Here is a 42,079-nt window from a genome sequence, read left to right as displayed (position 1 = left end):
AGGCATGCAGGTACCAGCGTCTCGATATACGCCCAGCGCACGGGAGTATCAGGAGGTGCTACCTGCCATCGAGTACGGTGCTGAGCTTCATGTGCGAAAGGTGCAGGCTAAAGGTGAGATCTACTGGCAGGGTCAGCCCTGGAGGCTCGGCAAAGGCTTTAAAGGCGAGTGCGTAGGTGTACGAGAAGGTGTTGAAGATGGGCAATACGATGTCTTCTGGGGAAGCCATCGTATTGCGCAAATTGACAGAGTGACCGGGGTTGTAATATCAGGGAAAAAGCTTCGTTAACTGTTCGCTATGTCTCCGAACAAAGTGTTCGCGATGTCCCCGGTCCATACAGGGAGAGGGCTAGGGTGAGGGCGACTTCTCGGACATTTCCTGCAACCCGTAGCGGCGTTGACCCGCTTGTGGGGCCGGGTTGGCAGGCCTAGTCTTGGGGCTGTCACTGCAAAATCAGTGACAGGGTGTGGAAGCCCTTATATCGTTAGGCGCACACAGCGCCACCCAGTCAGGCGTTTTTTATTGCCTGTGTTTTATGGTGGCTGTGCGCGGGGCACTCTCGAGTGCGCCGGGTGCCTAACGTCCCGGTCTTCCACACCTGCGTACAGCCGCCACCTATCATGTGGAAGTGATGTTTAGCGGCTCCAACCCATACGTTAGGAAGCAGCCAAATGAAAACCATCACACCCGACCCACCCCGCTCAAACACCGACTACACCCACACCCTGCTCAGCGACCACGCCGCCACCCGGCGTGCCTTGGCGTATTACGAGATTGATCCCGAGCCACTTAACAGCCGAATTTTTGTGCGTCATCGCCTGCAATTGCGAGTGGTGTGGTTGGGGGATCAAATGTGGTGTTGCGCACGCGATCTCGGCCGTTTGATGGGCCGCACGCTAGGGCGTAAAGGGTTGGCCAAGCTGGATGCTGATCAGCATCAGGAACTACCGATCCGTAGCCACGGCGCCGTGCAAGACACCTTGATGCTCAGCGAATCGGGGGCGTATGCGATGTTGCTGTACCACTACCACCCCGAGAACCGCCATTTGCGCCAATGGCTGACCCATGAAGTGGTGCCCGCCATCCGCGGCGGGTGAAACGACACACATCCCCTGTAGGAGCGAGCTTGCCTCGCGATCTTTTGATGTTTAAAAGATCGCGAGACGAGCTCGCTCCTACAGGTTTTTAGCGTTAACCCGCGCGAGCAGTCCGCACGCCTTCGGCCAAGGCCGCGCACAGGCTCAGTACGCCATCGACCGCTTGTTCCGGGGTGGCCGCGTTTTCGATTTTGTCGATCAGGGCCGAGCCCACCACCACGCCATCCGCCAAGCGGGCAATCGCCGCCGCTTGTTCCGGAGTGCGAATCCCGAAACCCACACTGATCGGCAAGTCGGTGTGACGGCGCAGGCGCGCAATCGCTTCGCTCACTTGGTCTGTAGTTGCGGAACCGGCGCCAGTCACGCCTGCCACCGACACGTAGTACACAAAGCCCGAGCTGCCATTGAGCACTTTAGGCAGGCGCGCATCGTCAGTCGTTGGGGTGGTCAGGCGGATGAAGTCCAGGCCCGCCGCTTGCGCAGGGTCGCACAGCTCTGAGTTGTGCTCGGGTGGCATGTCGACCACGATCATGCCGTCAACGCCAGCCGCTTTGGCGTCAGCGATGAATTTAGCCACACCGTAATGGTGGATCGGGTTGAAGTAACCCATCAGTACCAGCGGCGTGTCGCTGTTGCCTTCGCGGAACTCGCGCACCATTTGCAGGGTTTTCGCCAGGTTTTGCTTGGCACCCAGCGCACGGATGTTGGCCAGCTGGATCGCCGGGCCATCGGCCATTGGATCGGTGAAGGGCATGCCCAGCTCGATCACGTCAGCGCCCGCAGCAGGCAGGCCTTTGAGGATGGCCAGCGAGGTGGCGTAATCCGGGTCACCGGCGGTGACAAAGGTCACCAGCGCAGCGCGGTTCTGTTCTTTGAGTTCGGCAAAACGCGTTTGCAGGCGGCTCATCAGTGTTTCTCCTGCTGGGACTGTTCAACGTGGTGCATCACGGTTTGCATGTCTTTGTCGCCTCGGCCAGACAGGTTGACCACCATCAGGTGATCGGCCGGCAAGGTCGGTGCGCGTTTGAAGACTTCGGCCAGCGCGTGGGCGCTTTCAAGAGCCGGGATGATGCCTTCAAGGCGGCAGCATTTATGGAACGCATCCAGCGCTTCGTCGTCGGTGACCGAGGTGTACTGGACGCGGCCGATGTCGTGCAACCATGCGTGTTCCGGGCCGATGCCGGGGTAGTCCAGGCCCGCCGAGATTGAGTGGGCGTCGATGATCTGGCCGTCGTCGTCTTGCAGCAGGAAGGTGCGGTTGCCGTGCAACACGCCCGGCTCGCCGCCGTTGAGGCTGGCCGCGTGTTTGCCGGTTTCAATGCCGTAACCGGCCGCTTCAACACCAATGATTTCAACGCCGGTGTCGTCCAGGAACGGGTGGAACAAGCCCATCGCGTTGGAACCACCGCCGATGCACGCCACCAGGCTGTCCGGCAGGCGGCCTTCCTGGGCCTGCATCTGCTCGCGGGTTTCCTTGCCGATCACGGCCTGGAAGTCGCGCACCATCGCCGGATACGGGTGCGGGCCAGCCACGGTGCCGATCAGGTAGAAGGTGCTGTCGACGTTGGTCACCCAGTCACGCAGCGCTTCGTTCATGGCGTCTTTCAAGGTGCCGGTACCGGCCACGACCGGGATCACTTCGGCGCCCAGCAGTTTCATGCGAAACACGTTGGCCTGCTGGCGTTCGATGTCGGTGGTGCCCATGTAGATCACGCATTGCAGGCCAAAACGTGCGGCCACGGTGGCCGTCGCAACGCCGTGCATGCCTGCGCCGGTTTCAGCGATGATGCGTTTTTTGCCCATGCGCCGCGCCAGCAGAATCTGCCCGATGCAGTTGTTGATCTTGTGCGCGCCGGTGTGGTTCAGCTCTTCGCGCTTGAGGTAGATCTTGGCGCCGCCGCAAAACTCGGTCAGGCGCTCGGCAAAGTACAGCGGGCTTGGACGGCCCACGTAGTCGCGCTGGAAGTAGGCCAGTTCTTTGATGAACTCAGGGTCTTTTTTGGCCAGCTCGTACTCGCGGTCGAGGTCGAGGATCAGCGGCATCAGGGTTTCAGCGACGTAGCGGCCGCCGAATGAGCCGAACAGGCCATTGTCGTCCGGGCCGTTACGCAATGTGGATTGGGTCATGTGACGCTCCAGATAAAGAGGTGCGAAGGTCGATGGGCCTGACTTTACGCGCGACAACGCCAGATGAAAACCGATAAGATCGCCACAACCTGTCAGGAAAACTCACAGATACCATGAGCCGCGACCTCCCGCCCCTTAACGCCCTGCGCGCGTTCGAAGCCACCGCCCGCCTGAACAGCGTCAGCCAGGCGGCCGAGCAGCTTAACGTCACCCACGGTGCCGTTAGTCGGCAAATCAAAGTGCTTGAAGAACACTTGGGGGTCAGCCTGTTTGTGAAGGAAGGCCGCGGCCTGAAGCTCACGGACGCCGGGATCCGCCTGCGCGATGCCAGCAGCGAAGCCTTCGACCGCTTGCGTAATGTATGCACCGAACTCACGCAAAGCCATGTCGACGCGCCGTTTGTGCTGGGCTGTTCGGGCAGTTTGCTGGCGCGCTGGTTTATCCCGCGTCTGGGCCGTTTAAAAGCCGACCTGCCGGATTTGCGCTTGCACCTGTCGGCGGGTGAAGGCGACCTGGACCCGCGCCGCTCCGGGCTGGACGCGTGGCTGGTGTTTGCCGAGCCGCCATGGCCCGCTGACATGCAGGTGTACGAATTGGCCAGTGAGCGCATCGGCCCGGTGCTGAGCCCGCATTACGCGCATTACCCGCAACTGTGTCAGGCACCGGCCAGCGCCCTGCTGGATGAACCGCTGCTGCACACCACGTCGCGACCGCAGGCGTGGCCCAGCTGGGCACAACAACAGGCGATCGATGCGAAGGCGTTAAATTACGGGCAAGGGTTTGAGCACTTGTACTACTTGCTCGAAGCCGCAGTGGCGGGCCTGGGTGTGGCAATTGCCCCTGAGCCGTTAGTGGCTGAGGACGTGCGAGCCGGTCGCCTGACTGCGCCGTGGGGCTTTACTCAAACCCCGGCGCAGCTGGCGTTGTGGGTGCCAAAGCGCGCCGCAGACGGGCGCGCTCGGCAACTGGCGCAATGGCTCAAGGCTGAGCTTGCGCAGGATTAGTTACGCTTGCAGAGCAGAAAAGCCGCCAGCAGGCCCAATGCACCCAGTGCAACGCCGGCGGTCGCATATGGATGCTCTTGTGCGTATTCACGGGTGGCAATGGCGGTTTCGCGGGTTTTGTCTTTCACTTCTTCATACGCGTCGCTGAGCAGGTGACGCGAATGTTTCAGCGCGTTCTCGGCATTGCTTTTGAGGGCGCCAAGGGTCTTTTTGGACTCGTCAGACGCGTCGTGCTTGAAGCTCTCCAGAGACTTGAGCAGGCTCTCGATCTCGGCTTCCATGCTTTGCAATGACGCTTTACGTGAAGTATTGCTAGCCATTAGGGCTCTCCTGCATTTGTGAGTGAGGGTGCGTGTTTAGTCCGACTGCGCCGTTTTCAGAAAGTGCAAAAAACCTGAACTTTTCCTTGCGAACGGCCCACGAAGTATTCAGCAGATTCGCTGCTAGGCTTTGATTGACGACAAAGGAGAACGTTATGTCTGACCATCACACCTACAAGAAAATCGAACTGGTAGGCTCGTCCCCAAGCAGCATAGAAGACGCCATCAGTCATGCACTGGCCGAAGCCAACAAAACCATCAAACACCTGGAATGGTTTGAGGTGCTGGACACGCGCGGGCATATCAAGGACGGCAAGGTGGCGCACTATCAGGTGACGCTGAAGGTCGGTTTCCGGATCGCCAGCAGCTGATCTGCGTCAGACTTTTAGCCAACAAACTGGCCGTTTGCCACAAAGTCCGCTAAACCCTCTGGGTGCGACATGAGCAGTCGTGTCGCACCCATTTTGTTTTGATCTGGGGAACTGACCGATGAAAAAGATTTTAGTGGCTGTAGCTTTACTGAGTCTGGCGGGCACTGCTTTCGCAGCGGGCAAGCCTTGTGAGGAACTGAAAAGCGAAATTGCTGCGAAGATTGATGCTAATGGCGTCCCGCACTATTCGCTGGAAGTGGTCGACAAGGGCACTGCCTCTGACGGAAAAGTCGTGGGCTCGTGTGAAGGCGGCACCAAAGATATCGTTTACAAGCGCGGCTAACACCTTGAAATACACCTGTAGGAGCGAGCTTGCTCGCGATCTTTTGATTGTTTAAAAGCTCGCGAGCAAGCTCGCTCCTACAGGTTTTGCGTGGGTTTAGGCCCCTTTCATGACTTGCGACAGCAGTTCGTAGGAATGAATACGGTCTGCATGCTCGTACAGGTCACAGGTAAAGATCAGTTCATCCGCCTGGGTCTGTTCGACCAGCACTTGCAGTTTGGCGCGGATTTTCTCGGGGCTGCCGACCATCGCCAGGCCCAAAAAGCTCATCACTGCTTCTTTCTCGTGGGGTAGCCACAGCCCGTCCATGGTTTTCACCGGCGCGCGCTGTACCAGGCTCTGCCCACGCATCAAGGCCAAAATGCGTTGCAGCACGGAGGTGGACAGGTATTCAGCCTGTTCATCAGTATCGGCCGCGACCAACGGCACACCCAACATCACATACGGCTTGTCGAGCACCGCCGAAGGCTTGAAGTGGTTGCGGTAGACGCGAATCGCTTCGTGCATCAAACGCGGTGCGAAATGTGAGGCGAAGGCGTAGGGCAAGCCACGCTCACCGGCCAGTTGCGCGCTGAACAAGCTTGACCCCAGCAACCACACGGGCACGTTGGTGCCGGTACCGGGCATGGCGATCACTCGCTGGTCCGGGGTGCGTGGGCCCAGGTAGCGCATCAGCTCGGCGACGTCTTCCGGGAAGTCGTCCGCGCTGCCGGAACGCTCACGGCGCAGGGCGCGGGCAGTCATTTGGTCGGAGCCCGGCGCGCGGCCAAGGCCCAGGTCGATGCGCCCAGGGTAGAGGCTTTCGAGCGTGCCGAACTGCTCGGCAATCACCAGCGGTGCGTGGTTGGGCAGCATCACCCCGCCCGAACCGACGCGAATGGTCGAGGTGCCACCGGCCAGATAACCGATCAGCACCGAGGTCGCCGAGCTGGCGATGCCGTCCATGTTGTGGTGTTCGGCTACCCAAAAACGGTTGTAGCCAAACTTTTCTACGTGTTGGGCCAAATCCAGCGAGTTGTGCAACGACTGGGCGGCGCTACCGTTTTCGCGCACAGGCACCAGGTCGAGGGTCGAGAATTTGACATCAGACAATCGTTTCATCAGCTGGCTACTCCAAGTGAGGGGCAGGTTCAGGCACTCGCATTAACCCGCCAGTGATGACAGCAATATGGGCATATACCCGAGTTTCAATGGCATTCATCATTTGAGCCACGAAAAAATGCGATTTGTCCGACAGGATGAACTTTGTGGAGCCGACACCCCTCACAACCTCAGTCAAGGCGTGAAACCTTCACGCCGTTCTTCAGGAGGCACGTATGAGTATTAAAAAGACTGCATCGGCACACTGGGCAGGCGACCTTAAAACCGGCATCGGCTCCATCTCTACCGAGACGGGCGTGTTGCGCGACGCACCGTATGGCTTCAAGGCCCGCTTTGAAGGTGGCAAGGGCACCAACCCTGAAGAACTGATCGGCGCCGCCCATGCCGGTTGCTTTTCGATGGCCCTGTCGATGATTTTGGGCGATGCCGGGCTTAAGGCCGACAGCATCGACACCAAAGCTGAAGTCACCCTGGATCAAGTCGAGGGCGGGTTTGCGATTACTGCGGTGCACTTGATCCTCAAGGCCAAAATACCGGGCGCGACCCAGCAGCAATTCGATGAGCTGACTAAAAAAGCCAAAGAAGGCTGCCCGGTGTCCAAGGTGCTGAACGCCAAAATCACCCTCGACGCTACGCTGCAGGCCTGATCGATAGACCCGACGTACGCCCCCGCCTGCCTCGCAGTGGGGGCGGCGTTAACCCGGACAGTTCGCAGACATCGCCGAATGTGATCGAATAGCCGCCGATTGCGTCTGACCATTACTGTGCGTTCTGCAAGAAGGGAGTCTCATCATGAAACGTTTTGCTTTAGCGGTAATCAGTTGTGCTTTGGCCACCTCGGTATGGGCAGCGCCCAAACCTTGCGACGAGTTGAAGGCTGAAATCGAAGCCAAGATTCAGGCCAATAACGTGTCGTCTTACACGCTCGAGATCGTGACCAATGACGAAGTACACGATCAGAACATGGTGGTAGGTTCGTGCGAAAACGGCACGAAGAAGATCATCTACCAAAAAAACGACAACTGATTTGATTAAGGCAGGCAGTTAACCAGCCGCTCCTCGGCCAGCACCTTGCCTTCGGCGTTGTACAACCGGGCGTAGGCGTTAAAGCCCAGAGAGCGGGCCTGCAGCCGGTAGCGTTGGCCGGGCTGGAAATCCGCGTAGTTGACGGAGAGGTAACACAGCCGCTCTTGCGGCTCGCTGAACATGCCCATCCCGCCGATAAACACTTCGTAGTCAAAGCGCACCATCAACTCGTGGTTGCCGGGAGTAACCTGAAAATAACGCCCGTCGTTCAGGCGCTGGTTATCCAGACGCTCGGCCATGATCAGCTTGCCGGTTTGGGTTTCCAGGTCGACCCAGGCCATGTTCGGATCGTGTGGCAGCAGAGGCGTGCTGGCACAGGCGCTGAGCAGGCTGGCCGTGAGCAAGAGCAAAAACGTGCGCATGGGAGTGTCCATCAGGATGTGATGCATCAGCATAGCGCCAGACCGCTCTCACAGGGTGCTGTGCTTTTTCACACGCGTCACATAGGGTGTGCTGGATGAGCACTTGTCGCCCACTGGACCGCACCATGCCCCTGACTGTTCGCTGCCTGCTTGCCCTCGCCTTTCTACCTCTTTTATACGGTTGCTCCAGTACGGGTTACTACTCGCAATTGCTCACCGGCCAATGGCACGTGTTGCAAGCCCGCGAGCCGGTGGCCAAGGTAATGGCCGACCCTCAGCGTGACCCTGTGCTGCGCCAGCATCTGGCCCGGTCCCAAGCGGCCCGGACCTTTGCCAGCGAACATTTAAAGCTGCCTGACAACCAGAGTTATCGCCTGTACGCCGATATCCAGCGACCGTACGTGGTGTGGAATGTCTTTGCGACAGCGGAGTTTTCGCTCGACCCGGTCACCTATTGCTTTCCGGTGGCCGGGTGCGTGGCCTACCGGGGTTATTACTCTCAGGGCGCCGCTCGCGGGGATGCCGCGCTCAAGCGCGAGCAAGGCATGGATGTGTGGGTCAGCGGGGTTGAGGCGTACTCGACCCTGGGCTGGTTTGATGACCCGATCCTTAACAGCATGCTGCACTGGGGCGATGAGCGACTGGCCACGCTGATTTTTCACGAGCTGGCGCATCAGCGTTTTTATGTGAAGGACGACACTGAGTTCAACGAGTCATTTGCCAGCTTTGTCGAGCAGGAAGGCACGCGCCAATGGCGCGCCTACCAAGGGCTGCCAGCGGCACACACCAAGGGTTTGCAGCAGCGCGAAGCGTTTATTGCCTTGGTTCTGAGTACGCGCCAGCGCCTGCAGCAGCTGTACAACCAATCGTTGCCAGCGGCTGAGATGCGTCAGCGCAAAGCCGCGGAGTTTGAGCGCATGCGCCGTGAATACCGTGCGCTTCGCGACCAGCAATGGGCGGGCAACAACCGCTACGACGCGTGGGTTAATGCCCCGATGAACAACGCCAAGCTGCTGCCGTTCGGGTTGTATGACCAATGGGTGCCGGCCTTTGCGGCGTTGTTCAAGCAAACCGGCGGTGACTGGGCGGTGTTTTACAAGGAGGTTGAACAATTGGGCAAGCTCCCACCGTTGCAGCGCAAAGCGGCGCTGCGCCAGTGGGCCGGACCTTTACCCAAGGCCAATAACCCTTAAACCTTGGGGCTCAACCAGTTCTTGACCACGCAAGAGGCGAACGGGCTGGTGCTGCACGCGCCGCTGGCCAGGGCTTGGCGCAGTTTCGGGATGTTGGCTTGCATCATGTATTTCTCGCCATCCTTGAAGTGCGAGTTTTCGCCAAAGCCACCTTGAGTCATTTCTTTCAGGGCGTCTTCTTTGCTCCAGTCCTGCACCACCACGCGGTACATCGCTGCCATCAAGCCTGTGCGGTCGACACCATGTTTGCAGTGCATCAATACCGGGCCATGGGCCTGAGCCGTCTGGATGGCGCGCAAGGCGGCCAGTACATCGGCGTCATCGACATGATTGGTGCGGTACGGCAATTGGACTTGTTCAACCCCCGGGGTTTTTAACCAGCTGCTGTCGGCTTCGGGCAAAAAGTTGATCACGGTGCCGATGTGCAGCTTGTCCAGCAGCGGCTGGGCCTGATCATCGGGCAAGGCGCTGCGGTACAGCGTGGGCGACATTTGGTACAGGTTGTATTGCGCATCAACCGGCTGCGCCCACTGGGGCGGGCGCGCCACGGCAAAATCATCGGCCATCGCCTGGGGTAGCGAAAACGCCGCCAATAATGTCAGGCACAGGGCAGGAGCAAACCGGGCTTTGGGCATGTCAGCGCAACCACTTCGACTAAAGGATAAGGAGGTGGCGCTAGAGTGAGTCAGGCCTGATAAAAACTGTGTGAGCCACTTGTCAAAAATTCGTGATTAGCCAGCGCTGTTGCAGCGCTGAGGTGCGGCAAAATTACGCATGAATCGCTTCAGCTGCGGCCCTTACCTGCTAGTATTTGTAACTATTAATTGCTGATACCTATTTTTTAAGCTCATCTGCGACGCTTGTCGCTGCCAAAATGAAAGTTGCCACTGAGCAACTGCTACCCGTGAATGTCTGAAGAGGTGCCCCTCCCATGTCTGAACAAGACAACCCGCGGCGTGAGTTTTTGCGCAAAACCCTAACGCTGATTCCGGTGGTCACTGTGGCAAGCACCGGCCTCGGCGGTTCTGTGCTCATGGCGACACCCGCTGCGGGCGCTACAGCCACACCTGAACCTGTGGGGCGCACGTCTTCCCCTGCCACGCCTTATGAGCCGACGTATTTCACGGCCCAGGAGTGGGCATTTCTGAACGCTGCGGTAGCACGCCTGATCCCCGCCGACGAGCAAGGCCCCGGCGCTCTGGAAGCTGGCGTCCCGGAATACATAGACCGGCAAATGCACACACCGTACGCCAGCGGCGCCCTGTGGTTCATGCAGGGTCCATTCAATACCGATGCGCCGGCCGAGATGGGCTGGCAGAGCAAGCTTGTGCCCAAACAGATCTACCGCTTGGGCATCGCTGCCACGGAGGCACTGTGCAAAACGACCTATAACTCAACATTTGCTGGGCTAGACAGCGCTACCCGAGACGAAGTGCTCAAACAGCTGGAGGCCGGAACGCCCCACTTCGAGAACGTCCCGGCCAAGATGTTTTTCAGTTTCCTGCTGCAAAACACTAAGGAAGGCTTCTTTTGTGACCCCATTCACGGCGGCAACAAGGGCATGGTCGGCTGGACCATGATCGGCTTCCCCGGCGCTCGCGCTGACTTTATGGACTGGGTCGAACGCAACGAGCAGTACCCCTTCCCGGCAGTTTCCATTCGCGGCGAGAGGGCCTGAGCATGTCGACCGTTATGAAAAAAGTAGATGCCGTTATCGTTGGTTTCGGCTGGACCGGCGCGATCATGGCCAAAGAGTTAACCGAAGCCGGTCTAAACGTTGTAGCCCTTGAGCGCGGCCCGATGCAGGACACGTATCCGGACGGTAACTACCCTCAGGTCATCGACGAACTGACGTACAGCGTGCGCAAAAAGCTCTTTCAGGACGTATCGAAAGAAACCGTGACCATTCGCCATAGCGTCAATGACGTGGCCTTGCCGAATCGCCAGTTGGGGGCGTTCTTGCCTGGCAACGGTGTGGGCGGCGCCGGGTTGCACTGGTCGGGGGTACATTTTCGGGTTGACCCGATTGAACTGCGCATGCGCAGCCACTACGAAGAACGCTACGGCAAAAACTTTATCCCCAAGGACATGACCATCCAGGACTTCGGCGTCAGTTATGAAGAACTGGAACCGTTCTTCGATTACGCCGAAAAAGTGTTCGGCACCTCGGGCCAGGCCTGGACCGTGAACGGCCGCATTGTGGGCGAAGGCCGGGGTGGCAACCCGTATGCGGCGGATCGTTCCGACCACTTTCCGCTGGTTTCACAAAAGAATACGGTGTCGGCCCAGCTCTTCCAGAAAGCGGCCACTGAGGTGGGCTACAAGCCGTATAACCTGCCGTCGGCCAATACATCAGGGCCTTATACCAACCCGTATGGCGCACAAATGGGGCCGTGCAACTTCTGCGGTTTCTGCAGTGGTTATGTCTGCTACATGTACTCCAAAGCCTCGCCAAACGTGAACATTTTGCCCGCGCTCAAGCCGCTGCCCAACTTTGAGTTGCGCCCTGACGCCCATGTGATTCGGGTCAACCTGGACAGCACCAAGAACAAAGCCACGGGCGTCACTTACATCGACGCGCTGGGCCGTGAGATCGAACAACCGGCAGACCTGGTCATTCTGGGCGCTTTCCAGTTCCACAACGTGCGCTTGATGCTGCTCTCGGGCATCGGCAAACCGTACGACCCGAAAACCGGCGAAGGGGTGGTCGGTAAAAACTTCGCGTACCAGAACATGGGCACCATCAAGGCCTATTTCGATAAAGAGGTGCACACCAACAACTTTATCGGTGCGGGCGGTAATGGCGTGGCCATTGATGATTTCAACGCCGATAACTTTGACCACGGGCCACATGGCTTTGTGGGTGGCTCGCCGATGTGGGTCAACCAGGCCGGCAGCCGCCCCATTGCCGGCACGTCCAACCCGCCTGGTACACCGGCCTGGGGCAGTGCCTGGAAAAAAGCCACCGCCGATTACTACACCCACCAGGTATCAATGGACGCGCACGGCGCGCATCAATCCTACCGTGGTAACTATCTCGATCTAGACCCGGTTTATCGCGATGCCTACGGTCAGCCTCTTTTGCGGATGACCTTCGACTGGCAAGAAAACGACATCAAAATGAACCGTTTCATGATGGAGAAAATGGGCAAGATCGCCGAGGCGATGAACCCCAAAGCCATCGCCCTGCTCGGTAAAAAAGTGGGTGAGCACTTCAACACCGCGTCCTACCAGACCACTCACCTGAACGGCGGCGCGATCATGGGCACTGACCCGAAGACCAGTGCGCTGAACCGTTACCTGCAATCGTGGGACGTACACAACGTATTTGTACCGGGCGCCTCGGCGTTCCCGCAGGGGCTGGGTTACAACCCGACCGGTCTTGTGGCCGCGCTGACCTACTGGTCGGCCCGGGCGATCCGCGAACAGTACCTGAAAAACCCCGGCCCGCTGGTTCAGGCATAAGGAGCGATGACCATGAAAACAGTTGTTATCGCGACCTTGGCCCTGCTGGGCAGTTTTTCGGCGCTGGCTGCTGAAGTCGGTCAGGCAGCCTTGATCAAACACGGTGAATACCTGGCGCGAGCCGGTGACTGTGTGGCGTGTCATACGGCCAAAGGTGGCAAGCCTTTCGCTGGCGGCCTGCCCATGGAAACCCCGATCGGTACGATTTACTCGACCAACATCACTCCCGACCCGAGCGGCATCGGCGCCTACAGCTTTGACGATTTCGACAACGCTGTGCGCCATGGCATCGCCAAAAACGGCAGCACGTTGTACCCGGCGATGCCTTACCCGTCTTACGCGCGGGTCAACCAGGCCGACATGCAAGCGCTGTATGCCTACTTCATGCAGGGCGTTAAGCCGGTCGATGCCGAGAACCGGGCGGTCGATATTCCCTGGCCGTTAAGCATGCGTTGGCCATTGGCTATGTGGCGCTGGACGTTTGCCCCTGCAGTGGCCGACTTCACCCCTGCCCCTGGGCAAAATCCGGTGGTCAGTCGCGGGGCGTATCTGGTGGAAGGTCTAGGACATTGCGGTGCATGCCATACCCCACGAGCGCTGACCATGCAGGAAAAAGCCTTGAGCGCGACAGAGGGCAGCACGTTTCTGTCGGGCAGTGCGCCGCTGGAAGGCTGGATCGCGAAGAACCTGCGCGGCGACCACAAGGACGGCCTGGGCAGTTGGAGCGAAGAACAACTGGTGCAGTTTCTCAAGACCGGCCGCAGTGATCGCAGCGCGGTGTTCGGCGGTATGAGCGACGTGATCGTACACAGCATGCAGTACATGTCTGATGCCGACCTGACCGCTATCGCTCGCTACTTGAAGACATTGCCTGCGGTCGACTCGGCAGACAGACCCCATAAATATGACCCGACAGTGCCCGATGCCTTATGGAACGGTAATGACAGCAAGCGCGGTGCGGCGGTGTACATCGACAACTGTGCGGCCTGCCATCGCACCGATGGGTATGGCTACACCCGTGTGTTCCCGGCATTGGCGGGTAACCCGGTGTTGCAATCAGATGACCCGACTTCGCTGATTCACATTGTGCTTAAAGGCGGCACCTTGCCGGCCACGCACACCGCGCCCTCAACCTTTACCATGCCGGGTTTCGACTGGAGGCTGTCGGATCAGGAAGTAGCCGATGTGGTCAATTTCATTCGTACCAGTTGGGGCAATAAAGGCGACGAGGTGAAACCGGCACAGGTGAAGGCGTTGCGCGACTAAAGACGCGGACACACACCATGACCCCAGGCACTCATGCGTAGCGCCTGGGGTTATTGATCTGAAGCCTGGGGCTCAGTCGCGTCATTGGCCAGCCACTTCTCTGACAATGCCGCCAGACGGCCATCCGCCTTGATGCGCTGCAAGGCTTTGTCCAGGCTGCCCTGGAACGCCGGGTTGTCTTTCTGAAAAGGGATCGCCAGCTCAGGCGAGGCTAAATAAGGTTCACTGAAATCGAACCGATCCTGAAGTTCAGGAGTCATAGCCATGTGGTTGATGGCCACGTCGTACTTGCCGCTCTCAACACCCGAAAGCAGGTCATCACTGTCTGTGACCAAGAGCGAGGAATTGACCTCCAGCTCCCGGGCCAGCATTTCGCCCAGCTCGACGTCAAAGCCGGTTAAGTGGCCATCCTGCTGGAAGCTGTAAGGGGCCTGATTGCCCTCAAGGGCGATACGCAATTCACCACGATCGTTTACGTCGTCCATCAGTTCTGCGTGAGCAAAAGGACTCGCCAATGGCAATAAAAGCATCAGGCCTGGCAAAAAACGCATGGTCACTCCTTTGAATTTAATGAAAGCGATTCGCAATGAGCGCTCGCTTTGCTTTATGTTGGTCAACTGCGGCGTTGGACAGCGGATCTGCTCAAAGTTGTGCATGCCCGACGATTTTTTCAAAAACCGGAGATACAAATGAAAGCTCTACTGTCTCGTGTTGCGTTGGCTTCTGTGTTGATGGGCGCTTCGGTTCTGGCCCTGGCTGCCACTCCCGCGCCTGAGGGCGCAAAAGTGTCGATTATCTCCCCGGCGGATGGCGCCACTGTAGATAAAACCTTCACCGTAAAGTTCGGCATTGAAGGCATCGACCTCAAACCTGCTGGCGATCCGGCTCCACACTCTGGCCATCACCACTTGCTGGTCGATGTAGACCAGCCGATTGCGCCAGGCCAGGTGATCCCGACTGACGAACACCACCTGCATTTCGGCAAAGCGCAGACTGAAACCCAACTGACCCTGGCCCCAGGCAAACACACCTTGCAACTGGAGCTGGGCGACACTGGCCACCAAGCCTTCGACCCGGTGATCGTGTCGAAGAAAATCACGGTTAATGTGAAGTAAGTACAGCAGTCAAAAAAAAGGGAGACCCGAGGGTCTCCCTTTTTATTGCGCGCGATTTAGAACAGCACGCGGCAACGGATGGTGCCGTTGATGCTTTGCAGCTTCTCTTGCGCCAGGTCCGAGGACTCGGCGTCGACGTCGATCACCACATAACCCACTTTTTCGTTGGTTTGCAGGAACTGGCCGGAGATGTTGATACCGTTTTCGGCGAAGACCTTGTTGATCTCGCTCATCACACCCGGGATGTTCTCGTGGATGTGCAGCAAACGGTGCTTGCCAGGGTGAGCCGGCAGGGCCACTTCCGGGAAGTTGACAGACGATACGGACGTACCGTTGTCGCTGTACTTGACCAGTTTTTCTGCCACTTCCAGACCGATGTTGGCTTGGGCTTCAGCGGTGGAACCGCCGATGTGCGGGGTCAGGATCACGTTGTCCAGGCCACGCAGCGGGCTTTCGAACACGTCGTCGTTGGAACGCGGCTCAACCGGGAACACGTCGATAGCGGCGCCGATCAGGTGCTTGTCCTTGATCGCGTCAGCCAGGGCGTCCAGCTCAACCACGGTGCCACGTGCGGCGTTGATCAGAATGCCGCCCTTTTTGATGGCGCGGATTTCTTTCTCGCCGATCATCCACTGGGTAGCCGGGGTTTCAGGCACGTGCAGGGTCACGATGTCGGACATGCCCAACAGTTCGTGCAGGTTGCCGACCTGAGTGGCGTTGCCCAATGGCAGCTTGGTCACGGTGTCGTAGAAGAACACTTGCATGCCCAGGCCTTCAGCCAGTACCGACAGCTGAGTACCAATCGAACCATAACCGACGATACCGAGCTTTTTGCCACGGATTTCGAAGGAGTTGGCCGCGCTTTTGATCCAGCCACCACGGTGGCAGGAAGCGTTTTTCTCAGGGATGCCGCGCAGCAACAGGATCGCTTCAGCCAGCACCAACTCGGCCACCGAACGGGTGTTGGAGTAAGGGGCGTTGAATACAGCGATACCGCGTTCGCGAGCAGCGTTGAGATCGACTTGGTTGGTGCCGATGCAGAAACAACCAACAGCAACCAGTTTTTTGGCGCAGTCGAACACTTCTTCGGTCAGCTGAGTACGGGAACGGATGCCGATGAAATGGGCATCAGCGATCTTTTCCTTCAGCAGGGCTTCAGGCAAGGAACTGGTGATGTACTCGATACTGGTGTAACCAGCAGACTTCAGTACTTCAACAGCGGATTGGTGGACGCCTTCTAAAAGAAGGAACTTGATCTTGCTCTTATCGAGAGAAGTCTTGCTCATCTGCGTAAACCTGTGTCCCAGAGAAAAAATGGCAGGGAATGGACAGCCTGAGCTGGCCTGGCCGGCGTGAAGACCGGCACCGTGAATCGTCCTACGGCTCGATTCGACGGGGGGGTCGTATGCTAGCATAAGCGCCCCGCTAAACACCCATTCCTGCGACGTGAAGCGTACTCAGGATGACCATGAATTGTTCGAGAGTTCTGTTGATGACCCATCCTGCCGTAATTGAAGAGCTGAAGACCCTGGTAGAGCCTGGCAAGGTTCTCACCGATGCTGATTCCCTTAATGCTTACGGCAAGGACTGGACCAAGCATTTCGCTCCTGCGCCCACCGCAATCGTCTTCCCGAAAACCATCGAACAGGTCCAGGCCATTGTGCGTTGGGCCAACACCCACAAAGTCGCGCTGGTGCCATCGGGCGGGCGCACTGGCTTGTCGGCAGCAGCCGTTGCGGCGAATGGCGAAGTGGTGGTGTCTTTCGATTACATGAACCAGGTGCTCGACCTCAACCTGACCGACCGCACAGCGGTCTGCCAGCCGGGCGTGGTCACTAAGGCCCTGCAAAACCTGGCCGAAGAAAACGGTCTGTACTACCCGGTGGACTTCGCCTCGGCCGGTTCCAGCCAGATTGGCGGCAACATCGGCACCAATGCCGGCGGGATCAAGGTGATTCGCTACGGCATGACCCGCAACTGGGTGGCGGGCATGAAAGTGGTGACCGGCAAGGGCGACGTGCTGGAACTGAACAAAGACCTGATCAAAAACGCCACCGGCTATGACATGCGCCAGCTGTTTATCGGCGCCGAAGGCACGTTGGGCTTTGTGGTCGAAGCCACCATGCGCCTGGACCGGGCACCGAAAAACCTGACCGCCATGGTGCTCGGCACCGCCGACTTCGATGCCATCATGCCGGTGCTGCATGCCTTCCAGAGCAAACTGGATCTGACGGCTTTTGAGTTCTTCTCTGACAAGGCATTGGCCAAAGTCATGGCCCGTGGCGACGTACCTTCGCCGTTTGACACGGACTGCCCGTTCTACGCGCTGCTGGAATTTGAAGCGACCACTGAAGAAGTGGCCAACACCGCCCTGGAAACCTTCGAGCACTGCGTCGAGCAAGGCTGGGTGCTGGACGGCGTGATGAGCCAGAGCGAAACCCAGCTGCACAACCTGTGGAAGCTGCGTGAGTACATCTCCGAGACCATCTCGCACTGGACGCCATACAAAAACGACATCTCGGTCACCGTTTCGAAAGTACCGGCCTTCTTGAAAGAAATTGACGCCATCGTCGGCGAATACTACCCGGACTTCGAGATTGTCTGGTTCGGCCACATTGGCGACGGCAACCTGCACTTGAACATTCTCAAGCCCGAGAACCTGAGCAAGGACGAGTTCTTTGCCAAGTGCGCGACGGTCAACAAATGGGTCTTTGAAACGGTCGAGAAGTACAACGGCTCGATCTCGGCAGAACACGGCGTGGGCATGACCAAACGTGATTACTTGACCTACAGCCGCTCGCCGGTTGAGATCGAGTACATGAAAGCCCTCAAGGCCGTGTTCGACCCGAACGGCATCATGAACCCAGGCAAGATTTTTGCGGTTTAACTAACCCCCAGCGGAGTCGATCCATGAGCTATCAGCACCAATACGTCGACGGTACCCGGATTCACTTTCCTATCGGCAAAGTCGTGTGCATCGGCCGTAACTATGCCGAGCACGCCAAAGAGCTGGATAACCCGATCCCGACTGAGCCGCTCTTGTTTATCAAGCCCGGCAGTTGTGTAGTGCCGACCGAAGGCGGGTTTGCCATCCCGCACGATCGCGGTTCGGTGCATTACGAAGCCGAAATTTCGGTGCTGATCGGCAAGCCGTTGTCCAACAACCCAAGCGCCGAAGAAGTGCTGGACGCGATCTCGGGCTTCGCTCCGGGCCTGGACCTGACCCTGCGCGACAAGCAATCGGAGCTCAAGGCTAAAGGCCTGCCGTGGGAAGTCGCCAAGTCGTTCGACGGCGCCTGCGTGCTCGCACCGTTCGTACCGAGCTGCACGTTCCCGGACGTGACTGACATTGGCATCCGCCTGACCATCAACGGCGAAGTGCGCCAGGACGGCAACAGCGCCCTGATGCTCAACCCGATCGTGCCGATGATTCAGTACATGGCCGGGTGCTTCTCGCTGCAAGCGGGCGACGTGATCTTGACCGGCACCCCGGTGGGTGTTGGCCCGCTGAACGTGGGCGATGAACTGGTGCTGGAATTGCCAGGCGCCAGCCGCTTCGAAAGCATCGTGCGCTGAGACAACACGCAAACCTTGTAGCCGCTGACGAGGCACGAGGCTGCGATGCGGGCCGCAGGACCGCCCTTTGGGGTCGCTTCGCAACCCATCGCAGCCTCGTACCTCGACAGCGGCTACAGTTTTTAAAAGGCGCAATCCCCCGGACGCCAACCGCGCTAAACCGTTATTCTGTTGTGGATTTTTCCTACGCAGAATGTGAATCACCGAATGCCAAACTGGAACCACTACGTACAGCGCGTCCTGGAGTTGATGAAGCGTTACCCAGGGCTGATTGCGCTGTTCGGTTTTTGCTCAGGTGTGGGCAGTTTTATTCTGGTGGACCGCCAGCAAGGCATGGCCCGCTGGATCGCGGTGATCCTGCTGGTGAGCTGGGTCTGGCTGATGCTCGAAAACACCCTGACCCAATGGTTTGCCCGCGTCTTTAAACGCGAAATCCCCCCGCCTTTGCTGCGTTACGCAACGCAGATGATCCATCAGGAAAGCCTGTTTTTTGTCCTGCCGTTCTTTTTCATCACCACCACCTGGAACAGCGGCCAACTGGTGTTTACCGGCCTGCTGGGCGCCGCCGCGCTGGTGACCATCACCGACCCGCTGTATTACAAATGGCTGGCACCACGGCGCTGGCTGTACCTGGGCATGCACACGCTGGCGCTGTTCGCGGCGCTGCTGACTGCGTTGCCGATCATCCTCAATCTGACCACCGCCGAGAGCTACAAACTGGCGCTGGGCGCAGCCGTGCTGCTTTCAATCCCCAGCATGGCGGTCAGCCTGCCCCTTAAAACCTGGCGTGGCTGGCTGGTGTTGCCGCTGATCGTCATCGCGCTGGGCGCGACGGGCTGGCTACTACGCTCGTGGGTGCCGCCCGCAACGCTGTGGATGACCGAAGTCGCGGTCACAACGCAAGTCCAGAGCCGCACGCCCGGCGAGAGTATCGAGCAGATCAGCGTCAGCCAGCTGCGCAGCCAGGGTTTGTATGCCTACACCTCGATCAATGCGCCCCGTGGCCTCAACGAACGGATCTACCACGTGTGGCTGCTCAACGGCCAAGAGGTGGACCGCATCGCCCTGGATATTCACGGCGGACGCAAGGAAGGCTACCGAGCCTGGACCCACAAACTGAACTTCCCGCCCAACCCGGTCGGGCGCTGGCAGGTCAAAGTGTTGACCGAAGACGGGCAAATGCTTGGGGTGCTGCGCTTCAAAGTCACCGACACAGATCAATCCACGCCCACCGATGTACAGGCAAACTGAAACACTTTTACGAGAGTGTGCTATTACATAAGGTCTGCGTTTAAGCGTACTGAGCATGGAGCCTACGACTATTACTGCCATGGCGGGCGATGCCCAACTAGACACGTCAAGTAATCCTGCGCGGCTGATAATCAGTGGCCAATGGACATTGGCCAATTATGCTCGGCTGAAAAAGCTGACTGAACAGCTCGCGGGCACATACGACGCCAGTACTCACATTGACCTCGATGACGTGTCCCGCCTGGATACCGCAGGCGCGTCGTTGCTGGTTGAGTTGCTGGGCGCCGAGCGCGTCAGCCAACTGGCCGACAGCGCCACCAAACTCCCCGAGGCCGACCGCGCCCTGCTGCAAACCGTGTACTCCTCGATGCGCGACTTCTGCGTGCCGGTCAAAGCGGTCGAAATCAATATCGGCCTCTTGCTGCTGAGCCGCATCGGCAGCGCGGTCTACACGCTGTGGCAAGACACCTTGCAGTTGCTGGGGTTTATCGGGGTCATTCTGCAAAGCATTGCCCGCAACCTGTTGCGCCCCAAGCAGTGGCGCGTCACGCCGGTGGTGGCGCAGATCGAACAGATCGGCCTCAACGCCACGCCGATTGTGGCGCTCCTGACCTTTATGGTGGGCGCCGTGGTGGCGTTTTTGGGGGCCACGGTGCTGGCCAATTTTGGCGCCGGAATCTACACCGTCGACCTGGTGGCGTTTTCATTTCTGCGTGAGTTTGGCGTGCTGCTCACCGCCATCCTCCTGGCGGGCCGCACGGCCAGTTCGTTTACCGCGCAAATTGGCTCGATGAAGGCCAACGAAGAGATCGATGCGATCCGCACGCTGGGCCTGGACCCCATGGACCTTTTGGTGGTGCCACGGGTGCTGGCGCTGCTGATCGCCCTGCCGATGCTGACCTTTCTGGCCATGATGGCCGGGATTTTGGGCGGCGCAGTGGTGTGCGTGGTGTCGCTGGGCATCTCGCCGGACATGTTTATTTCGATGCTGCACTCCGACATCGGCGTTAAAAACTTTTTGGTGGGCATGGTCAAGGCGCCGTTCTTTGCGTTTTTGATTGCCGCCGTCGGTTGCCTTGAGGGCTTTAAAGTCAGCGGCAGCGCCGAGTCGGTGGGTGCGCACACCACCTCCAGCGTGGTGCAGTCGATCTTTATCGTGATCCTGCTCGACGCCGTGGCCGCGCTGTTCTTTATGGAGATGGGCTGGTGAGTACGCCAACGAAGACGCCCCGCGAGGCGGTGATCGAAGTGCGCGACCTGTGCAATCGGTTTGGCACCCAAACCGTGCACGAGCACCTCGATCTGGATGTGTACAAAGGCGAGATTCTCGGCGTGGTCGGCGGCTCCGGCACGGGCAAATCGGTGCTGTTGCGCAGCATTGTCGGCCTGCGCCGCCCTACAGAAGGCGAAGTGCGGGTGTTCGGCCAAGACCTGCTCAGCCTGCCCGAAGCCCAGCGCTCGTTGATTGAGCGGCGCTTTGGCGTGCTGTTTCAGCAAGGCGCGCTGTTTTCGTCGCTGACAGTGACCGAAAACATCGCCATGCCCTTGATCGAACACGCCGGGCTGAGCCGCCCCGACGCTGAACACCTGGCGCTGGTCAAGCTGGCGTTGGCCGGGCTGCCGCTGTCGGCGGCCGATAAGTACCCCTCGGCGCTGTCTGGCGGCATGATCAAGCGCGCCGCTCTGGCCCGCGCACTGGCGCTGGACCCGGACATCCTGTTTCTTGACGAACCTACGGCCGGGCTCGACCCGATTGGCGCGGCGGCGTTCGACCAACTGATTCTGACCCTGCGCGATGCGCTGGGTTTGAGTGTGTTTTTGGTCACCCACGACCTCGACACGCTGTACACCATCACGGACCGGGTGGCGGTGTTGTCGCAAAAACGGGTGTTGGTCGCTGCACCAATCGCCGAAGTCGAAAACTTCGACGATCCCTGGATTCATGAGTATTTCCATGGCCCTCGTGGCCGCGCCGCGTATGAAGCGGCAACCCAGCGTAAGGAGCATTGACATGGAAACCCGCGCCCATCATGTATTGATCGGCCTGTTCAGCGTGTTGGTCGTCGCAGGCGCCATGCTGTTTGGCCTGTGGCTGGCGAAGTCGAGCATGGACGATACGTTCACGGACTACGAAGTGGTGTTCAACGAGGCAGTCAGCGGCTTGTCCAAAGGCAGCTCGGTGCAATACAACGGGATCAAGGTCGGGGACGTGATTGAACTGCGTCTGGATGACAAAGACCCGCGTCGCGTACTGGCGCGTATTCGTCTGGCGGCCGGCACGCCGGTTAAAGTCGACACCAAGGCCAAGCTGGCACTGACCGGCGTGACCGGCACCTCGATCATCCAGCTCAGCGGCGGTGACCCAAGCAGCCCGATGCTCAAAGGCAAAGACGGCAAATTGCCGGTGATTGTGGCCTCGCCCTCGCCAATTGCCCGGCTGCTGACCGATGGCAACGACATGCTGGCCAACATCAACATCCTGCTGCACAACGCCAACCGGCTGTTCTCCCATGAGAACGTCGACAGCGTGGCCAAAACCCTATCGAACTTTGAGCAAACCACCAGCGCCATTGCTGACCAGCGCAACGACATCGCGCAGACCCTCAAGCAGCTGTCGCAAGTGGGCAAGCAAGCCTCGGCCACGCTGGAGCAAACCACGGCGCTGATGCGCAACGCCAACGGCTTGCTCAACAGCCAGGGCAAGCAAGTGTTCACCAGTGCCGAGCAGGCCATGCACTCGCTGGAGCAAAGCACGGCGACCATCAACACGCTGATCAACAACAACGAAGCCTCGCTCAACAGCGGGCTGCAAGGGCTTAATCAGTTGGGCCCGGCGGTCAATGAGTTGCGCGAGACGCTGAACACGCTGCGGGGCATTTCGCGGCGTCTGGAAGCCAACCCGAGCGGTTACTTGCTGGGCCGCGAGCAGAACAAGGAATTCACCCCATGATCCGACCTTATCGCCTGGCAGGCTCCCTCTTCCTGGCCGCCAGCCTGAGCCTGCTCAGCGCTTGCTCGATTTTCCCCAAGCCCGAAGTGGTGGACGTGTATCGCCTGCCCGATGCGCAAACGCCGATTGCGGCCAGCCAGGGCGCCCCGGTGAAGTGGTCGCTGCGCCTTGAAAAACCAATGGCCAGCAACACGCTGAACAGCCAGAACATCGCCGTGGTGCCCGAGGGCAACCTGATCAGCAACTACAAGGGCGCACGCTGGAGCGACCCGGCCCCGGCATTGCTGCGCAATCGCCTGCTGGACGCCTTTTTACAAGACGGCCGGGTACCGGCGTTGAGCACCGATGACAGCAACTTACAGTCCGATTACGAATTAGGGGGCGAGTTGTTGGCGTTCCAGACGCACTACAACGGCAAGAGCCCGGAAGTGCTGGTGCAATACAACGCTCGGCTGGTGCGCAGCAGCGACCAGCGCATCATCAGTTCCAAGCGTTTTGAAGCACGCCAACCGCTGAGCAATCCGCTGGTGCCGCAGGTTGTCGCAGGCTTTGGCCAGGCGGCCGATACGCTGATGCCGCAAGTGGTGCAGTGGGCGATCCAGCAAGGGCAAGCACACTCGCAGTCGCAACGGTAACTATCTGTGGGATCGGGCTTGCTCGCGATGGGACAGACTCGGTGTTACAGACACACCGCGTCGCCTATATCGCGAGCAAGCCCTCTCCCACATGAAAGGTTATGCGTTAAGCCTGGCTGAATTTGTTGGCCAGTTCGCGCAGCAGCACTTCGGCTTCCAGCACTTTGTTGACCGCGTCTTCGGCTTTTTCGCGGGTCACGTTCAAGCGCTCGAACAGCGCATCAGGCAGCGGCGCATAGGCCCCGTGACCAACCCCGCGATTGCGCAGCAAACCCAACGCCATGCACACTAGGTTCGGGTATTCGGCATCGGCGTCGATGTAGTCCGGGTCGTGCTGGAAACGCAACGCGGCGGTCAATTCATCCGGCATGCCCCAATGGCGCATCAACCAGGCGCCCATTTGTTCGCGGCTGATGCCCAGCAGGTGCTGCTCGATCACGCTGTGGCTAACGTGCGGGTTGACCTCAAGGTGGCGGCAAATCAGCGAAAAGTGCGGCGGAAACACGTGGGCCAGCAACAAGTAGCCGAAGTTGTGCAGCAGCCCGGCCAGATACGCCAGCCCGGTTTCCGGGCGTTTGTCACGCGGCATGCTGCGGGTCAGGCCTTCAATCACCGCCGCCGTGTAGATCGACTGTTGCCAGTATGGCGTGCAGGACTGCGGGTTGTCCTTGGGCAAGCTCAGGGTTTTACCCAGTGACAGGCTCAAGGCCAGGTTGATCACCAGGTCGACCCCGAGCACGCGCACGATGGCGTCCTCAACCGAGCGGATTTTGCTCGGCGCCGCGTAGTACGACGACGATGCCCAGCTCATGACTTGGGCCGCCAGCGCCGGGTCGGTTTCCACCACGCTGGTGATTTCATCGATGGTGACTTCAGGGTCAACCCGCAGGCGCATGATTTTGCGCACGCTCTCTGCCAGCGGCGGTATTTCAATGGTGGCTTCAAGCCGCTGCTGAATGCGTCGCGCCGTGAAGGCCTTGACTGCCTGGGTGATGGCTTCGCTGTCGTCGTCAGGGCGGTTCAGGTTGAGGATGATCTCGCTCAGAGGCTCACCAAAGCGCCCGGCGTTGGCCACACCCAGCAAGCGCAGGAAGTCTTCGCGGGTGACTTCCAGCAACAGGCCCGGCTCCCCCGAGCTGATCAGCAGCAGCGGCTGTTGCAGCAGTTGCTCTTCGTACAGGCAAGACGAACGGGTAATGGCCGGCAGACCCGGCAGTTGCTTCAGGCCGTGGCGGTCGAGTATCTCGCGCAGCCGGCTTTGGGCAACGGCAGCCATGCGACGCCCGATCAAGTCGGCCAGGCGGTTGAGGTCAAGCAATTGGCTCTGGGCGAACATCACCATCAAGGCGCCAGCGGTGTCATCGAGCAGCACGGCCTGGACCTTGCTGTCCGGGTTGAGCCCCGGGTGGTCGAGGACTTCTCGATAGGCAACCGCCCGCTCAGTGAGCAACTGCTGAATAACCGGTGGCGTGCTCGGAACGGCGAGGGCAATAGCGACTTTACTCATGGTCTGCATCCGATGTGTGCAACTCAAATTTGATAACCCGGTATTGGATCGGCCGCGCCTGTATTTACTGAACGATCTTTTTACACCTGACCGTACTGCTGGCCATGGCGTAACCAGCGATCCAGTAAGGGACTGACGTGACTCGGCCAGCGCTCCAGCAACGCCAGGGCGGCGTCGCGCACGGCGGGTAGCAAATCGGCATCGCGCATCAAGTCGGCCACTTTGAATTGCAGCAGCCCGGTTTGCCGGGTGCCGAGCATTTCGCCGGGGCCGCGCAGTTCAAGGTCTTTTTCAGCGATCACAAAACCATCGTTGGTTTCACGCATGATGCCCAGACGCTGACGTCCGATTTGTGACAGCGGCGGATGGTAGAGCAGCACGCAATGGCTGGCCGCGCTGCCCCGGCCCACGCGCCCGCGCAGCTGGTGCAGTTGCGACAAGCCGAGACGCTCGGGGTTTTCGATGATCATCAGGCTGGCGTTGGGCACGTCCACGCCGACTTCGATCACGGTGGTTGCGACCAGCAATTGCAGCTCGCCGGCTTTGAATTGGGCCATGACCTCGGCTTTTTCAGCGGCCTTCATGCGGCCGTGGATCAGACCGACGCGCAGCTCGCCCAACGCGCTGGACAGGTCTTCGAAAGTGCTTTCGGCTGCCTGGCAGGTCATTTCTTCGGACTCTTCAATCAGGGTGCACACCCAATACGCCTGCCGCCCCTCGGCGCAGGCCGCGCGCACCCGCTCAATCACTTCAACCCGCCGCGTGTCGACCACCAGCACCGTGTTGACCGGAGTCCGGCCGGGCGGCAGTTCGTCGAGGATCGAGGTGTCGAGGTCGGCGTAGGCGCTCATGGCCAGGGTCCGCGGGATCGGGGTGGCGGTCATGATCAACTGGTGCGGGCACATGACTCCGCCCACGCCTTTATTGCGCAAGGCCAGACGTTGCTGCACGCCGAAGCGGTGCTGTTCGTCGATGATTACCAGCGCCAGGTTCTTGAATTGCACCTGGTCCTGGAACAACGCATGGGTGCCGACCACCATGGGGGCGCCATTGGCGATTTGCTCCAGCGATGCTGCCCGCGCCTTGCCCTTGAGCTTGCCGGCCAGCCAGGCGACTTCCAGGCCCAGCGGCTCCAGCCAGCGTTTAAAGCTGATGAAATGCTGCTCGGCGAGGATTTCAGTGGGCGCCATCAAGGCCACCTGATAACCGGCTTCCAGCGCCTGCAGGGCGGCCAGGGCTGCGACCACGGTTTTACCCGCGCCCACATCGCCCTGGATCAGGCGCAGCATGGGCTCGGGCTGGCTGAGGTCGTAGGCGATTTCGTTGCCGACCCGCACTTGCGCGCCCGTGGGCGGGAAGCCCAGGTTGGCGAGGTATTGCTTGGGCAGCTTTTTAGCCTTGGGCAACGCCGGGGCTTGCTGCGAGCGCAGGCTCTCGCGCAGGCGTTGCTGCGAGAGCTGGTGAGTCAGCAGTTCTTCAAACGCCAGGCGGTGCTGAGCCCAGTGATGGCCCAGCGCGAGTTCTTCAACATCGGCATCGGCGGGCGGCTGATGCAAATAGCGAATGGCCTCGTCCAGCGGCGCCAGTTGGTAGTCCTTGGCCAGTTCGGGCGGCAACCAGTCCGGCAGGCTGCGCGGCCCCAGCATGGCCAGGCTTTGCTGGCTGAGCTGGCGCAAGCGCTGCTGGGTCAGGCCTTCGGTGGTCGGGTAGATCGGCGTCAGGGTGGTGTCGACCGGCGGCGGCTCAGCGCCAGTAATGGCGCGGTATTCGGGGTGGTAAATCTCCAGCCCCGACGCGCCGGGCCGCGCCTCGCCATAGCAGCGCACTTCGGTGCCGCGCTTGAGGCTTTCTTTTTGCGCATTGCTGAAATGGTAAAAGCGCAGGCTCAAGCCGCCGGTGCCGTCGTTAATACGTACCAGCAGGCTACGGCGCTTACCCATCACCACGTCGAGACCGATCACCCGGCCTTCGACCACGGCGTCTTGCCCCGGCCGCAGCGCGCCAATCGGCACCACACGGGTGCGGTCCTGATAGCGCAATGGCAGGTGGAAAAGCACGTCCTGAACGGTTTCGAGCCCGACCTTGGCCAATTTCTCGGCCATGGCCTCACCGACGCCCTTGAACACGGTGACCGGCACGTTAGACAACTCAGTCATTTCAGCTTCTTACGTCGCAGCAGGTGGCTTGGCCACGGAACACAGGCGGATCGAGTCCGCGAGGATTTCAATGGCTTTTGGCCGTGGGAAGCTGGCGCGCCAGGCAATCGCCACCGTGCGAAACGGCACCGGCGGGGTCAGCGGGCGCACGGACAAAATGCCGGGGGCGTAATGGTGGCTGTCGACCGCCGACAACGGCAGGATCGAAATCCCCAGGCCCGAGGCCACCATGTGGCGGATGGTTTCCAGCGAGCTGGATTCCACCGTGGTGTGCTTGGCGCCATCAGCGCCTTTGGTCAGCGTCGGGCAGGCCTCAAGCACCTGGTCACGGAAGCAGTGGCCTTCACCCAGCAACAACAAACTCTTGTCGTTGAGCAGGTTGGCGTCGATGGTGTCTTTTTTGCTCCACGGGTGCTCACTCGGCATCAGCACGTAGAACGGCTCGTCGTAGAGCGGCAACGTCAGCACGTCGGCTTCCTGGAACGGCAGCGCGATGATGATCGCGTCCAGCTCGCCATTGCGCAGTTTGTCGCGCAGCACGTGTGTGAAGTTTTCTTCGATGTACAACGGCATTTGCGGGGCGACCCGATGCAGTTGCGGAATAAGGTGTGGGAAAAGGTACGGACCAACGGTGTAAATCGCCCCTACTTTGAGCGGTGCGGTCAGTTGGTTCTTGCCGGCCTGGGCCAGTTCGCGAATCCCCTGGGCTTGTTCAAGCACCTTCTGCGCCTGGGCAACGATGCCTTCACCCACTGGCGTGAGACGCACAGCGCTTTTGCTGCGCTCGAAAATCAGCACACCGAGTTCGTCTTCCAGTTTTTTCACGCCCACTGACAGCGTCGGCTGGCTGACGTGGCAACGCTCGGCGGCATGGCCGAAGTGTTGTTCTTGGGCGAGCGTAACGATGTAGCGCAATTCGGTAAGAGTCATAGCGGGCGTCCCTGTATTGACGAGCCAAGCATAACGGCTGCAATCGATAGACGCACGTTATCACTCATTGCCCAGGGAACCACAGTGACTGCGGCAGGTTTCATCCGCTGCGTTGTAGTCGCTGACGAAGCATGAGGCTGCGATGGGTTGCGAAGCGACCCCGAACGGCGGTCCTGCGGCCCGCATCGCAGCCTTCGTACCTCGTCAACGGCTACAGGGGCGGGGCCAACATGCACAAAGGGCACCCTGAGGTGCCCTTTGTGGTGTTAACGCCGACGTTTATCGATGGAATAAACGAACGGTGCCACGATTTCGATGCTGCCGTTGGTCAGCATTTCTGGCGGCGGCTTGGGCAATGGCTGTGCCCGGCGAATCATTTCCAGGGTGGCCCGGTCCAGATCCGCGTTGCCGGAGCGGCCTACCAACTCGTAGGACAGCACCTTGCCTTCAGCGTCGACCACGAAGCGCAGACGGTTCAGACCTTCCTTGCCCCGCGACTGCGCCGCTGGTGGGTACTTCTTGTACTTGCCCAAGTGGGCCAGCAACGTACCTTCCCAGCTGGCTTTGGCAGCCAGTTGTTGTGGCGACGGGCCAGGAGCCGGTGCAGCAGACTTTTCAGTCGGCGCTTTGGTCGGCGTGGCGTCGCTTGGTTTCTCTTCTGACGGCTTTTCTTTGACCGGATCAGGTTTTTCCACAGGCTTGGGCGGTTGAGGCTTTTGCTTGGGTTTGACCGGCTTCGGAACAGCGATCTTCGGTTTAGGCGCTTCAGCCAGCTTGGGTATCGGCAACTCTTCCACAGGGGCCGGTGGTTGCGGTGGTGTCACCACTTTCGGCGGCGCAGGCGGTGGTGGTGCTGGCATCGGCGCCAGATCAACCATCATGGCTTGCGGTGGAAGCTCGATAGCCCGCGGGTTGGACCATTGCAGGGCAAGAATCACTGCCACTGCATGGACACCCAACACCACGGCCAAGCTGATTGCGTAACGCGTCATCTTTTGGCGCGCTATGGTCATTTCTTGGCTGCCGTCTCTAATCCGACCAGACCTACCTTCAAGTAACCGGCTGCGCGCAGTGCATCCATCACGCTCATCAAGTCACCGTAGTCCACGCCTTTGTCGGCCTGGAAGAAGATCGTCGTGTCTTTGTTGTTGTGAGTCCTGGCATCCAGGGTCGGACCCAACGCCTCAACCGTGACCGGCTCTTCGCCCAGGTACAGGCGCTGGTCAGCCTTGACGCTGAGGAACACCGGTTTCTCTGGCCGCGGCGCCGGTTTGGCGGTCGAAGCGGGCAGGTCAACCTTGATATCCACAGTGGCCAGCGGTGCGGCCACCATGAAGATGATCAGCAGCACCAGCATCACGTCAATAAAGGGGGTGACGTTGATTTCATGGTTCTCGGCGAGATCGTCATCGCCTTCTTTTAAATGCAGGCCCATGGCCGATTACCCCACTTTCACCATGTGCGGTTGCGAGCTGCGCTCGGGCGGCAGGTGATCGAGGTCACGGCTAACCAGCAGCAACACTTCTGCCGACGCATCAGCCACCTGAGCTTTGTAGCCGGTGATGGAGCGGGCGAAGACGTTGTAAATCACTACCGCAGGGATCGCTGCAACCAGGCCCAGTGCAGTGGCCAGCAAGGCCTCGGCAATACCCGGTGCAACCACGGCCAGGTTGGTGGTTTGGGTTTTAGCGATACCGATGAAGGAGTTCATGATGCCCCACACGGTACCGAACAGACCTACGAACGGGGCGGTGGAACCGATAGTTGCCAGCACGCCGGTGCCGCTGCTCATGTTACGACCGCAGGCCGCTACCAGGCGCTCAAGACGGAAGCTCACACGTTCCTTGATGCCTTCTTTCTCACGGCTATTGGCCGACAGGCGCATTTCTTCCATCGCGTCTTGCACCAGCAGGTGCGCGAGGGTGCCTTCTTTGGCAGCAGTTTCGCTGGCTTCCTGAAGGGTACGGGCTTTTTTCAGGTTGGCGATTTCACCGCGCAGACGACGCTTGGCGCCCAGGACTTCAAAGCCTTTGGCAATCCAGATGGTCCAGGTGATGATCGACGCAATGGCCAGGCCGATCATCACGATTTTTACGATGATGTCAGCGTTTTTGTACATGCCCCATGGGGACAGGTCGTGGGCCATGCCCAGGCTGTTGTCTTCTTCGGCGATCACTTGTGGTGCATCTTCGGCCGGTGCGCCAGCGCCTTCTGCCAGGGCAGGGTCGGTCGCGACAGGGGCAGCAACAGGCGCAGGGGCCGCAGCTTCGGTCGCAGAATGTGCAGCGGGGGCAGCAGGCTCATCGGCAAAGGCCGCAGCAGGTGCCAGCAAGAAGCTGAACATCAGCGCCGCAAGCCCACGCCATAGACGTGAAGGGCTCGAAAGCTGGGTTGGCGAAGCGGTGGGTTGATTGCGTGTCATGCTAGCCGGACCTGAAGAAAGAAAAAGAAGAATTGCCCTACAGCGCGTCTTAAGACCCAGGGCAAACGATGCGTTATTATTGCAAGTAATTCTTGTTAACAAAAGCGAATGCACTTGTTTTTTTCAAATGTCACGACCTTGGTCGTGTCCGTTCAGCCATTTTTGTAACATTTAGTAAGGAGTTTTGAGATGTCCAATGCCACAGCGTTGATCGTCGGTTGCGGTGATGTCGGAAGTCGCTTGGCCACTCAGTTGCTCGATAAAGGCTGGCAAGTCTATGGGCTGCGCCGCTCCATCGATCGCTTGCCGGAAGGCGTCATCGGTGTCGCAGGCGACCTGTTCAATGAGGCATGCCCGGCTGACTGGCCGACCGGCCAGATTGATTACCTGGTGTACAGCACTGCGGCCACCGAACACGACGAGGCGGGTTATCAGGCGGCTTATGTTGAGGGTTTGAAGCACACCTTGAGCTGGCTCAAACACCATAAACAGCAGCCCAAGCACCTGTTGTTTGTGTCCAGCAGCGGCGTTTATGTGCAGCAAGACGGCGAATGGGTCGATGAAACCTCCCCTGCCGAGTCCACCAATTACTCCGGCCGCATCATGCTCGAGGCCGAGAAACTGGCGCTGAGCAGCGGTGTGCCCGCCAGTGTCGTGCGCCTGACCGGCATTTATGGGCCGGGCCGGGAATGGCTGCTGGGGCAAGTGCGCAAGGGTTATCGGGTTGCGGTCAATCCGCCGCTGTACGGCAACCGCATTCACGCCGATGACGCTGCCGGGCTGCTGGCCTTTTTGCTGGAAGCGGCTGATCAGGGCAAAACGCTGGACGACTGCTACATCGGTGTCGACAACGCACCCGCGCCGCTGGCCGAGGTGGTGGACTGGTTGCGTGAGCGCCTGGGTGTGACCGAATGGGCCGAAGAGGCGAGCGTGCGCCGTGCGGGCAGCAAGCGTTGCAGTAACGCACGGGCTAAAGCCTTGGGCTGGGAGCCGCGCTACCCAAGCTACCGTGAAGGCTATGCCGCGATTCTTGGCGCTATGAAACCGTAGGAGCTGTCGAGGCACGAAGGCTGCGATCTTTTAAGATCAAAAGATCGCGAGGCAAGCTCGCTCCTACAGGATGAACTGCCCCCAAAAAGTTGGACACCCATTCAATTTTTGGGGGCAGATCAGGAGCGGGGTTGGCTTTTAGAGCTGTTTCTCCAGCCCCCATTCCTGTTTGCCAGGGTAGAGCTGGGGCATTTCGTCAGGCTTGGCGGAGTCCAGCGCCTGGAAGATTTCAAGCCGGTTGCCGTTTCGCACAAAGATATGCGCGGCGCCGATTTCGTCCTGTTGCAGCCACAGGCTGTCGTACTCGCCACTCATGGACGCACAGTCGCCCGCCATGCACAGCGCGTAGGCGTTGTTATTGGGCAAGCCTTTAACTTGGCCGTCCGGCATAAAGGTCACGGTATTGCCCTGCCCCAGGCCGTTGATCACACGCCACTGACCGCCCAGATAGGCCGCCTTGAGCGCGTACTCGAAATTCGTGCCCAACGGGGCATCACTGCTCAGTTTTAGGGGCGTGCGCACAAAGGACTGCTGAGGGTCGGCGTCTGAAGCGGCCTGAACCAGCTCTGCGCCCTGCATATTAAGCTCGATGGCCGAACTGCCATACACCGCCACTTGCCAGGCGCCCTTGTGGCCAGGCGTCAATTTGCCTTCGACCCACTCAAAGCCGTTGGTGTAGTTGGCTTTGGCGTTTTTGGCGTCGATGTCCCATTCAAGGTTCGGCCCGTTAGCCAGCAAGGCTTCACGCAGGTTGCCGCCCTTGGCAGCTTCATCGATTGCGCCCTGGTTAATCCAGACGCCACTGATATCGCGGGGTGCAGGTTCGCTGGCACAGCCGCCCAATAATACGGCGAGCAGTGACAAGGCTAGCGCTTTGCGCATAGTGGAATCCTTTTAAAGCGGGGGGAGAAGCGAGGGGGTTGACGCAGCATGAATGTGCTGCGCCGAGGGTATTACTCGAGTACCAGAATGGCGTCCATCTCGACTTGCGAACCCTTTGGCAGCGCAGCAACGCCGATGGCTGCACGTGCCGGGTACGGCTGTTCGAAGTACTTGCCCATGATCTCGTTGACCTTGGCGAAGTGGCTCAGGTCGGTCAGGAAGATGTTCAGCTTGACGATGTCTTTGAACGAGCCACCCGCTGCTTCAGCTACCGACTTCAGGTTTTCGAACACCTGAATGGTCTGGGCTTCAAAGCCTTCAACCAGTTCCATGGTTTTTGGGTCCAGCGGGATTTGACCGGACATGTAGACGGTATTGCCAGCTTTGATCGCCTGAGAGTAAGTACCGATCGCTGCAGGTGCCTTATCGCTGGTGATTACAGTCTTGGACATGGGTGACTCCTTGTAATTAGGTGGCTACGCACGCATACGAGTGATGCGGATGACCCCGGTAAGGGCGCGCAGTTTTTTGATCACGCGCGCCAGGTGCACACGGTCGTGCACGCTGACTACCAGTTGGACTACGCTGATTCGACCATCGCGTTCGTCCATGCTGATTTTTTCGATGTTGCCGTCGGCGGCGTTGACGCTGCTGGCCAGCAAGGCGATCAGGCCGCGCTGGTGTTCCAGCTCGACGCGCAATTCGACGTTGAATTCGCCGGTAACGTCCTTGGCCCATGATAGCTGGACGCATTTTTCAGGGTTATGACGGATTTCACTGATATTGCGGCAGTTGTCCAGGTGCACGACCATGCCTTTGCCCGCCGACAGGTGGCCGACAATCGGGTCGCCCGGAATCGGCGTACAACATTTGGCGTAGCTGAGCACCAGGCCTTCTGTACCACGAATCGCCAGCGGGCCTTCGGGGCTCGGCAGTTGCTCGCCCTCGCCCAACAAACGTCGGGCCACGACATATGCCATGCGGTTGCCCAGGCCAATGTCTTCAAGCAGGTCTTCGATGTGTTCCAGGCGATACTCCTGGAGCATGGCCTGAACGCGTTCGGCGGGGATCTTGTCCAGCGCGCTGTTAAAGCCGTTAAGCACTTTGTTCAGCAAACGCTCGCCGAGGCTGATGGACTCGGAACGGCGTTGCAGTTTGAGCGCGTGGCGAATGTGCGTGCGCGCCTTGCCGGTGACCACAAAGTTGAGCCAGGCCGGGTTCGGGCGTGCGCCCGGCGCACTGACGATCTCGACCGTGGAGCCGCTTTGCAGTGGCTCGGACAGCGGCGCGAGACGACGGTTGATCCGGCAGGCAATGCAGCTGTTGCCGACGTCGGTGTGTACCGCGTAGGCAAAGTCGACCGCCGTGGAGCCTTTGGGCAGCTCCATGATCCGGCCTTTGGGCGTAAAGACGTAGACCTCGTCCGGGAAAAGGTCGATTTTTACGCTTTCGATAAATTCGAGGGAGTTGCCGGCGCGCTGCTGCATCTCGAGCACGCCCTTGACCCATTGCCGCGCCCGGGCGTGAGTCCCGGTGTGCTGCTCGTCGCCACTGGATTTGTACAGCCAGTGCGCGGCGATGCCGTTGTTGGCCATTTCTTCCATTTCACGGGTACGGATCTGAATTTCGATCGGTACGCCGTGCATGCCAAACAGCGTGGTATGCAGCGACTGATAGCCGTTGGCTTTAGGGATTGCGATGTAGTCCTTGAAACGGCCCGGCAGCGGCTTGTACAAATTATGTACAGCGCCCAGCACGCGGTAGCAGGTGTCCACTTTGTCGACGATGATACGGAACGCGTACACGTCCATGATCTCGTTGAACGCCCGACGCTTGCCGCGCATCTTTTTATAGATGCCGTAGATGTGCTTTTGCCGCCCGCTCACTTCGCCCTGAATGCCGTCGACGGCCAGACAGTGGCTGAGGGACTCTTCAATCTTGTTGACGATCTCTTTGCGATTGCCCCGGGCGCGCTTGACCGCCTGATAAATGCGCGCCGAGCGCATCGGGTACATCGCTTTGAAACCGAGGTCTTCGAATTCGATACGAATGTTGTGCATGCCCAGCCGGTTGGCGATGGGTGCGTAGATTTCCAGGGTTTCCTTGGCAATCCGCCGGCGTTTTTCGCCGGACAACACTTCGAGGGTGCGCATGTTGTGCAAGCGGTCCGCCAGCTTGACCAGAATCACGCGAATATCGCGGGCCATGGCCATGGCCATTTTCTGGAAGTTTTCAGCTTGGGCTTCGGCTTTGGTTTCGAAGTTCATCTGGGTCAGCTTGCTGACGCCATCGACCAGTTCGGCCACGGTTTCACCGAACTGCGCAACCAGCGCTTCTTTGGCAATCCCGGTGTCTTCGATCACGTCATGCAGCATGGCCGCCATCAGGCTCTGATGGTCCATATGCATGTCGGCAAGGATGTTTGCCACTGCCAGCGGGTGCGTGACATAAGGCTCGCCGCTACGTCGGCGTTGGCCGTCGTGGGCTTGTTCTGCGTAGAAATACGCTCGTCGGACCAGATTGACCTGGTCCGCACTGAGGTAGGTCGACAAGCTGTCGGCGAGGGCGTCTATGCTCGGCATGAGGGAGCCTCCTGCCAAAACTGTGAACCCTTCGCCGTACTACGTCGACCGGGCATAGGCTTAGTTCGCCTCGTTGGACTCGTCCTCGAACGCTGCAAACAGCGGTTCGTCTTCGACGATTTCAGCGTTGGCGATAAACTCGTAGCTCATCAGGCCTTCTGCGATTTCGCGCAGGGCAACAACGGTAGGCTTGTCGTTTTCCCACTGAACCAGAGGCTCTTTACCACCGGTGGCCAACTGACGGGCACGCTTAGTAGACAGCATGACCAGCTCAAAGCGGTTATCCACGTGTTCTAGGCAGTCTTCAACGGTTACGCGGGCCATGGTCTTCCTCGTAGCAAATACAATGTGCGCGCTGCCCGGATGGGCGAGCGGACTCGACAGTTTAAAAAATCACCAGCCATTAGGGAAGCGCTGATTTTTCACTCACCCTGCCCAATGTCTCTGTAAGTGCCAATGTAAAGCCCTTGCAGGGGTTTTGGGAAGCGCTGATTAACCGAGCAATTCGGCCAGCAATTTACCGTAGCGCTGCTGTTGGCGCTTTTGCTGGAGACGACTGGCATGGAAAATGGCCTTCAAGTCATCCAGTGCCACGGCAAAGTCGTCGTTGATGATCAGGTAGTCGTAGTCAACGTAGTGGCTCATTTCACTCACGGCTTCGCGCATACGGCCGTCAATAATCTCGGCACTGTCCTGCCCGCGATTGTCCAGGCGATCACGCAGGGCTTGCTGGCTCGGCGGCAGGATAAAGATCGAACGCGCCTGAGGCATCAGTTTGCGAACCTGCTCGGCACCTTGCCAGTCGATTTCCAGAATCAGGTCATGACCTTCATCCAGCGTCTGCTGCAAGTAGCTTTGCGAGGTGCCATACAGGTTGCCAAACACTTCGGCACGCTCAAGAAAATCACCGTGCTCGATCATCTTCACGAACTCTTCGCGCTCGACGAAGTGATAGTGCACGCCGTTCTCTTCGCCGGGGCGCATGGCCCGGGTGGTGTGTGACACCGAGACGCGGATCTGCGGCTCAATGTCGATCAGGGCCTTGACCAGGCTGCTTTTCCCGGCCCCTGAAGGCGCAGAAATAATGTAGAGAGTGCCAGTGCTGTGGGTCATGTCGGGGGAAGCCTTACTCAATATTCTGTACTTGTTCGCGCATCTGCTCGATCAACACTTTGAGGTTGACCGCAGCCTGGGTGCTGCGCGGATCGAATGCCTTGGAACCGAGGGTGTTGGCCTCCCGGTTGAGTTCTTGCATCAGGAAGTCGAGCCGACGGCCGGCAGCACCGCCCGACTTGAGCACGCGCCGCACTTCCAGAATGTGGGTGCTCAGACGGTCCAGCTCTTCTGCGACGTCACTCTTTTGCGCCAGCAAGACCATTTCTTGCTCAAGGCGCTGAGGGTCCAGCTCGGCTTTCATGTCGGCAAAGCGATCCAGCACCTTCTGCCGCTGGGTGGCGAGCATTTGCGGGACCAGCTCCCGCAGGGTCTCTACGTCGCTTTCAATGGCGCTCAAACGGTCACTGATCAAACGCGCCAGCTCGGCGCCTTCGCGCTCACGGCCGTTTTTGAGTTCTTGCAGACCTTGCTTGAACAGCGCCAGCGCCTGGTTGTTGAGGGCCTGCGGGTCGGCGGCATCGGCCACCAGCACACCGGGCCAGGCCAGCACTTCGAGCGGATTGAGGGCCGCGGGCTGCTTGATCAGGCTGGCAATGGTCTCGGCAGCGGCCACCAGTTGCGCGGCGCGCTCGCGGTCGACTTGCAGCGGCTTGCCCGTGGTTTCTTCGGTGAAGCGCAAGGTGCACTCCAGCTTGCCCCGGGAAATACCTTGGCGCAGCGCTTCACGCACCGCCCCTTCAAGTTCGCGGAAAGACTCTGGCAAGCGCAGGTGCGGCTCCAGGTAGCGGCTGTTGACCGAACGCAGCTCCCAGCTCAGGGTTCCCTGAGTGCCGGCGCTTTCGACGCGGGCAAAGGCGGTCATGCTGTGCACCATGGAGGTACCTCGCGATCTGATGAGTGAAGCCGGGCGGCTATTAAGGGGGCGGATTGTAGCGCAGTGCAGCGGATGGCCCCAAATGGCGTCTGTCGTAAAGGCGCTACAACACTGGATTGCGTTTTAAATGTGCCCGGATCGGTCACGGCCTTTATAATGCTCGGCAGTTTTCCGTCCCGTACAGGTATCCCACATGAAACGTCCAAGTGGTCGCGCTGCCGATCAGCTCCGCCCGATCCGCATCACCCGCAACTACACCAAACACGCAGAGGGTTCTGTACTGGTCGAGTTCGGTGACACCAAAGTCATCTGCACCGTAAGCGTCGAGAACGGCGTACCGCGCTTCCTTAAAGGTCAGGGCCAAGGCTGGTTGACTGCCGAATACGGCATGTTGCCGCGCGCCACCGGCGAGCGTAACCAGCGTGAAGCCAGCCGTGGCAAACAAGGCGGTCGCACCCTCGAAATCCAGCGCCTGATCGGCCGTTCGCTGCGCGCCGCGCTGGACATGTCCAAACTGGGCGACATCACTCTGTACGTCGACTGCGACGTGATCCAGGCCGACGGCGGCACCCGCACCGCGTCGATTACCGGCGCGATGGTGGCTCTGGTTGACGCACTCAAAGTGATCAAAAAGCGTGGCGGCCTCAAAGGCGGCGACCCGATCAAGCAAATGATCGCCGCTGTATCGGTGGGCATGTACCAGGGCGAGCCGGTGCTGGATCTGGACTACCCTGAAGACTCGGCAGCCGAAACCGACTTGAACGTCGTGATGACCAGCACCGGTGGTTTTATTGAGGTTCAGGGCACTGCCGAAGGCGCGCCGTTCCAGCCTGCCGAACTGAACGCCATGCTGGCATTGGCGCAACAAGGCATGACCGACATCTTCGCACTGCAACAAGCGGCGCTGGCAGACTGATCGCCAAGCCCCTTGATGACCGACAGGAGAACGCCATGACAGAGCTCGACCTTTCAAATCCCAAACCGAGCCGCGAAGCTCGCCAATGGGCAATGTTTTGTCACTTTGCGGCGTTTTTGGGGATGTGGTTTCCGTTTGGCAACCTGATTGGGCCGCTGATTATTTGGCAGCTCAAGCGCGAAAGCGATCCCTTTATTGACGAGCAGGGCAAAGAATCGCTGAACTTTCAGATCACCGTGGCGATTGCTTCGGCCATTTGCTACGTGCTGATGTTCGTACTGATTGGCTTCGTCTTGCTCGGCCTGCTGTTCATCGGCGCCGTGGTGCTGGTGGTGATTGCCGGGGTCAAAGCCAATGACGGGGTGGCCTACCGCTACCCTTTCACCTGGCGGCCGATCAAGTAAGCCCAAAAGCCCTGTAGCCGCTGCCGAAGAATGAGGCTGCGATGGGTTGCGAAGCGACCCAAACGACGGTCCTGCGGCCCGTATCGCAGCCTCGTGCCTCGTCAGCGGCTACAACGGTTTTACGCCGTAGCGGGCGGCGGGTTCGTTGCGCGAGAGGTTGGGTAACAGCGCTTGGCGCGCCGCCTCAAAGGCCGCCCAATCTGCGCTGTCCGGCAAAGACGGCACCGTCACAGCCTCACCTTGGGCCAAGCCCGCCAACGCCGCATCGACCAGCTTCTCGGTGGTCATGACCATCGTCTTCGGCAAGGCATCTACCGACATACCAGCCGCTGCAAAAAACTCGGTCGCCGTCGCACCCGGCAGCACGACGTGCACGTTGACCCCTTTATCACTGAGTTCGTGGCGCAGCGATTCGCTGAAGGCCAGCACGTAGGCTTTGGTTGCGCCATATACGCCATTGAGCAATGTCGGCGCCACGGCGACGACTGAAGCAATGTTGATGATCGTGCCACGCCCCTGTTCGACGAAGTTACCGGCAGCGGCTTTTGCCAGACGCGTCAGCGCCAGCACGTTGAGCAAAATCATCGCGTCCATTGCTTCAACGGAAGACTCCAGCAATGTGCCCCCGGCTCCCACGCCCGCGTTGTTGACCAACAGACTGATGCGCTTGTCGTCTTGCAAAAGGGCGGCGACACGCGCCAAATCGTCAGGCTGGTTGAGGTCAGCGACCACCACCTGAACATCGCGCCGGGTGTGCGCGGTCAACCGGGCCGCCAGACCTTCCAGACGCTGCTGGTTGCGGGCCACCAGAATCAGGTCGTAGCCCTGCTGCGCCAAACGATCGGCATACACCGCACCAATCCCCGAAGAAGCGCCCGTAACCAGGGCATAGCCTTTGTGTTCACTCATCACGCTTGCTCCAAAACGGCCGGGTAAGGAGTCGGCCTTGTTGGGGTTCAGGTTATGAGCGTATGGTGATGTCAGCAATGCCATATATCCCACCTTTCAGGACATGCTTATGGTCACCATCGGTATTCTTCTGTCGCCCGGCTTTCAGATGCTTTGCCTGTCCACCAGCACCATCTTTGAGTTTGCCAACCTGCTCAGCGGGCAATCGTTCTATCGCGTGGATTTGATCTCTGAGCAGGGCGGCCTGGTACCCAGCTCCATGGGTTTTAGCGTCGAGACACAGGCGTTCAAGCAACGCAGTTATGACACGGTGCTGGTGCTGGGCGACAACCAATTGATAGAACCCACGCCGGCGCTGATCCCTTTTTTGCAGGACACCCTGAGCACGTCGCGCCGCCTGGCTTCCGCCTGTACCGGCTCATTTCTGCTGGCAGCCGCAGGCTTGCTGGATGGCCGCAAAGCCACCACGCACTGGTTTCACGCCCGCACCTTTCGCGAGGCGTTTCCCAAGGTAAAGCTGGAAGAAGACCGCATTTTCACGGTAGACGGCAAGCTGTGGACCAGCGCGGGCATGACCGCCTGTATTGATCTGGCCCTGGCCTTAGTGGAGCAGGATTTGGGCGCAGAAGTAGCGCGCGACGTGGCCAGAAAGCTTGTGGTCTACCATCGCCGTGCTGGCGGGCAGTCGCAGTTTTCTGCGTTATTGGAACTCGAGCCTAAGTCCGACCGCGTGCAAACCGCGCTGACCTACGCCAAGGAGCACCTGCGCGAAGAGTTGTCGGTCGAGCAATTGGCCGAGGTCGCCCACTTGAGCCCTCGCCAGTTCAGTCGCCTGTTTCGCAGCGAAACAGGCCAGTCCCCGGCCAAGGCCATCGAGAACTTGCGCCTAGAGGCGGCCCGCTTGATGCTTGAGTCCGGCGCCCACAGCATCGACAGCGTGGCGCGTGAGAGCGGCTTTGGCGACCCGGAGCGCATGCGTCGAGCCTTTATCCGCGCCTTTGGCCAGCCACCTCAAATGCTCCGTCGGGCGCTGCACTTGCAGGCTTAGCCTGCCAAAAAAAATGCCCGTATCGTGGGATACGGGCATTTTTATGACAGCGAAAGAACACTTAGATAGTGAGTGTCCAGTCGTAGTCCACGATCAACGGCGCGTGTTGCGAGAAGCGTGGCTGACGCGGCAAGCGAGCGCTGCGAACAAAGCGGCGCAAACCCGGGGTCAACAACTGGTAGTCGAAACGCCAGCCCAGATTCAGCATCTCGGCCTGCTCGTTGTCCGGCCACCAGCTGTACTGATCGCCTTCACGACTGACTTCACGCAGAGCATCGACATAGCCCATGTTGCCGACAATCTCATCCATCCAGGCCCGTTCAGGCGCCAGGAAACCAGGAGACTGCTGGCTGTCACGCCAGTTTTTAATGTCGAGCTTCTGCTGCGCCACGTACAACGAGCCGCAGTAAATGTACTCACGACGCTTGCGACGCTGCTTATCCAGATAGCGTGCAAAATCGTCCATTAGCTTGAACTTCTGGTTCAAGTCTTCATCGCCATTCTGCCCCGAAGGGAGCAGCAAGGTCGCGATGCTGACCTTATCGAAATCGGCTTGCAGGTAGCGCCCGTAGCGATCGGCCGTCTCGAAGCCAAGCCCAGTGATGACTGCTTTCGGCTGCAACCGCGAGTACAAAGCCACACCGCCTTGGGCATGGACTTCAGCTTCGCACGCGTACAGAAAGTAGCCATCCAGCTGGTAGGCTGGATCGTCCAGTTCAAAGGCGGAGGCGCGGGTGTCCTGCAGGCAGATAACGTCGGCATTCTGAGCCTGCAGCCAACTGAGCAAACCACGCTCGACTGCCGCCTGAATACCATTGACGTTCACACTGATGATCCGCATAAATGGCCCCAAAAATCACGTGCGTGTATGATACACGCCGTCTTACTAATTAGCTAAATCCGTGGTATCTGGGGCCATTTTCATGCAAGCGTATCAGCGCGACTTTATCCGTTTTGCCATTGATCGCGGCGTTTTGCGCTTCGGTGAGTTCACCCTGAAGTCCGGGCGTACCAGCCCCTACTTCTTCAATGCCGGCCTGTTCAACACCGGCTCCGCGCTGGCTCAACTGGGGCGCTTCTATGCCGCCGCCATCGTTGACAGCGGCATTGATTTCGACGTGCTGTTTGGCCCGGCTTACAAAGGCATCCCTTTGGCCGCGACCACCGCCGTCGCTCTGGCCGAGCACCATGATCGCGACATGCCATGGTGTTTCAACCGCAAAGAAGCCAAGGCCCACGGCGAAGGCGGCAGCCTGGTCGGTTCGCCGCTGGAAGGCAACATCCTGATCATCGACGACGTGATCACGGCCGGCACCGCCATCCGTGAAGTCATGCAAATCATTAACGCCCAAGGCGCCAAAGCGGCCGGCGTACTGATCGCCCTCAACCGCCAGGAGCGCGGCAATGGCGAACTGTCGGCCATCCAGGAAGTCGAGCGTGACTTCGGCATCCCGGTGGTCAGCATAGTGTCGTTGACCCAGGTGCTGCAATTTCTGGCCGAAGACGAAACCTTGAAGCAACACCTGCCAGCCGTTGAAGCCTACCGGGCGCAGTACGGGATCTAAACAGCCTCGCTGTTCCCACGGGGGAAGCACGACACCTGTCGCGCCTCCCCGTTTTGTTTTGCGGATCAACCCGCCTGTGCGGCCAATTCAGCTTCGCGCTGAGCGATGGCGTGTTCCAGTTCCGGGGAGCGCTTGGCCCATTGCTCGGGGGGGAGAGGCTTGGACCATTCGATGATGTCGGGGTAAGTGAGGTCTGGAGGTGGATTTAACTTAAGACGCTCCAACACCTCAACCAACAACATATTGAAGATAAATATTCCAAAAAAACCTTCCCATAACAATGCTAAAACCCAGCCTCTTTTATTGGCAGCATCGACTATCACTTTCATATAAGTGGCTAATACGCCTTTTGGCCGTAGAAATCTTGCAGTTTCATCAACTACTGCTTCGGGACCTATTTCCATATAGCTGCGCATGCACTCCCATACTGCCATTGCAGAGCGCCCTCCCCCACA

General features: G+C 59.2%; 46 protein-coding genes and 1 pseudogene (1 of these 47 running past the window's edge). 24 read left to right on the top strand and 23 right to left on the bottom strand.

From position 1 onward, the window contains the following. Together AAEZ03_RS08475 and AAEZ03_RS08470 are read left to right on the top strand one after the other, a co-directional pair. Positions 1 to 289: pseudogene (locus AAEZ03_RS08475) on the top strand (IS481 family transposase); the annotation flags it as partial. A gap of 383 nt (positions 290 to 672) precedes the next feature. Next, entirely contained in the window at positions 673 to 1,098 is a 426-nt protein-coding gene (locus AAEZ03_RS08470; RefSeq protein WP_350577669.1) for a BRO-N domain-containing protein, read from the top strand. 94 nt (positions 1,099 to 1,192) lie between these two features. Here AAEZ03_RS08470 and trpA read toward each other — a convergent pair whose 3' ends face one another. Both trpA and trpB read right to left on the bottom strand, forming a co-directional pair. Next, positions 1,193 to 2,005: a tryptophan synthase subunit alpha gene (trpA, locus tag AAEZ03_RS08465; protein ID WP_048371145.1), complete on the bottom strand. Its 813-nt coding sequence runs from the start codon at positions 2,003 to 2,005 to the stop codon at positions 1,193 to 1,195. Next, the gene (gene trpB, locus AAEZ03_RS08460; RefSeq protein WP_048371147.1) at positions 2,005 to 3,225 is read right to left on the bottom strand and encodes a tryptophan synthase subunit beta; all 1,221 of its coding nucleotides are present in this window, start codon (positions 3,223 to 3,225) and stop codon (positions 2,005 to 2,007) included. Before trpB ends, trpA begins: the two co-directional genes overlap by 1 nt. Positions 3,226 to 3,338: 113 nt before the next feature. On the opposite strand from trpB, the gene AAEZ03_RS08455 reads away from it, so the two are divergent. Further along, a complete protein-coding gene (locus AAEZ03_RS08455) occupies positions 3,339 to 4,229 on the top strand; it encodes a LysR family transcriptional regulator (protein WP_153334374.1) in 891 nt (296 codons plus the stop codon). Here AAEZ03_RS08455 and AAEZ03_RS08450 read toward each other — a convergent pair. Next, positions 4,226 to 4,549, bottom strand: a complete 324-nt coding sequence (locus AAEZ03_RS08450; RefSeq protein ID WP_048371150.1) for an ElaB/YgaM/YqjD family protein — start codon at positions 4,547 to 4,549, stop codon at positions 4,226 to 4,228. The genes AAEZ03_RS08455 and AAEZ03_RS08450 overlap by 4 nt on opposite strands. Before the next feature lie 155 nt (positions 4,550 to 4,704). Between AAEZ03_RS08450 and AAEZ03_RS08445 the strand changes: the two genes are divergently transcribed. Then, positions 4,705 to 4,920 (top strand): dodecin, encoded by a 216-nt coding sequence (locus AAEZ03_RS08445; protein WP_048371152.1) that lies wholly within the window; start codon positions 4,705 to 4,707, stop codon positions 4,918 to 4,920. A gap of 118 nt (positions 4,921 to 5,038) precedes the next feature. After that, positions 5,039 to 5,263: a DUF1161 domain-containing protein gene (locus tag AAEZ03_RS08440; protein WP_048371153.1), complete on the top strand. Its 225-nt coding sequence runs from the start codon at positions 5,039 to 5,041 to the stop codon at positions 5,261 to 5,263. A 96-nt stretch (positions 5,264 to 5,359) separates the two neighbouring features. Here AAEZ03_RS08440 and AAEZ03_RS08435 read toward each other — a convergent pair whose 3' ends face one another. After that, the gene (locus tag AAEZ03_RS08435; protein WP_048389157.1) at positions 5,360 to 6,364 is read right to left on the bottom strand and encodes an LLM class flavin-dependent oxidoreductase; all 1,005 of its coding nucleotides are present in this window, start codon (positions 6,362 to 6,364) and stop codon (positions 5,360 to 5,362) included. A gap of 215 nt (positions 6,365 to 6,579) precedes the next feature. Between AAEZ03_RS08435 and AAEZ03_RS08430 the strand changes: the two genes are divergently transcribed. Together AAEZ03_RS08430 and AAEZ03_RS08425 are read left to right on the top strand one after the other, a co-directional pair. Further along, on the top strand, positions 6,580 to 7,011 hold the full coding sequence (locus tag AAEZ03_RS08430) for an OsmC family protein (protein ID WP_048371157.1): 432 nt from the start codon (positions 6,580 to 6,582) through the stop codon (positions 7,009 to 7,011). A 145-nt stretch (positions 7,012 to 7,156) separates the two neighbouring features. Then, positions 7,157 to 7,390, top strand: coding sequence for a DUF1161 domain-containing protein (locus tag AAEZ03_RS08425; protein ID WP_048371159.1), 234 nt, complete (start codon positions 7,157 to 7,159; stop codon positions 7,388 to 7,390). Between the two features lie 5 nt (positions 7,391 to 7,395). Here AAEZ03_RS08425 and AAEZ03_RS08420 read toward each other — a convergent pair whose 3' ends face one another. Further along, positions 7,396 to 7,812: a PA0061/PA0062 family lipoprotein gene (locus AAEZ03_RS08420; protein WP_350577663.1), complete on the bottom strand. Its 417-nt coding sequence runs from the start codon at positions 7,810 to 7,812 to the stop codon at positions 7,396 to 7,398. Positions 7,813 to 7,937: 125 nt separating this feature from the next. Between AAEZ03_RS08420 and AAEZ03_RS08415 the strand changes: the two genes are divergently transcribed. Beyond that, a complete protein-coding gene (locus tag AAEZ03_RS08415; RefSeq protein WP_350577679.1) occupies positions 7,938 to 9,005 on the top strand; it encodes an aminopeptidase in 1,068 nt (355 codons plus the stop codon). On the opposite strand, the gene AAEZ03_RS08410 is transcribed toward AAEZ03_RS08415, so the two are convergent. Continuing rightward, a complete protein-coding gene (locus tag AAEZ03_RS08410; RefSeq protein ID WP_350577660.1) occupies positions 9,002 to 9,640 on the bottom strand; it encodes a dual specificity protein phosphatase family protein in 639 nt (212 codons plus the stop codon). The two genes, AAEZ03_RS08415 and AAEZ03_RS08410, sit on opposite strands and share 4 nt — an antisense overlap. A gap of 296 nt (positions 9,641 to 9,936) precedes the next feature. On the opposite strand from AAEZ03_RS08410, the gene AAEZ03_RS08405 reads away from it, so the two are divergent. Genes AAEZ03_RS08405 through AAEZ03_RS08395 form a run of 3 tightly spaced genes read left to right on the top strand, consistent with a single transcriptional unit; the run spans position 9,937 to position 13,736 of the window. Then, positions 9,937 to 10,683 carry a gluconate 2-dehydrogenase subunit 3 family protein gene (locus tag AAEZ03_RS08405; RefSeq protein ID WP_123750736.1) on the top strand — a complete coding sequence of 249 codons (747 nt, stop codon included), beginning with the start codon at positions 9,937 to 9,939 and terminating at the stop codon, positions 10,681 to 10,683. A gap of 2 nt (positions 10,684 to 10,685) precedes the next feature. Then, a complete protein-coding gene (locus tag AAEZ03_RS08400; protein ID WP_350577657.1) occupies positions 10,686 to 12,470 on the top strand; it encodes a GMC family oxidoreductase in 1,785 nt (594 codons plus the stop codon). Between the two features lie 12 nt (positions 12,471 to 12,482). Then, the gene (locus AAEZ03_RS08395) at positions 12,483 to 13,736 is read left to right on the top strand and encodes a c-type cytochrome (protein ID WP_350577654.1); all 1,254 of its coding nucleotides are present in this window, start codon (positions 12,483 to 12,485) and stop codon (positions 13,734 to 13,736) included. A gap of 50 nt (positions 13,737 to 13,786) precedes the next feature. On the opposite strand, the gene AAEZ03_RS08390 is transcribed toward AAEZ03_RS08395, so the two are convergent. Next, on the bottom strand, positions 13,787 to 14,287 hold the full coding sequence (locus AAEZ03_RS08390) for a transporter substrate-binding domain-containing protein (protein ID WP_153432825.1): 501 nt from the start codon (positions 14,285 to 14,287) through the stop codon (positions 13,787 to 13,789). 138 nt (positions 14,288 to 14,425) lie between these two features. Between AAEZ03_RS08390 and AAEZ03_RS08385 the strand changes: the two genes are divergently transcribed. Next, positions 14,426 to 14,851 carry a DUF4399 domain-containing protein gene (locus AAEZ03_RS08385; protein ID WP_282364048.1) on the top strand — a complete coding sequence of 142 codons (426 nt, stop codon included), beginning with the start codon at positions 14,426 to 14,428 and terminating at the stop codon, positions 14,849 to 14,851. Positions 14,852 to 14,907: 56 nt separating this feature from the next. Here AAEZ03_RS08385 and serA read toward each other — a convergent pair whose 3' ends face one another. After that, positions 14,908 to 16,137, bottom strand: coding sequence for a phosphoglycerate dehydrogenase (gene serA, locus AAEZ03_RS08380; RefSeq protein ID WP_048371173.1), 1,230 nt, complete (start codon positions 16,135 to 16,137; stop codon positions 14,908 to 14,910). A gap of 206 nt (positions 16,138 to 16,343) precedes the next feature. On the opposite strand from serA, the gene AAEZ03_RS08375 reads away from it, so the two are divergent. The 7 genes from AAEZ03_RS08375 to AAEZ03_RS08345 all read left to right on the top strand — a co-directional run bounded on the left by AAEZ03_RS08375 (position 16,344) and on the right by AAEZ03_RS08345 (position 23,263). Beyond that, positions 16,344 to 17,738, top strand: a complete 1,395-nt coding sequence (locus tag AAEZ03_RS08375) for a D-2-hydroxyglutarate dehydrogenase (RefSeq protein WP_048371175.1) — start codon at positions 16,344 to 16,346, stop codon at positions 17,736 to 17,738. A 23-nt stretch (positions 17,739 to 17,761) separates the two neighbouring features. Beyond that, positions 17,762 to 18,427: a fumarylacetoacetate hydrolase family protein gene (locus AAEZ03_RS08370; RefSeq protein WP_350577649.1), complete on the top strand. Its 666-nt coding sequence runs from the start codon at positions 17,762 to 17,764 to the stop codon at positions 18,425 to 18,427. A gap of 207 nt (positions 18,428 to 18,634) precedes the next feature. After that, positions 18,635 to 19,678: a DUF5924 family protein gene (locus AAEZ03_RS08365; protein WP_048389142.1), complete on the top strand. Its 1,044-nt coding sequence runs from the start codon at positions 18,635 to 18,637 to the stop codon at positions 19,676 to 19,678. A gap of 79 nt (positions 19,679 to 19,757) precedes the next feature. After that, the gene (locus tag AAEZ03_RS08360) at positions 19,758 to 20,888 is read left to right on the top strand and encodes an ABC transporter permease (protein ID WP_278939415.1); all 1,131 of its coding nucleotides are present in this window, start codon (positions 19,758 to 19,760) and stop codon (positions 20,886 to 20,888) included. Next, complete coding sequence (locus AAEZ03_RS08355; protein ID WP_048371183.1) at positions 20,885 to 21,688, top strand: ABC transporter ATP-binding protein; 804 nt, start codon at positions 20,885 to 20,887, stop codon at positions 21,686 to 21,688. The genes AAEZ03_RS08360 and AAEZ03_RS08355 overlap by 4 nt, the downstream gene beginning before the upstream one ends. A gap of 1 nt (position 21,689) precedes the next feature. Next, on the top strand, positions 21,690 to 22,628 hold the full coding sequence (locus AAEZ03_RS08350; RefSeq protein WP_153334395.1) for an MlaD family protein: 939 nt from the start codon (positions 21,690 to 21,692) through the stop codon (positions 22,626 to 22,628). Next, complete coding sequence (locus AAEZ03_RS08345) at positions 22,625 to 23,263, top strand: ABC-type transport auxiliary lipoprotein family protein (protein ID WP_123750729.1); 639 nt, start codon at positions 22,625 to 22,627, stop codon at positions 23,261 to 23,263. Before AAEZ03_RS08350 ends, AAEZ03_RS08345 begins: the two co-directional genes overlap by 4 nt. Before the next feature lie 106 nt (positions 23,264 to 23,369). Here the strand turns inward: AAEZ03_RS08345 and AAEZ03_RS08340 are convergent, their stop codons facing one another. From AAEZ03_RS08340 to exbB, 6 genes are all read right to left on the bottom strand, one after another. Further along, positions 23,370 to 24,770: an aminoacyl-tRNA deacylase and HDOD domain-containing protein gene (locus AAEZ03_RS08340; protein ID WP_350577646.1), complete on the bottom strand. Its 1,401-nt coding sequence runs from the start codon at positions 24,768 to 24,770 to the stop codon at positions 23,370 to 23,372. Between the two features lie 80 nt (positions 24,771 to 24,850). Then, positions 24,851 to 26,926, bottom strand: coding sequence for an ATP-dependent DNA helicase RecG (gene recG / locus AAEZ03_RS08335; RefSeq protein ID WP_153334398.1), 2,076 nt, complete (start codon positions 26,924 to 26,926; stop codon positions 24,851 to 24,853). A gap of 9 nt (positions 26,927 to 26,935) precedes the next feature. Continuing rightward, the gene (locus tag AAEZ03_RS08330) at positions 26,936 to 27,856 is read right to left on the bottom strand and encodes a hydrogen peroxide-inducible genes activator (protein ID WP_123750728.1); all 921 of its coding nucleotides are present in this window, start codon (positions 27,854 to 27,856) and stop codon (positions 26,936 to 26,938) included. A gap of 266 nt (positions 27,857 to 28,122) precedes the next feature. After that, positions 28,123 to 28,869, bottom strand: coding sequence for a TonB family protein (locus AAEZ03_RS08325; protein WP_048371193.1), 747 nt, complete (start codon positions 28,867 to 28,869; stop codon positions 28,123 to 28,125). Continuing rightward, positions 28,866 to 29,291, bottom strand: coding sequence for a TonB system transport protein ExbD (exbD, locus tag AAEZ03_RS08320; RefSeq protein WP_019828186.1), 426 nt, complete (start codon positions 29,289 to 29,291; stop codon positions 28,866 to 28,868). The genes AAEZ03_RS08325 and exbD overlap by 4 nt, the downstream gene beginning before the upstream one ends. Before the next feature lie 6 nt (positions 29,292 to 29,297). Then, positions 29,298 to 30,278, bottom strand: a complete 981-nt coding sequence (gene exbB, locus AAEZ03_RS08315) for a tonB-system energizer ExbB (RefSeq protein ID WP_048371195.1) — start codon at positions 30,276 to 30,278, stop codon at positions 29,298 to 29,300. A gap of 189 nt (positions 30,279 to 30,467) precedes the next feature. Between exbB and AAEZ03_RS08310 the strand changes: the two genes are divergently transcribed. Further along, on the top strand, positions 30,468 to 31,328 hold the full coding sequence (locus tag AAEZ03_RS08310; protein WP_350577640.1) for an SDR family oxidoreductase: 861 nt from the start codon (positions 30,468 to 30,470) through the stop codon (positions 31,326 to 31,328). Positions 31,329 to 31,466: 138 nt separating this feature from the next. Here the strand turns inward: AAEZ03_RS08310 and AAEZ03_RS08305 are convergent, their stop codons facing one another. From AAEZ03_RS08305 to AAEZ03_RS08280, 6 genes are all read right to left on the bottom strand, one after another. Continuing rightward, positions 31,467 to 32,210 (bottom strand): hypothetical protein, encoded by a 744-nt coding sequence (locus tag AAEZ03_RS08305; protein ID WP_350577637.1) that lies wholly within the window; start codon positions 32,208 to 32,210, stop codon positions 31,467 to 31,469. 71 nt (positions 32,211 to 32,281) lie between these two features. After that, positions 32,282 to 32,662 (bottom strand): deaminase RidA, encoded by a 381-nt coding sequence (gene ridA / locus AAEZ03_RS08300; RefSeq protein ID WP_153432836.1) that lies wholly within the window; start codon positions 32,660 to 32,662, stop codon positions 32,282 to 32,284. A gap of 24 nt (positions 32,663 to 32,686) precedes the next feature. Continuing rightward, positions 32,687 to 34,792: a bifunctional GTP diphosphokinase/guanosine-3',5'-bis pyrophosphate 3'-pyrophosphohydrolase gene (gene spoT / locus AAEZ03_RS08295; protein WP_048372386.1), complete on the bottom strand. Its 2,106-nt coding sequence runs from the start codon at positions 34,790 to 34,792 to the stop codon at positions 32,687 to 32,689. Between the two features lie 60 nt (positions 34,793 to 34,852). Beyond that, complete coding sequence (gene rpoZ / locus AAEZ03_RS08290; RefSeq protein ID WP_016782707.1) at positions 34,853 to 35,116, bottom strand: DNA-directed RNA polymerase subunit omega; 264 nt, start codon at positions 35,114 to 35,116, stop codon at positions 34,853 to 34,855. A 168-nt stretch (positions 35,117 to 35,284) separates the two neighbouring features. Continuing rightward, complete coding sequence (gene gmk / locus AAEZ03_RS08285) at positions 35,285 to 35,905, bottom strand: guanylate kinase (RefSeq protein ID WP_048372389.1); 621 nt, start codon at positions 35,903 to 35,905, stop codon at positions 35,285 to 35,287. 13 nt (positions 35,906 to 35,918) lie between these two features. Continuing rightward, on the bottom strand, positions 35,919 to 36,782 hold the full coding sequence (locus tag AAEZ03_RS08280; RefSeq protein ID WP_048389125.1) for a YicC/YloC family endoribonuclease: 864 nt from the start codon (positions 36,780 to 36,782) through the stop codon (positions 35,919 to 35,921). 193 nt (positions 36,783 to 36,975) lie between these two features. Between AAEZ03_RS08280 and rph the strand changes: the two genes are divergently transcribed. Next, on the top strand, positions 36,976 to 37,698 hold the full coding sequence (gene rph / locus AAEZ03_RS08275) for a ribonuclease PH (protein ID WP_273221934.1): 723 nt from the start codon (positions 36,976 to 36,978) through the stop codon (positions 37,696 to 37,698). Positions 37,699 to 37,733: 35 nt separating this feature from the next. Then, positions 37,734 to 38,102 (top strand): DUF4870 domain-containing protein, encoded by a 369-nt coding sequence (locus AAEZ03_RS08270; RefSeq protein WP_048372394.1) that lies wholly within the window; start codon positions 37,734 to 37,736, stop codon positions 38,100 to 38,102. Between the two features lie 108 nt (positions 38,103 to 38,210). On the opposite strand, the gene AAEZ03_RS08265 is transcribed toward AAEZ03_RS08270, so the two are convergent. Next, on the bottom strand, positions 38,211 to 39,011 hold the full coding sequence (locus AAEZ03_RS08265; RefSeq protein ID WP_350577630.1) for an SDR family NAD(P)-dependent oxidoreductase: 801 nt from the start codon (positions 39,009 to 39,011) through the stop codon (positions 38,211 to 38,213). Positions 39,012 to 39,120: 109 nt separating this feature from the next. Between AAEZ03_RS08265 and AAEZ03_RS08260 the strand changes: the two genes are divergently transcribed. Beyond that, on the top strand, positions 39,121 to 40,059 hold the full coding sequence (locus AAEZ03_RS08260) for a GlxA family transcriptional regulator (RefSeq protein WP_153432840.1): 939 nt from the start codon (positions 39,121 to 39,123) through the stop codon (positions 40,057 to 40,059). A gap of 61 nt (positions 40,060 to 40,120) precedes the next feature. Here AAEZ03_RS08260 and crc read toward each other — a convergent pair whose 3' ends face one another. Next, entirely contained in the window at positions 40,121 to 40,900 is a 780-nt protein-coding gene (gene crc / locus AAEZ03_RS08255) for a catabolite repression control protein Crc (RefSeq protein ID WP_350577626.1), read from the bottom strand. Between the two features lie 82 nt (positions 40,901 to 40,982). Between crc and pyrE the strand changes: the two genes are divergently transcribed. Further along, positions 40,983 to 41,624, top strand: a complete 642-nt coding sequence (gene pyrE, locus AAEZ03_RS08250) for an orotate phosphoribosyltransferase (RefSeq protein ID WP_350577623.1) — start codon at positions 40,983 to 40,985, stop codon at positions 41,622 to 41,624. Between the two features lie 65 nt (positions 41,625 to 41,689). Here the strand turns inward: pyrE and AAEZ03_RS08245 are convergent, their stop codons facing one another. Continuing rightward, positions 41,690 to 42,079, bottom strand: partial view of a hypothetical protein gene (locus AAEZ03_RS08245; RefSeq protein WP_502947914.1) — the 3' end only. 546 nt of this gene lie beyond the right edge of the window; the window shows 390 of its 936 coding nt (coding positions 547-936); the start codon falls outside the window, past its right edge; it ends in the stop codon at positions 41,690 to 41,692.

Source organism: Pseudomonas sp. HY2-MNA-CIBAN-0224 (assembly GCF_040310285.1).
Lineage (GTDB): Bacteria > Pseudomonadota > Gammaproteobacteria > Pseudomonadales > Pseudomonadaceae > Aquipseudomonas > Aquipseudomonas helleri.
This window is presented reverse-complemented; position numbering and strand designations above follow the sequence as displayed.

Excerpts from the sequence above, each read along its gene's own strand:
- AAEZ03_RS08260 (WP_153432840.1), top strand. The coding sequence starts at position 39,121 with ATGGTCACCATCGGTATTCTTCTGTCGCCCGGCTTTCAGATGCTTTGC.
- AAEZ03_RS08270 (WP_048372394.1), top strand. The coding sequence starts at position 37,734 with ATGACAGAGCTCGACCTTTCAAATCCCAAACCGAGCCGCGAAGCTCGC.
- exbD (WP_019828186.1), bottom strand. The coding sequence starts at position 29,291 with ATGGGCCTGCATTTAAAAGAAGGCGATGACGATCTCGCCGAGAACCAT.
- AAEZ03_RS08415 (WP_350577679.1), top strand. The coding sequence starts at position 7,938 with ATGCCCCTGACTGTTCGCTGCCTGCTTGCCCTCGCCTTTCTACCTCTT.
- trpA (WP_048371145.1), bottom strand. The coding sequence starts at position 2,005 with ATGAGCCGCCTGCAAACGCGTTTTGCCGAACTCAAAGAACAGAACCGC.
- AAEZ03_RS08435 (WP_048389157.1), bottom strand. The coding sequence starts at position 6,364 with ATGAAACGATTGTCTGATGTCAAATTCTCGACCCTCGACCTGGTGCCT.
- AAEZ03_RS08445 (WP_048371152.1), top strand. The coding sequence starts at position 4,705 with ATGTCTGACCATCACACCTACAAGAAAATCGAACTGGTAGGCTCGTCC.
- AAEZ03_RS08405 (WP_123750736.1), top strand. The coding sequence starts at position 9,937 with ATGTCTGAACAAGACAACCCGCGGCGTGAGTTTTTGCGCAAAACCCTA.
- AAEZ03_RS08360 (WP_278939415.1), top strand. The coding sequence starts at position 19,758 with ATGGCGGGCGATGCCCAACTAGACACGTCAAGTAATCCTGCGCGGCTG.
- trpB (WP_048371147.1), bottom strand. The coding sequence starts at position 3,225 with ATGACCCAATCCACATTGCGTAACGGCCCGGACGACAATGGCCTGTTC.
- AAEZ03_RS08455 (WP_153334374.1), top strand. The coding sequence starts at position 3,339 with ATGAGCCGCGACCTCCCGCCCCTTAACGCCCTGCGCGCGTTCGAAGCC.
- AAEZ03_RS08375 (WP_048371175.1), top strand. The coding sequence starts at position 16,344 with ATGACCCATCCTGCCGTAATTGAAGAGCTGAAGACCCTGGTAGAGCCT.
- AAEZ03_RS08385 (WP_282364048.1), top strand. The coding sequence starts at position 14,426 with ATGAAAGCTCTACTGTCTCGTGTTGCGTTGGCTTCTGTGTTGATGGGC.
- AAEZ03_RS08420 (WP_350577663.1), bottom strand. The coding sequence starts at position 7,812 with ATGCGCACGTTTTTGCTCTTGCTCACGGCCAGCCTGCTCAGCGCCTGT.
- AAEZ03_RS08425 (WP_048371159.1), top strand. The coding sequence starts at position 7,157 with ATGAAACGTTTTGCTTTAGCGGTAATCAGTTGTGCTTTGGCCACCTCG.
- serA (WP_048371173.1), bottom strand. The coding sequence starts at position 16,137 with ATGAGCAAGACTTCTCTCGATAAGAGCAAGATCAAGTTCCTTCTTTTA.
- AAEZ03_RS08450 (WP_048371150.1), bottom strand. The coding sequence starts at position 4,549 with ATGGCTAGCAATACTTCACGTAAAGCGTCATTGCAAAGCATGGAAGCC.
- AAEZ03_RS08390 (WP_153432825.1), bottom strand. The coding sequence starts at position 14,287 with ATGCGTTTTTTGCCAGGCCTGATGCTTTTATTGCCATTGGCGAGTCCT.
- AAEZ03_RS08470 (WP_350577669.1), top strand. The coding sequence starts at position 673 with ATGAAAACCATCACACCCGACCCACCCCGCTCAAACACCGACTACACC.
- AAEZ03_RS08330 (WP_123750728.1), bottom strand. The coding sequence starts at position 27,856 with ATGACTCTTACCGAATTGCGCTACATCGTTACGCTCGCCCAAGAACAA.
- AAEZ03_RS08345 (WP_123750729.1), top strand. The coding sequence starts at position 22,625 with ATGATCCGACCTTATCGCCTGGCAGGCTCCCTCTTCCTGGCCGCCAGC.
- AAEZ03_RS08370 (WP_350577649.1), top strand. The coding sequence starts at position 17,762 with ATGAGCTATCAGCACCAATACGTCGACGGTACCCGGATTCACTTTCCT.
- AAEZ03_RS08265 (WP_350577630.1), bottom strand. The coding sequence starts at position 39,011 with ATGAGTGAACACAAAGGCTATGCCCTGGTTACGGGCGCTTCTTCGGGG.
- AAEZ03_RS08395 (WP_350577654.1), top strand. The coding sequence starts at position 12,483 with ATGAAAACAGTTGTTATCGCGACCTTGGCCCTGCTGGGCAGTTTTTCG.
- AAEZ03_RS08305 (WP_350577637.1), bottom strand. The coding sequence starts at position 32,210 with ATGCGCAAAGCGCTAGCCTTGTCACTGCTCGCCGTATTATTGGGCGGC.
- AAEZ03_RS08350 (WP_153334395.1), top strand. The coding sequence starts at position 21,690 with ATGGAAACCCGCGCCCATCATGTATTGATCGGCCTGTTCAGCGTGTTG.
- AAEZ03_RS08430 (WP_048371157.1), top strand. The coding sequence starts at position 6,580 with ATGAGTATTAAAAAGACTGCATCGGCACACTGGGCAGGCGACCTTAAA.
- recG (WP_153334398.1), bottom strand. The coding sequence starts at position 26,926 with ATGACTGAGTTGTCTAACGTGCCGGTCACCGTGTTCAAGGGCGTCGGT.
- ridA (WP_153432836.1), bottom strand. The coding sequence starts at position 32,662 with ATGTCCAAGACTGTAATCACCAGCGATAAGGCACCTGCAGCGATCGGT.
- crc (WP_350577626.1), bottom strand. The coding sequence starts at position 40,900 with ATGCGGATCATCAGTGTGAACGTCAATGGTATTCAGGCGGCAGTCGAG.
- gmk (WP_048372389.1), bottom strand. The coding sequence starts at position 35,905 with ATGACCCACAGCACTGGCACTCTCTACATTATTTCTGCGCCTTCAGGG.
- pyrE (WP_350577623.1), top strand. The coding sequence starts at position 40,983 with ATGCAAGCGTATCAGCGCGACTTTATCCGTTTTGCCATTGATCGCGGC.
- AAEZ03_RS08440 (WP_048371153.1), top strand. The coding sequence starts at position 5,039 with ATGAAAAAGATTTTAGTGGCTGTAGCTTTACTGAGTCTGGCGGGCACT.
- AAEZ03_RS08400 (WP_350577657.1), top strand. The coding sequence starts at position 10,686 with ATGTCGACCGTTATGAAAAAAGTAGATGCCGTTATCGTTGGTTTCGGC.
- AAEZ03_RS08310 (WP_350577640.1), top strand. The coding sequence starts at position 30,468 with ATGTCCAATGCCACAGCGTTGATCGTCGGTTGCGGTGATGTCGGAAGT.
- spoT (WP_048372386.1), bottom strand. The coding sequence starts at position 34,792 with ATGCCGAGCATAGACGCCCTCGCCGACAGCTTGTCGACCTACCTCAGT.
- exbB (WP_048371195.1), bottom strand. The coding sequence starts at position 30,278 with ATGACACGCAATCAACCCACCGCTTCGCCAACCCAGCTTTCGAGCCCT.
- AAEZ03_RS08325 (WP_048371193.1), bottom strand. The coding sequence starts at position 28,869 with ATGACCATAGCGCGCCAAAAGATGACGCGTTACGCAATCAGCTTGGCC.
- rpoZ (WP_016782707.1), bottom strand. The coding sequence starts at position 35,116 with ATGGCCCGCGTAACCGTTGAAGACTGCCTAGAACACGTGGATAACCGC.
- AAEZ03_RS08365 (WP_048389142.1), top strand. The coding sequence starts at position 18,635 with ATGCCAAACTGGAACCACTACGTACAGCGCGTCCTGGAGTTGATGAAG.
- AAEZ03_RS08410 (WP_350577660.1), bottom strand. The coding sequence starts at position 9,640 with ATGCCCAAAGCCCGGTTTGCTCCTGCCCTGTGCCTGACATTATTGGCG.
- AAEZ03_RS08280 (WP_048389125.1), bottom strand. The coding sequence starts at position 36,782 with ATGGTGCACAGCATGACCGCCTTTGCCCGCGTCGAAAGCGCCGGCACT.
- rph (WP_273221934.1), top strand. The coding sequence starts at position 36,976 with ATGAAACGTCCAAGTGGTCGCGCTGCCGATCAGCTCCGCCCGATCCGC.
- AAEZ03_RS08340 (WP_350577646.1), bottom strand. The coding sequence starts at position 24,770 with ATGAGTAAAGTCGCTATTGCCCTCGCCGTTCCGAGCACGCCACCGGTT.